Origin of the sequence: Flavobacterium circumlabens, from assembly GCF_004345565.1 — a bacterium.
GTDB lineage: Bacteria > Bacteroidota > Bacteroidia > Flavobacteriales > Flavobacteriaceae > Flavobacterium > Flavobacterium circumlabens.
In genome coordinates, this window is the sequence record NZ_SLWA01000002.1 from 115,343 (window position 1) to 173,013 (window position 57,671).

A 57,671-nucleotide genomic window follows, 5' to 3' on the forward strand; every position below is an offset into this window, starting at 1 on the left:
TTATCAGAATCGGTTGCGTCAAAAGGCAGCTTCGTTCAGGATCTTGCCGTTGATGAAGTTAATGGATGGGTTTATATGGCAGATATCATAAACCCTGCAATTATAGCCTTGAATATTAAAACTAAAGAGGCTAGAAGATTCGGAAATCATCCCTCATTACAAGCGGAAGACAAGGATATGATTATTGATGAAAAACTTATTAATTTTAATGGAGGCCCTGCACGAGTTGCCATAGACCCAATAACTATTTCAAATGATAAGCAAACGCTTTATTACGGGGCAATGAATGGTACAAGTTGGTATGAAATAAGTACAAAATTTTTTAGAAATAATGCTGATGACAAAACTATCGCTGACAATATTAAAACAGCGGGCAGAAAACCCATAAGTGATGGTGCACTAACCGATGATAAAGGAAATCACTATTTTACCAATACAACAGAGCATGCTGTTAGTAAATTAGACACAAACGGAAACTTATCAAATATTCTACAAGACAAGCGTTTACAATGGCCTGATAATTTAGCCATAAATAAAGAGTGGATGTACATTTGTACCAACCAACTCAATACAACACCTGCTTTCACGGGAGGAAAAGATGAAGGAAAAGCACCTTATTACATTTATAAGTTTAAATATAATAGTATCGAAAAAAGCGTTATTCAAGATAAATATACCTTAAATAGCCCAAGTCTTTATCCAGAAGGCATTGATTATGACTACAATAACAACCGATTTATTATAGGTTCATTATATAAGGGAGAAGTTTTTACACTATCCTTAGATGGAAAATTGTCTAGTTTGATAAGCCAAAGCAAAATAACTGCCATTGCTGGAGTTTTTACTGACGAAATTAGAAATCGTTTGATTGTTGTAGGTGGAGATATTGGAATTTCTAAAAAAAGTTTACCAAAAGGCGCAAGTGCTGGTAAAAATGCTTATGCGGAAATTTATGATTTAAGGACAGGTATTTTAATCCGTTGTGTAGATTTAAAATTTTTGACACCTAACGGAGGTGCCGTAGCCAATGATATTGCTGTAGATGAAAATGGAAATATTTACATAACTGATTCCTTTTCACCAGTGATTTATAAATTAGACAAGTATTATAAAGCAAGTATTTTTGCCGAAAATGAATTGTTTAGACCAGCTCCAGGTACTTTTGGATTAAACGGCATCTTGTTTCATCCGGACGGTTATCTGTTAGTGTGCAAGACCGATAGTGAAAAACTATTTAAAGTCAACATAGCAAACCCAACACAAATTAGTGAAGTTGTTGGCATTTCTTTTAAAGCACCTGATGGTTTAGAATTTACCAAAGACGGCAAACTTGTTCTAGTAGGAGATGCGGTAAAAGGCGACGGAAAAGCATACACTTTCACCAGTAATGATCATTGGAAAACTGCCAGCAAGGTTAACGAAATGTCAATTGGAAAAGATGAGTTTCCTACAACTGCTGCATTGTTGCCAAATGGTGAAGTATATGTTGTGTCCGCTAAATTAGGAAAATTATTAAGTGGGGATACTGACCAATCTGTTTTTGCAATTCAGAAATTGAAATAGTTTTATAATAGAATTAAAGGCATCAGTCAATATATTATTTTTGGCTGATGTTTTTTTATATGGTACATTTTTTTGATTAGTTTTTAATACCTGACAGTTTTCAATGTTTTAAGAATTGATGCATTGCAATATAAGATCATTTCTTTCTTTGGTGAGGCAGTCAGTACATTTTGATTACCTCATTCCATGGGGTTACTACTATTTTTATTGTTGCAAAATGGTAACAAGTTATATTTTGAGATTAATATTTCTTCCTGATATTCTTGTTTCCTTAATATATTTCTAAATTTTCAATAAGATTATTGCCTGTTTCCCTTGCAGTCTAACAAAAGTTATTATGTTAATCCTACATACCTTAGTGGTTCTTTAAAGGTTGGCAAGCTATTACATAACTGTTCATGAAAACGTTTATCATCGGTTCATAAATACCCTTATATCAGGAATTGTACAGTAATTAATAAGCAAACGGTCAATACTCAATCCAAATGCCCAGTAAGTTTCTTGTAATCTTACAGTTTTTCAGTATAGCTGGACCTACCGTGGCACCTAATACTTCTATCCAGTCATCGTTTTGTTTTATCTCTGCCTGTATGGATGGCTGCGGAAAGTAATCGTCAATAGAGCGATCTTCCGTGTCAAGAAACAGATATAACATAAGGATCTCAAGCGTTTTTTGCAAATCTGCGAGCGCATCTGCGCCCTCAGGCAGGAGTTTTACCCCTGCCATCTGTTGAAAAATAGGATAATGGGGTACGTCTATGGTGTCTTTGCGATAAACATTGCCGGTTACTAAAAACTTAGTATGATCCTGTTTCATCAAGTTATTTTGATGTCCGGAGGTATGGGTGTGTAATAAATGTCCCTTTATCCACATAATAAGTATTATTAACTTAAGTTTGCGGGATGATCTGCAGGAATAATAAGTTCTCCAAAATTATTAAATATGGTTAACACTTCGCTCAAAGAGTCAAACAACTCAAAGCCTTTAAAGTACAGTTGAATTACTTTTTTTAAGAGACATATAGGATGTCCCTCTGAGTTGTAGAGTTTAAGCGTTCGTTTTTGGTTTATCGATGGGGTTATATTATTCATAATTTACCTTTTATATTAAAATTATTTGCATACATTGTGTATCCTGAATTGATGATACAATTAGTACGGGGTGATATATATGGGAAAGTTTGGCTCCTCGAGATCCAAAAGAAAAAAGAAAAAAAGAAAAAGTTGAAATAATTTTCATATTTACAAAAGTATTGTTTGAATATGCAAATTTTTTGATGGTAATCATAATACTACGATGTTGCCTTTGTTTTTTTGGGACATAATATTCAATGTAAAACAACATTCATTATTTATATAGAACAATCAGTTTTACTTTTGCCGTACTTAAGATAAAAATAAATATTTTTACAACGTACAATTCGAAAAATTTCCATGCCAAATAAAAATCAATCAAACACTTGCGACGAAATAATTTTCTCGTCTTTTTTTAAAAGTCATGTAAAAGCGCTTCGGAATTTTCTTTTTTACAAATTTGGCAATATGGGTCAGGCTGAAGATTTAGCACAAGAAGCATTTCTGAAACTTTGGCAAAATTGTTCTTCTGTATCCATAGAAAAAGCAAAATCATATATTTATACTATCGCCAATAATAGTTGTCTCAACGAAATCGCACATCAGAAAGTCGTTTTGAGATACGAAAAAAACTTCACATGGCTACATAAAACAAATGAAAATCCGGAATATATTTTGGAGGAAAAACAATTTCAGTTCAAACTTTTGAAAGCTATCGAAAACTTAAACGAAAAACAGCGTATTGCCTTTTTGATGCATCGTATTGACGCAAAAAAATACAGTGAGATTGCTTTAGAATTAGATATTAGTGTAAAAGCAGTAGAAAAGCGAATTCACTTAGCTTTAGTAAGCTTACGTAAAGAAATTGATCTATAAAAGTAGGGGAAAAGTAGTTCCAATTGTTTTAATGATATAATCCAGCATTATGAAAAAAGATCGTTTATTAGCAAAATGGCTCAACAATGATTTGTCTGAGGATGAATTGGTTGAATTTAAAGCAACTCCCGATTTCGAAAAATACCAGAAAATAAAAAATTATACAGACCATTTAGCAGTAGAAGCTTTTGATGAAAATACTATGTTATCAAACATTCTTAAGCAGAAAAAAGAGGTTCCAAAAGTGATTCCTTTATACAAAAACTGGATGTTTAGAGCCGCCGCTGTCTTTGTTTTAACGCTTGGAATTACCTTTGCATCGAAAAAATTTGTACAGCAGACACAAACGGCAGATTTTGGAGAAAAAACAACTTTTGCTTTACCTGATAATTCTGAAGTAATGCTGAATTCCGGTTCTGAAATAAAGTATAAAAAATGGAACTGGGAAAATAACAGGCGTCTTGAACTAAAAGGAGAAGCTTATTTCAGGGTAGCCAAAGGAAAACGTTTTGAAGTGCAGACCAGTCTTGGAAAAGTATCGGTTTTGGGAACTCAGTTCAATGTTAAAGCCAGAAAAAACAGGTTTGATGTTGTTTGTTATAAAGGACGCGTAAAGGTAAATTATTCAAACAGTCAAATTTTGTTAACGCACGGACAAGGCGTTAGTTTTGAAAACGGAAAACAGGTTAAAATCATAATAAAGTCATCAAAACCAGAATGGATAGATGGTCAAATATGTTTTAATCAGGAAAATATCAGAACTTTATTAGATGAAGTTGAAAGACAATATAATATTAAGATCGAATTAAAAGCGAATGACACAACCTCTTTGTTTACCGGAAAATTGCCTGCTAAAGACCTGGATGTAGCTTTACAAATTATTAGTACAACTTATAATTTAGAAGCAAAAAAAGTTTCAAAGAACAAAATAATTTTTGACGAAAAATAAATGTTATTCCGCAAACGATTTTATTTTTCATTTTTTTTATTTTTTCATGTGCTGAGCTTTTTTGCTCAGGACAACGGGAAAGTTGTGCCTTTAAAAAAAATCATAAACAATATTGAACATCAGCACAATGTTAGTTTTAATTACACCGAGAATATTATTTTTGCAGTGCAGTTAAATCCGCCAAAAAAAGCACTTTCGTTAGATCAAAAGTTGCAATATCTAGCCAGAAAAACCAATTTGTCTTTTGAAAATATTGGAAATAAATTCATTAATATCTATAAAAAAGATAATCCGTCCAAGATGATATGTGGATATGTTTTTTCTGCTACGGATAAGCAAACTATTGAAAACGCAAATATTACTTTCCTTAATAAAACCCAGATTCAAACAGATTCACACGGGTATTTTAAATTCGAAAAAGAAGATGCGGCTATCTTTTTAATCAGTCACATCGGATTTATTTCCAAAAGAATTGTAGCCGATAATTATAATTCTAAAAATTGTCTCGAAATAACCTTAGAACCTGAAATTACGGAACTTGAAGAAATTAAAGCCAATGCTATTCTGGCGTCGGGAATTGCCAAAAATAAAGATGGATCATTTGAAATTAAGCCCAAGAAATTTGGTATCCTGCCTGGACTTATAGAACCTGATGCTTTACAAGCAATGCAGCAAATACCAGGTGTAAACAGTCTTGATGAAAGTGTAGCAAGCATTAATGTACGCGGTGGTACACACGACCAAAATTTGTTTTTGTGGAATGGAATACGAATGTTTCAGACTGGGCATTTTTTCGGTTTAATATCGGTCTTTAATCCTAATTTGGCCCATACTATTTCTATTTATAAAAACGGGAGTTCTGCCTTTTTTGGAGAAAGTGTATCGAGTGTAGTAGCTATTTCGTCTACCGCTGATACAACGGAGAAAAATTCTTTTAGCGCCGGAATCAATATGATTAATGCTGATGTATACGCACAATATAATATTTCGAAAAAGGGTTCTATCGAAATTTCGGCACGTAAATCCATTACTGATTTTGTCGAAACTCCAACATATAAACAATACTTTAACAAAGTGTTTCAAAATACTACCATTACCGATTTTTCATTTAACCATAATGTTAATTATCAAAGTGATAAAAAATTTGGTTTCCACGATGCTACTCTTAAATATATTCAAAAAATAGGACGTAAAGACCAACTGGTATTAGACTTAATAACGATAAAGGATAATCTGGAAGTTTTTCAAAGCGCTACTGTATACAATATAAACAAAACGGCAAACAATGTTTTACACCAACAAAACTATGGTGGAAATTTGTTGTGGAAAAGAAATTGGAATAGCTTGAATACCACTAAAATTAACATATATAATTCTTCTTATGCACTTTTAGCTAACCAACAAATTACCATGGGAAATCAAATTGTCCTTCAGGAAAACAAAGTTCACAATAACGGAATTAATTTAGAGAATTCTCATATCATCAATTCTAAATCGAGTTTTAATGAGGGATATCAATTCAATGAAATAAGTATTGCTAATTTGGAACAAATAAGTAATCCTGATTTCTACGTTAAAGATCGCGAGGTGCTGAGAACGCATGCCTTAATTTTGGAGGGGAAATATAACGATACACTTTCCAGAATATATTTTAAAGCAGGAACCCGAATTAATTACATTGAAAAGTTTAAGAAGTATATTGTTGAACCTCGTATACAATTTCTCTACGGCATTAGCAAAAGTTTAAATTTAGAAATGTTGGGAGAGCTAAAAAGTCAAAATACCCAACAAATCATTGATTTGCAAAAAGACTATTTCGGCATCGAAAAAAGACGGTGGATTATATCCAATAACACTACAATCCCTATTCAGAGAAGTAAACAACTATCCTTGAATTTATTCTATACAAAGAATGACTGGCTGGTGGATATTGAAAACTTTTATAAAAAAGTAACAGGAATTACCACCTCAAGTCAGGGTTTTCAAAACCAGTTGGAATTTGTTCGAACAACTGGCGATTATGAAGTTTTAGGAACGGAGATTTTAGTTCAGAAAAAAATAAATCATTTCCTGACCTGGCTAAGTTATACGTATAATAAGAATAATTACCATTTTTCGAATTATTCGTACCCAAGTTTTCCGAACAACTATGAGTTAACACATACAATATCTTGGGCAGGGATTTATGAAAAAAACAATTTTAAAATCGCTTTAGGGGTAAAATGGTCTTCTGGCAGACCAAAAACGTCTCTTGATGACTCGCTGATTGATCCTTCAAATCCTGTGCTCATTTACAAAAAACCCAACGAAACTAACCTAAAAGTTTTTTCTCAGATTAACCTTTCCTCTACTTACAAGTGGGAAACTACAAATGGAGTTCAATTTAAAGTAGGAATCTCGATCTTAAATATTCTAAATAGAAAAAATGCAATCAGCGAATCTTACAGAATAAATTCTTTAACAAATTCTATAGAAAAAGTCGAAACATTCTCATTGCAAAGAACCCCCAATGTGAGTTTTAGAGTCTCATTATAACCTTGTTTAGATAACGTTTACACAAAGATCATTTCTCTTTTCATTTTTTAACAAAAAAAATCAATTCTTTGGTAGGGTAATCTGCTTCAAGACTGTTTTACTATTGAACCTTACCAAAAGAATAAAAAATGACTTTAATAAAATACTTTATCGCCTATATGGCTATTTTTTATGACAGTTCGTAACAATAATAATTAAAAAATATGGGACAAAATGCGTATTGCAAATGCGCAAAAATTCCTGATATATAATGTTATTACAACGAAACACTTTACTAAATCGGTAAAACTTATTTCCCATTTCGATATAAATTAAATTAAAGAATCATGAAATTAAAACAAATTAAATTTACTTTGATCACTCTTGCGGCAACAACATTTTTCGTAAGCTGTAGTAATGATAAAGACAATGACAATAACAATGTTACTCCTGTTCAAGTAAAACCAGAAATTGCACTTTCTACAAGTGCAACATTAGGTTCTTATCTTTCTGATAAAAATGGAAGATCTTTATATTTTTTCGCAACTGATGCAAACGGACAGGCGTCCTGCACAGGAGGATGTGAAGCCTTATGGCCGGCTTTTACTGTGGATAATTTAACCGCTGATAAATTAGGCACAGGATTAACATTATCAGATTTTGCAACTATAACCACTGCATCGGGTAAAAAACAAATAACGTATAAAGGCTGGCCGCTGTATTACTATGCACCGGTTTCTCAAGGCGATGCATATGGTAACGGTGGCACCAATACACCGGAAGCTGCAGGTAAAACAACCGGAGACGGAGTTGGCGGTGTTTGGTTTATAGCAAAACCGGATTATTCTGTTATGCTTGTAAAAAGTCAGCTTTTAGGCCATGACGGAAAAAACTACAAGTCAGATTATACTGTTGGTGATGGTTTGACTACTTACTTTACGGATGCTAAAGGAGTAACGCTGTATGCTTTCAAGAATGACAATTTCAAAAAGAACAATTTCACAAAAGCAGATTTTTCAAACAATGCTGTTTGGCCAATATATGAAACCGATAAAATTGTTGTTCCCTCTATTCTTGATAAATCTAAATTTTCTGTTATTACTGTATTTGGCAAATCACAACTGGTTTACAACGGCTGGCCATTGTACTATTTTGGACAGGATGCAGGCGTAAGAGGCGCTAATAAAGGAATTAGTTTCCCTAGCCCCGGTGTATGGCCTGTACCGGTAAAAGATATAGCTGCTGCAATATAAAATCAAATCCATTTATTGGATTCGTTTTATAATCTAAAAGTATTTCAGGTTAGTTTAAATACACTATTGAACTAACATGAAATAATACAAGGAAGTTGCAACGTTTTTTTCGCTGCAAACAACTCCAAATGTGAGTCTTAGGATTTCTTAACAATGCTCTTTGTGCAAGTTTTGCAAAAAAATCCTTGTCTCCCCTTTTATTTTTTTTATAAAATAACAATTCTTTGGTAGGGTAATCTGCACCAAAGCTGTTTTAGTATTGAAACCCATCAAAAAATAAAATATGAAAAGAAAAAGAATAGCATTTATAATTGTAGCCTTGCTGTTAGTGACTTCTGCCGGCATTTATTTTTATTACGGTTTTCTTTTTAAGGAAGCACGCAATATAGAATCAGAAGTGCCGGATTTTAATGTAGCAGCGACAAAACTACTTAAGGATTATGAATCCGATCCAAAAATAGCAGATTCATTATACCTCAATAAAACTATTGAAATAACGGGAAAAGTAACCAAAGAAACCGATTCTGTAGTTGTCCTTGAAAACAGTGTTTTCTGCCTGTTTACTCAAAAAATAAAACAGAAACTTATCGGTAATAAAGTAACTGTAAAAGGGAAATGTATTGGTTATGACGAACTCTTTCAGGAGGTTAAATTTGACCAGTGCTCTATTAATAAACAAAACAATTAATTAATTTATGAAGAAATTTTTAGTCCCAATCTGCCTTTTTCTGGCTACGATGGCATATTCGCAAGACGACTTACTGAACAGTCTTGATTCTACTCAGGTAGAGGAAAGCTATTCTACAGCAACTTTTAAAGCTTTACAGCTGGTCACCTTACAAACCACAAAAATGCCTGCAAAAAAGGAATTCTATTTTGTGGTCTCGCACCGCTTTGGAACTGTAAAAGATGGTTTTGACAGCTTTTTTGGTCTTGATAACGCTACTACAAAACTGGGCGGTATTTACGGCGTTACGGACTGGTTATCTGTCAGCCTTTCCCGACATACCTTAAACAAAATGTATGAGACCGGAGTGAAATACCGACTGATGAGACAAGACAATAATTTTCCGCTGGACATTGTCGGCTATAGTGTAGCCGATATTAATACCTTTTTGGAAAAAGACCAATATCCGGGTTTAGAATTTAAGCACCGTGTCGCATACGTACAACAGTTGTTACTGTCCAGAAAAGTCAGTGAAAAACTATCGTTGGAATTAGTACCGTCATTTATTCACAAAAATCTTTACAATCCTGATATAGAAAGAGATAATCAGTTTTCTTTTGGAGGAGGAGGTCGTTATAAAATCACGAAAAGATTATCTGTCAATTTAGAGTATGCACACAATTTTGACAAACCAACTTTTTATAACAACCCATTATCAGTAGGTCTTGACGTAGAAACCGGAGGACATGTATTCCAGTTAATATTTACGAATTCGCAATCTATGAGTGAAAGCGGCTACCTCACAAATGCAGCAGGAGACTGGGGCAAAGGAGATTTCTTTTTCGGATTTAACTTATACAGAGTATTTTAAAAACCATAAACAACAAATTATGAAAAAAGCAATAGCATTTACAATTTTACTGGCTGCCCTTACGAGCTGCAGCGATTCTGACACTGTTCAGGATATCCAAACGCCACCAGAAACCGGAACGCCAGGTACAGATCCTACGGTAACCACAATCAGTTATACTAAAAACGTAAAATCAATTATTGATGCCAATTGTATCTCCTGTCACCAATCCGGAAGATCTGCAGCTTTCAGGCCTCTGACTACTTATGCTGAGGTAAAAACAGCTGTTGAAAATGCGAATCTGTTAAACAGGATTCAGCTGCAAAATGGACAGCAGGGACTTATGCCACAAGGTGGAAGAATGTCACAGACCAATATTGACCTGATTGTAAAATGGAATACAGACGGACTAAAAGAAAATTAATTATTATGAAAAAACCGCTTATTAATTTCTTTGTATTACTGCTGATTATTGTTGCAAATACAGATGCGTTTGCACAAAAATTAATCACAAAAACAGGCAGTATAAGATTTCAGGCCTCTATGCCTTCTTATGAAGAAGTTGCGGCCGAAAATAAAAGTGTATCTGCCGTTTTAGAACAATCCACGGGAGATTTCGCTGCTTTGGTCCTTATTGAAGGGTTTCGCTTTAAGGTTGCTCTGATGGAGGAACATTTCAATGAAAACTACATGGAATCTGAAAAATTTTCAAAAGCAACTTTAAAAGGCAAGATAGCCGATTTTGATAGTTCTAAAATTACAAATACAGCCAAAAATTTTACTTTAAAAGGAGATCTTACCATACACGGAAAAACAAAACCTGTAACAGTTACCATAAAAATTTCAAAAGCTGCCAACGGCGTTATTGCTCTGGGTTCATTTGAAGTAAAACCCGAAGATTTCGATATAGAAATCCCAGGTGTAGTAAGGCAAAAAGTGGCAGATAAAATAAAAGTCAGCTACAATTTCTTATTAGTTAAATAGTCCTTTGACTTAAATATTTAGAAAATAAAGAGTACCCATTAAATTGGCTAAATAGATCTCTTTTTGATTTGGAAGATCATTAAACATGGCTAATGTTATGAGGTCAGTTTCATCATAAACTGGCCTCTTTTTTTTAAACAATCCTAACTAAATTTAAAATGACCTGCAAAAATTATATTGTTACCGGCGAGGATGTAAATGACGCTATGGTAATGGAAAGTACGGCGTACATTTCATACACACTTCGATTACTGTATCATTTTTTGTTTGCTAACGGATATTCAAAAGAGAGGCTTAATGCTTTGCATCTGGGCTTAAGGGAAGGAAATCAGGAGTTAGTCATTCATAAGAACTTAATGTTTACCGAACCTTTTTTTGTTGAGATGAAACATTGTTATATAGAGGATAAAATCAATATTAAAAGTTGCTTTTTCAACTCCATAAACGAATGCTGCGCAGAAGTTACTAAAGAAGTAGAATGGTTTGACCCTATCCGTAAACAAGTTATTGTGGCACCGAAACAAATTCTGCAGCATTTTAATTCAAATTTTAAACTTTCCATGAAACCTTAAAGAGCCCATTTTTGTGCCATGGTAAACATTGTACAAAGTGATAAGTTCACCCATAGAAGTGGTGTTGATAATAATTCCACCTTTTTTAGCTCTAAAATAGGGTAAAATAGCTCTGGTTACATTCATCACTCCAAAAACATTAGTATCAAATTGTTTTTTAAATTTGTTCATTTGTCATTGCCTCAAATGCACCTACTAAAGCATAACCTGCATTATTAAACAAAAACATCAATGTCGCCAAATGCTTCAATATTTTCGTCAATTGCTTTTTTGATACTTGTTTCATCCATTACATCTAATGCAAATATTTTTTAGATTAGGATGGTTTAATAAATCCTGACCTTTTTCAACGTTTCGCATTGTGGCAGAAACATTCCATCTTTTTCGCATGAAATAAGGGGCTGTTAGCTTACCAATTCCTGTTGAAGCTCCAGTTATTAAAATTGTTTTTTTTATTTTTATTGCTCTGATAATTGATTTAAGCAAAAGTAATTATTAAATTTGCAACCGTAAAGTATGAAGTATAGTTTATAGTTATTGAATTAATAAAAAACTAACGAGCATTAAATTAATTGGTCAACTTTCCAAGGAAATAGGAATTCCAATAGCGACGATACGTTTTTATGGAAAATCGGCTTTAATTGCTTGCAAGAAAAAAAGTAATGTGAAAAGTAATAACTATGGTTATTATGATGAAGAAGTAATCACTAAATTAAAATTAATAAAAGACCCAAAATCTGTAGGTTTTACTTTATCCGAAATAAAGGAACTTATTGATGCATGGTACAGCAACCACATAACAAAAGCAAAAAAAAATTGAAAATTTTGGATACTAAATTAGCTCAAATAGAAGAAAAAATAAAGAAATTAAAAGGAGTGAAAAAGCAAATTGCCTACCTTAAAAATGAAGTTGAAAAAGAGGATTGTTGAATTGTTGTTTTTGACTTGCACCGTTTTTGGGATAGTGCCTTTTTCGACAATATTTTTAGAAATTTAGAGCTTTGAATTTAATTATAGCTGAGTTCATTCATAAAAATACCCTCAAAGAGATCTAACTCTTGAGGGTAGTTTTCAATATTGTTTTTATTTTTTTAAAGTTTGATTATCAAATTTTTACCTGATGAAGTCAATTATTTGACTATCAGCTTCTGAGTTTTGCTCATAGTTGCGCCTTGAATTTTAATTATATAAATGCCTGATTTGAGTAAATTTGAGGTATTAATGTTTAAATTATTTAAACCTGTCGAAGTTTTTCGATACAATTCTTTCCCCTGTAAATCCATAATGCTTATTTCTACCTTGTCCTGACTATTATCTAAATTAATATTAACCGAACCATTAGTTACGGGATTTGGGTAAACAAGTAATTTCGTCTCATCAGCTACTTCTTTATTTTCAATTTTGGTATTAGCTAGCTTTTTTGCTAGTGAAGTTGTTGTTGCTATAATTTCAACATCGTCAATATAAACAGCTGAAGTATTATTGCCTAACAAAAATCTAAACTCATTGGTTACATCGGTTGTTGTACAGTTAAATGTATATGGACCAAATATTTGTGGCGTTGTGGTCAAGTTGATTCCATATTGCGATTTCCAAACATTTTTTGGTAACACGCCTTGTTGAAACATTAAATCTATTGTACGTGCTGCGTCAGCGCTTGCCTTAAATTTTACAGTATAAGTTGTACCAGCTACAAGAGGTATTGTTTGTTTCAATTGTATGTTCCAGCTGGCATTTCCCATATTAGTAATTGTAGTTTTACTTGCTTTATCTGTATAGCCAGTTCTGGTAACCGAGGCAATACCGGCCGATGCAGGAGAGGTCAGATGGGTATTCCATCCAGTGGTATTTAAGTTAAAACATGGATTTGTAACTAAATTAGGCAGTACCGTAACGTTATCCTGTACCCAGCGGGCTTTCTGTACATTGCTAAGGTTTCGAAAAGAAGCATTCCAATGCAAACCAGTATCAACAGCTACATCGGTCAGCGTTATGGGTATGGTTAGCGTACCGTTTCCAGCATTTACAGATACTTCATTACTTGAGTAATAATTTGCCCAATTAGGACTAAAAAGACCGATCCAAATTTTACCATTTTCCGCAGTGACATAATTAACCGTTATATTATAAGTATCGCTTTGATATACTTGTGCAGGTGCTGCGGTTATTGTAACAGTATTTGTTACAGATGATTCATATGCACCCATATCAATAACTCCTCCTTTTACTCTTGTATCTCCGGCCAGATCAAGTGAAGAAACTCCATAAGATGAAGTCCCTGCATTAGCTGCTGGGCTACTGTTTTGCAACTTAAAGTTAGTTGTTGGGCTGATGAATAAAGGATTTACGCCTAAGATGTTGGGTGCATCAATGCTGGTTGTAGTGGTTTTGTTAATTCTTACAGATGATTGACCCGCAGTGCCATTGAACGAGAGATTGTTCTTCCAGGTGATGTTTGCATTATTTCCCCATGCACCGTCATCAACTATTGCATAGACAGACCCGTAGGAAGGATTTGCCCAACCGATGTTGTTCACCCAAGTTACATTTTTACTATCGTAGCAAACCAATTCACCAGCACCAGTACCTTTGGCTTTTTCGGTAGAATTCCAATAGGATGTATTATTTCGAAAAAGAGCGTTTTCGGAACTCATAATGTAAACGCCATTTCCACCGTTAGAATAGCTTAAGTTGTTTTCAACTAGAAAACTGCCTTTATAGGGAGCACCATTAATTTGTGTATTCATATTATCGTCTATAATAATTCCATTTCCATCAGAATATTTTTTTACATCAATCCACTTTACTAGAGTTTTATTGTTATAAACAATATTGTTGCGGACAATCATTGAAAAATCAGAATATGAATCGACACTGTTTGAGCTGTGAAATATACTAATGCCACTAGTTCCATACATTGCATACCATGAAGTATTGTAAACTTTATTGTTTTCAAGGGTTATAAAATCAGTTTTTATTGCAGATATACCACCACCTGCAAAATCATGTACTTTACAATTTCTGACTTCAATATGGTGAGGCACTATATTACTATTGCCAATTGATATACCATTTGTATTTGTTCTGCCATATTTTGCCGAATCGGTTCCTCCTGCAACGGCTTCATTGTAGTTAGACTCCCCTTGGGCAAGCGTAATGTTGGCATTATTGCCTATTAACTCAAGCCCTTCAATTTTAATATAATTGGCTTGAACATTTATGGCATTCCATAATTCACAAGGATTCTGACATTGTAAAACAGGCAAAGCACCTGGTGCAGCTGAATAAGTAATGTAAGCCGAAGGTGTTCCTGATCTATTGATTGTCAGCCCGGTAAAATTGTAAGTTCCAGTAAGGAAGTACACAATATCACCAGCGTTTGTTTTATTGGCAGCTTGCTGAATAGTCAAGGGGCTATCTTGGGTTACTTTGTTGGTACTGAGGCCATTGGGTGAAACATAATAGGTTGCCGCATTTACAAAGTGGATGCCCACAAGAGCAAACATAAAAAATGTAATTTTTATTTTTTTCATTTGTTTGATTTAGTTATAATGGGTATTTAATTATAAGTAAAATTTAAAGAGAACTCATTGTTGGTTTTGCAAGCCTAACTAAGCCATAGTCCTTAGTGGCAGTATTTGTCTGTCACTAAGGTCATATTTTATGTCTTTCGTACTTGTCAATATCTTTCCCAATGTGTCCCTATTTTTTTTAAATCTAATAAGACTGTTCTTTAATTGATTTTATTATTGAAGATTTAACTTCGCCAGTATGTTTGGTTGTTTTAGTTTCTATCAACATAATGGAACATACTTCAACCGATGAGACCTTATGATTTATTCCTTTTGGAACTACAAACATATCTCCGGAATTCATAATTTTAGGGATTCCATTTTCAATCTCCATCAAAAGTTCGCCTTCTATTATATAAAATAGCTCATCCTCATTTTCGTGATTATGCCAAGGAACTTCCTGACCTTTAATTTTTGCGACTTTTACATATTGGTCATTAACCTCCGTAACGATTTTTGGAGAAAAATAGTCTTTAACGTCTTTCAACTGTTCTTTTAAATTCATTTATCTTGTATAATTAATTATTTTAGAATTTGCTTCACGGGTGTCAAAAAACTTAACTTAGGAATTCATTGAATAATTATTCAATGAATATTTTCTTAATTTTAACTTTATTAGCGCTTGTTAATCTTAAAAAATACAGGCCTTTATTTAAATTTGGCACTTTTAATAGGGCAGAATTATTACTGTTCAACTCTGAATAAACTACCTTACCATTTAAATCAATAATTGAAACGTCAAATATCTCTTTATCATTTGATTGTATGTTTAGCGTTCCGCCTGATTTTACAGGATTTGGGTAAATTGCAAATCTCTCTGCGGATGGGTTATTCTCTAATAGATCTTTAGGATTTAAGTCTGAAATATTTGAGGAAGTTTTTGAGCTTAGAGTATTGTTTGCAGAAGAAGCTGATGTTAAATAAAATTCGACATCATCGTAATCGAGAAATTTATTTGCACCTCCTGAAAATTGATAAAAGCCAAGTTCGCAACTATTATTAGTAACTATAATATTATTTATTTGTACTTCTGTCCAGTTAGCACTGCTTGTATTTAAAGAGGATTCTATTGGGCTTCCCCCATAATTTTTTGCATACATAACCGCAGCACTTTGCCCACCCGAACTTCGAACCCATGCTTTCATGGTATAATTTCCGTTTACAATTCCTGAAAGGGATTGAAAAACTGAAACTTCAAATGCTGTAATTCCCCATTGCATACCTTTGTAATTTGGAGAATGTGGTGTAGCTGCGGAAGTTAGCGCATTTGCAATGCCAGGCCCATATTCGGTCCATCCGGTTGGGGTTTGCGTTTCGGTTGTATTGGTATCAAAGTTTCCGTTTACTAGTTTATTTACTCCTACGAGATTCTGTACTGATACCGAACAACTTGCAATTTTACCATCTGATGCCGTACCGGTAATAGTTACTGAACCCGAACTTATTGCAGTTACTATGCCTAAATTATTGACTGTTGCTACAGCTATATTACTGGAAGACCAGGATACGTTTGATTGCTTGCATTATTAGGGGTGAAAATAGTATTTATTACCCTGCTGCTTCCAATAGGTATTGTCATAGTGTTCTGTGAAAATGTAAAAGCTGTTATGGAAACAGGTGAAAGATAAAATTCGACATCATCGTAATCTATAAAATTATTGGCTAATCCTGATTGATAGAAACCAACTTCACAGGTATTAGTGGTAACTTTAATATTATTGATTTGTACCTGAGTCCAATTTGGAATACTGGAAGCTATGGAGTAATTTATGTCGCTTCCTCCATATCCTTTAGCGTACATTGTTGCCCAGGTTTGCCCGCCGGAACTACGAACCCATGCTTTCATTGTGTAATTTCCATTTGCTAATCCTGTTAGGGTTTGCGAAACGGCAACTTCAAAGGGAGCTGTTCCAGATTGTGTTCCTTTATAGTTTGGAGAATGAGGTGAAGCTGTTGAATTTTGTGCAGTTGCTACGCTGCCCCACTCATTCCAACCAGTTGGTGTTTGTGTTACGGCTGTATTGGCTTCAAAATTTCCATTCACCAATTTATTGATGTTAGCTAAATTTTGAACAGTTACACTACAAGTGGAGGTTCTTCCGTCAGATGTTTTTCCGGTTATTGTCGCTGTTCCAATACTAACTCCGGTTATCATTCCCCAATTATTTACTTTAGCTACTGCAGCATTGCTGGAAGTCCAATTTACAATTTGATTTGTTGCGTCAGACGGTGTAAATGTGGTATTAATAACTTGTTTGCTTCCTAGATTTAAATTTAAGGAAGAAGGTGAAGTAGAAAAACCTGTAATTGTAATTGGAGTAGTGTTTGTATTTTTATAAACCCTTATATAGTCGCAATACATAGTCGCAGGTAATACGGTTGTAGCATCCGGAGAACCAGGCCAATCGCCTCCAATAGGAAGGTTGATTAAAATATAGTGCGGTAGATGATATTCAGCAGTATAATTATATCCATCTGTAATTCTGAACTGTTTGTATAGGATATCATCTACGTACCATTTGATATAGTTGGAATCCCACGTTACGGAATAAACATGCCATTGTGTAACATCCACATTATAAGTAGTTCCATCCTGAACATGCACTTCATTAGCACCGGCCCAGTGTGGCGTTCCATGGACTAATGTTTCACTGTTCAGATGTTCAAAAATATCAATTTCACCGCATTTTGGCCATCCTACCTGCGAAAAATTAGATCCCAATGTCCAAACAAGCCCATAATCCTTTTCCCATCGGCATTTTAAAACGGCCTTCAATTTTGCCATAGGTCCAAGATGCCTTATTCAAGCTAATTACACTTCCTGATGTATAATTCTTACCGCCTACATTTTCTTTTAAAACTGTAATTTCTAAATTTCCATTGTTCTGTTTTACATTATTTGTGCTATTAGTATAATATTGAAGTTCATTGTTTCTGGTGTTTCCACCTAATTCGTAGCCCCATTTATTAGGTTCCGGTAATCCCGTTCCGTTAAATTCGTCTGACCATACCTGTTGGTAGGTTTGTGCTCCCATATTGTTATTGATTAATAAAAGCAATAAGGAGGTGTAAAAAAGTGTTTTGGTACTCATAGATTTGAGGTTTTAATGATTAATTGAATGTTTAGTTTATGGAATAAAAAGTTGATTAATATTATGTGGAATAAATGAATTTTTTAAACTTGAATTAAAAGTAAATTTGTATTATCATCATCAGAATTTCTGGTTGACGCCATTAATAGCACACCACTTAAAATAGCTATTGATATTTTTTTATAAAAAATATTTAATTTAAAAATTCTATAATTTGACAATCTGCTTCTATATGTATCAGATAATGTGGTTTTACCTTTTAGAACAATCAGTGAGGAATCAGCTTGCGTAATTTTTACATAATTTTGCAGACAGTTTGATAACGGTGCAGCTATTATTTTTTCTTCAGTTGTTCTTTATTTACAGTCATTATAACTGGCTGAATTGTGCCATCCGCATTATAATGAAGTTCATCAACACATACTGAACGCCTCCATTGAATAAAAGCATGATCTGGTGTTCCTGCCGGAAAACGGTAATTGCTTAAATCAGAAGTGTGATAGAAAAGATATGATTTGCCTTTAAAATCAACTATGCTATGATGATTTGTTCCACTGCTTACAGCGTCTAAAATAACTCCTTGATACTTGTATGGTCCTAATACCTTATCTGACATTGCATAAGCAATTTGTGGCCCTTGACCGTTTTTATGAGCAGTAGAATAAGAGAGGTAATATTTGCCCTTGCGTTTATGCACCCATATCGCTTCGAAAAAATCATCGACCCCTTCTATAATATGTACAGGATCTGAATAAGATACCATATCTTTATTTAGCTTAACGCAGTTCAATACTATCTGACCTACAAAAAGATATGCTTGTCCATTATCATCAATAAAAACACTTGGATCAATAAAATCACGGTTTGATATTATCCCAGGAGAATCCTCAGAAATAAGTGGTTTGCCAATTGCATCCTTAAATGGTCCTGTTGGGCTATTACTTACTGCCACACCAATATGCTTTTGGTCAGTAGGAAAGTAAAAATAATATTTACCATCACGCTGCACACAATCTGGTGCCCAGACAAACTTCTTTGCCCAGTTTGTTTCTGTTAATGGAGAAAATACTTTACCACAGTCCTTCCATTTTTTCATATCAGTGGTTGAGTACACATAATAATCCTCCATATCCCACCATTTTGCCTCATTTCTATCATGACTTGGATATAAGTATAAGGTGTTTCCAAAAACACGAGCTGTGGGATCTGCACTGTATCTTTTTGTTATTATTGGATTATTTTGCGCTAAAATAGCTTCAGTACCTAAAATGGTAAGTGCGATAAGTAGTGTTTTTTTCATTTCTTATTAATTGTTTATTTTAGTAACTGTTTAAGCTTATTAGAAATTAAAAAAATCTCTTCGACCTTTTTTTTACAATGAACGACAACATAAAAGGTAGAAGAGATTTTTGATAATTATCTCCAACGAATTATGGTACTTATTCTATAAGAATTTTTTGAATTCTTGTTTTTGTGGCACTTGTGGTTCTTAAAAAGTAAATTCCTTTATCCAGATTAGGTAGTTGTAAAGCGGTTAAATTGCTAGTATTATTTAACTGCGAGTATACTTTTCTACCATTAATATCAACAATAAAAATGTCAAAAAATAACCCATCATTTGCACTTATATTTAATATGTTTCCAGACTTCACAGGGTTTGGATAAGCAGTAAAATTTTGTATTCCAAAGTCTTGAGAAGGATTAGTTACACCAAGTGTGCCTGTTGCTGACAAATAAAATTCAATATCATCATATTCAAGCCAAGTACTTGCAGCTCCTGTTCCTGTCCATTGATAAAACCCAATTTCATAGCTATTGTTAGATACCAAAATGTTATTAAGTTGTATTTGGGTCCAGGTAGGTATGCTTATTGCCAAGTTGTAATTTATTTCGTCACTACCAAAGGTTTTCCCATAAAAGACTGATTTACTTTGCCCCCCAGAACTGCGAACCCAAGCTTTTGCTGTATATATACCATTTGCTAGATTTGTAAAAGTTTGATAAACGGCCACTTCATAATGTCCTGTTGCTGATTGTATACCATTATAATTTGCTGAATGAGGTGATGTATTGGAGTTTAATGCATTCGCGGTTCCACCAGCAATACCAGAATATTCCAGCCAGCCAGCTGGTTTCTGAACAATAGCAACATCAGAATCGAAATTTCCATTTACCAATTTATTAACTCCTACTAAATTTTGTACAGAAATGGTAGAAATGGATGTCTTATTTCCATCTTCAGTGGTTGCTGTAATAATTGCTGACCCTACTGATACACCAGTAACTACACCCAAATTGTCTACATTAGCTACAGCATTATTGTTTGATGTCCATGTTAGTTTCAAATTGGTCGCATTTGCAGGTACAAATGAAGTTTTAAGTGTTTGTGAACCATTCAGCGCCACATTGGCACTTGCAGGCGATATTGAAATACTTGAAACAGGAACCGGAGTAGTGTCTATATTTTTATATACTCGAATATAATCGCAGTACATTGTTGCTGGCAATACGGTTGTTGCGTCTGGAGAGCCCGGCCAGGAACCCCCTATTGGCAGGTTTATCAGAATGTATTGTGGCAAGTGAAATTCTTCTGTGTAATTTTGTCCGCCAGTAATCTGTAATTGATGAAATAAAACATCATCAACATACCATTTGATGTAATTTGCATCCCAAACAACAGAGTAAGTATGCCATTGAGTGACATCTACACTATAAGTATTGGCGTTTTGTACATGCACATCATTTAAGCCTCCATAATGTGCAGTACCGTGAATAATAGTTTCACTATTAATATGTTCCATAATATCTATTTCCCCAGATTTAGGCCATCCAGCTGAAGCGTAGTTGGTTCCTAATGTCCAAAATGCCGCCCACAATCCTTGCCCTTTTGGCATTTTTAAGCGGCCTTCAATTTTGCCATAAGTCCAAGAAGCTTTATTTAAAGTAGTTATACTGCCCGAAGTGTATTGTTTGCCACCTACGGCTTCTTTGATGACCGTAATTTCTAAGTTTCCTGCATTTTGTTTAATATTATTTGTGCTGTTAGTATAATACTGTAATTCACTATTGCGGAGATTACCGCCTAATTCGTAGCTCCATTTAGAATTGTCAGGAGCTCCTGTACCGTTAAACTCATCTGACCAGACTAATTGATAGTTTTGAGCTTTTGCACTAAGATTAAAAAGCAGCATACATGATAACGTGTAAAAGATAGCTTTTACACGATGAAAGGTTAGTATTTTTCTCATAATAAAGGGTTGGTTTAGTTAGTAATTTTAAAATAATCAATAAATAAAAAAGTTAAATCCTCTCTCTGAAAAAGATAATAAGTATTTATGAGACAGTGTTCTATAATTGATTATTTGACGCAAAATAGATAAAAGAATTATACATAACATGAAAATTTGCGAAAAAAAACAATATTTTTTTGCGCAAACGAAAGTAAAATTTGCGCAAATTATTATATTTGTATTTATGAAAAAGAAAATGATTACAATTAAGGATATTGCCGAAAAAACAGGATATTCTATTTCGACAATTTCCAGGTCGTTAAAAGATCATTCGGATATTACAGAGAAGACAAAACAGATTGTAAGAGACACAGCAAAAGATTTAGGGTATCAGCCTAATTTTTTTGCGCAAAATTTTAAAAGCAACAGGAGTAATATTTTAGGAGTGTTAGTTCCGGATATTGAACGAGGCTACTATTCGTCTATTATCAGCGGCATGCAGGAAAGAGCTATCGAACAGAAATTCTTTATTGTGGCCTGCCAGTCCAAAGATTCTTTTATAGATGAAATCAAAGCAGTACAAACACTTATCGGTCTAAATGTTGACGGAATTGCGATAGTCCATTCTAAAGAAACCAGCAATTTTACAGAACATAACAATATTATTAAAAACAACATTCCGCTTTTGGCAATTGACAGGGAATTATTTGGTCTACAGACTCACTTTGTTTCCAATGATCAGTTTGTAGCCGGATTTATGATTGGCGAACATCTGGCAAAAGAAGGTTATAAAAACATTGCCATTATTGGCGGACCTGAACAGCTTGTAATGAGCCGTCAGCGAATCAATGGCTGTATTGCGGGAGCAGCTGCTAATGGAGTAACCATAAAAAAAGAAAACATTGTGTATTGTAATCTGCAACGCGAACGCGAGATTTTTGCAGTTTCAGAATTATTAAATCAAAAAGAAGCTCCCGATGCAATTTTTTGTATTTACGATCGTGGAGCCATTGAAATTGTACATTATCTAAATCAGCAGCAAATCAGCATACCAAAAAAAGTCGCTGTTGCCGGCTGCGGAAACGATTCTTTTTCTCATTATTTAACACCATCATTAACAACAGTAGATTTAAATCCGCATAAACTTGGGGAACTTGCTGCGGAAATTTTAATTAATGATATTATAACAGGAAGTGTCGTTGAGAAAACAAGAAATTCTTTAAGACCAAAATTGATTGTAAGCGATTCTACAAAACGGTAAATGGGGACTTATTTAAAACAATTTATTTTTCTTTCTTTTTAATACTCGATTCTCTTACCAATAAATCGCCGTCAATAGTCTGGATCTGAATTTCAGAATCAGCTTCATTTTTATACTGTTGTAAAAACAACTGCATAGTGGTTTCTCCAATTACAGAAGTCTGTATATTATAAGTAGTGAGCGAAGGTTCAATTAATTCTCCCATTAAATCATTCCCAAAACCAACTACGGCAATTTCATTTGGCACTTTAATCTTTCGTTTTTTAAGATGTTTAATCACGTAAATTGCAGATCGGTCAGAAATACAAAAAATCGCGTCTGGTCTTTGATCCAGATTCAGCCAGTCATCGACAACGCTATTAATACTAACATTAGAATAATCTGTGTATGCAATTAATTCTTTATCGGGTTTGATTTTGTTCTTTTTTAAAATATTGAGATAACCCAGTAAACGCTCTTCGGTAATCGTTAACGATTTTGGTCCCAGGATAATTCCGATTCTTTTACATCCCTGTTCTAAAAGATGTTCTGTGACTTTTTCAGCTCCTTCTGTATTTTTTGCCAAAACTTTTGATGTTTTCGGCGAAGGACTTGTCCTGTAGAAATTAACAATTGAAATTCCTTTTTTGCTATAATTTTCAATATAATCAAATGCTGTAGTACTTGCAGAATGGCATACAAGAAGACCGTCTACACGACTATCCATTAATGCCTGTACATTTTCCAATTCAGTTTGGTAATCTTCATTAGAAAGGCAGATAATTACTTTAAACCCATTTTTAGAAGCAACTTTCTGAATTCCGCCAAGCATTGAAGAAAAAAAAGTAGACTGAAGATGCGGAATAATAACGCCAATAGTTTGAGTTTGCTTGCTGGCAAAATTCCTAGCCAATAGATTTGGCCTATATTCCATTTGTAAGGCCACTTGTTGTACTGCCAAAGTAGTTGCGGGACTAATATCGGGATGATTTCTTAAGGCACGGCTTACTGTTGTAGCAGAAATTCCCATGGCATTGCCAATATCAACAATTGTTGTCTGATAATTTTTTCGGGTCTTGTTTTTTGCTTTTCTGCTTTCATGGTTCAATGTAAAATTATAATTGCACTCTTTGCAATAATAACGCTGTTTTTGTCGGATAAATCCAGACTTTAAAATAGTTTCAACTTTGCTGCATTTTGGGCATTTAACTCTTGGCATGTCAGTTTTTGTTTATATTACCTGACAAAGGTAAAAAATTTCTATCTATCGAAAACGATAGTGCAAACGTTTGAGATAGAAAAAACGATTGAAATACCATTACACTTATTGTCTACTATATGCTTTAAAATTTATATTTGGCTTATAACTCTTAATATTCGCATCTCAAAAAAGCGATATTAAAATTTTACTAACCAATCTAAACCAAAGTTTATTATGTATGCATCATTTTTCAAACAACGTTGCCTTCTGATTATTACTGGGCTTCTGTTTTGCATAAGCAGTTATGCACAAGATTTAAGTATTAAGGGAATACTTAAAGATGAAACTGGAAAAGGTGTTCCAGGTGCCAATTTACAAATTAAAGGTACAAAAAATACTGTAGCAACTGATTTTGACGGTAGCTTTCAAATTAAAGCTTCTATAGGAAGTGAGCTTATTGTTTCTTTCATTGGTTTTGAAACTAGAACCATAAAAATAACGAGTCCGGGTACTCTGGATATCGTATTAAAGACGTCAAGCAAGGAATTACAGGAAATTGTCGTTGTTGGTTATGGTACAAGTAAAAAGAAGGATTTAACAGGTGCAATTACAACGGTCAAGTCCCAAGACATTACGGGACGAAGAACAGTTCAGGTTTCTGATGCGTTGCAGGGTGCAATGGCAGGAGTAACAGTTTCCAGAAATGGAGCAGCACCTGGTTCTCAATCCAAAATTCGCTTTCGTGGGGTTACTACCATTGGAGTTAGCGGCAATGACCCGCTAATTATTGTTGATGGCGTACCTACAGCCAATATAGATTACCTTAATCCTGATGATATAGAATCAATAACAGCTCTAAAAGATGCTGCATCAACTGCGATTTATGGATCAAGAGCAGCAGCCGGGGTTTTATTGGTAACTACCAGAAGAGCAAAAGCAGGGAAAACCAGTTTAGAGTATAGTTACGAATATGCACAAGCTGAACCTGTAAACCAGCCTGCTACAACTGGCGCAGTTAGATACATGCAGCTATATAATGAGTATCTGGCCAATGACGGAGCTGCTCCTTTATATTCTCAGGCTACCATTACAAATTATAATGCTAACCATGCGGCTAATCCTGATTTATATCCGGATACAGATTGGCAGAAGTCTATAATTAAAAATAACGCGCCAAGGATTATTCACAATTTAGCCTTTTCATCCGGTTCTGAAAATGTAAAATCCAGAGCTACTTTAGGATACTCATCAAGTGATGCATTATATGATAACCGTGGTTTTAAAAAATTAAATGCAGGAGTGTACAATGATTTTAAATTTAGCAATAAATTAACCGCGAGTTTTGACGTCAGTGCAGTAAGGACTGAAAACAAGGATGTAAATATTTTTAATAATAATGTTTTCTTGGATGCACGTGTTATGGCTCCAATTTATGATGATTACTATTCTGATGGAAGATATGCGCTGGGTAAAGATGGTCGAAATGCAGTAGCACAAATCGGTGCTGGTGGCTTTAAAAAATTTATTACCAATAATCTTTCAGGTAGAATTGCCGTTAATTTTAAGCCTTTTAAAGGATTGACTTTAACCGGGCAGGCGTCTCCGACAATTATTTTTGGACCTGTAGAAAGAGAAGAAAATGGACAAATTGTCCAGGATCCATCCAAGCAGTTTATTAAAGTAGTGGAATTTACAGATATGTTGGATCCATCGAAAAAAGTTGCGGTAGGACAGCAGCCTGCTTCTGCTTCATTAAATGAAAGCAAGTCCTATAATTACAGATTCAATGGACAATTTGTTGCCAATTATAACAATAGTTTTAGCGGTAAGCATAATTTAGATGCTACTTTTGGTTATGAAAATAATTACTCTTATGTAGAAACTATTAGGGCTTCTCGCGCAACATATACCTTGTCAAATTATCCGTATTTGGATAACGGGCTTCCAACATTTAGAGATAATGGAGGTTCAGCTTATGAAACGGCATTAAGCTCTTATTTTGGTAGAGTGTCCTACAATTTTAAAAACAGATATTATTTGCAGGCTGGTGGGCGCTATGATGGATCTTCAAGGTTTAATCAAGATCAAAGATGGGCATTCTTTCCATCATTGGGTGCTGGATGGGCTGTATCAGAAGAACCATTTTTCAAATCGGTTAAAGAATGGGGAGTTGATTTCCTGAAATTCAGAGCATCATGGGGACAGTCGGGTAATGAACGTATTGGGAATTATCCGTACCAAGCAAGTATCAGTTTATATAATTCCTTATTTTATCAAAACGGCGTTGTAGTTGCTCCAACTTCAGGATCGCAGGTTAATTACGCTGTTGATGATATAACATGGGAAACACAGGAAAGTACCAATATAGGTTTGGATGCAACATTTTTAAACAATAGGTTAACTCTAAGTGGAGATGTATTCTACAAACAAACTAAAGATATTTTGCTTAAGTTAAACGTTCCTCTTTATCTTGGATATGATGCACCTTTTCAAAATGCAGGAAAAGTAAGCTCAAAAGGTTTTGAAGCTACAGTGAGTTGGTCAGACAACATCGGAACAGACTGGAAATACAGTGTAGGGGCGAATATATCTGATGCTAAAACAAATGTTGATGATTTGAAAGGTACTTCTATTCTCGGCGATACATCAAATATTGAAGGGAATGAATTTGCTGCTTGGTACGGCTATAAATCAAGCGGAATATTTCAAACAGCCGCAGAAGTTGCTGCTTCTCCAAAAACAAGTGCCAGCACTAAACCTGGTGATATTAAATACGTTGATATTGACGGGGACGGTCAAATAACTCCTGATAAAGACAGGGTTATTTTGGGTGGATCATTGCCACGATATACATTCGGGCTCAATGGTAAATTGAGTTATAAAACCCTTGATTTTTCTTTTGTAGCGTATGGAGTAGGTAAACAACAGGTAAGGCTAAGCAATTATGCTGTACAGCCGTTTCAGGAAACATTTGGTAATGTGCCCACTCTGATTGATGGTAAATTCTGGAGTGCTACTAATACCGCAGAACAAAATGCAGCAGCAGAATATCCAAGATTATCTAACGCAAGCAGTGGAAATAACTACGCTATGTCTGATTTTTGGTTAGTTAACGGTAGTTATTTACGGATTAAAAATATCACATTGGGATATAATTTTAATAAAAAAATTACAGACCAGTTAGGAATACAAGGACTTCGATTGTATGTAGCAGGTAATGATTTATTTACTATCAGTCATTTTCCAAAGGGCTCAGATCCGGAAGTTGATGCTATCTCTTATCCAATTGTTAAAACCTTTATGACAGGTTTAAATGTTAAATTTTAAAAATTAATTATCATGAAAATTTCAATATATTTAACTGCATTATGTTTGCTGTTTCTTACAGGCTGTCAAGACTTAGATTACAACCCGTTATCAGACCCATCAAGTGGTAATTTCTACTCAAATGAAACTGAACTTACCATTGCGGTAAATGACTTGTATCGTTTTTCATTTATTCAGAATGATAAGGAAGAATACAGTGATAACTTTTTATACAGAGCCAATCCCAACGCTGTAATTAGCGGTACAATGAACAGCGGTGATCCGGATGTTCAAAGTTTATGGACTAGTGCCTATAAAATTATTACAAGAGCCAACACAATTCTTGCCAGCTTAAACAGAGCTGCTGGAAATACTTCGCCAGAGGCCTTAGCTTCGTTTGAAGCGCAGGCTAAATTAGCCCGTGCCTATCAGTATTCAAGGTTAATTACTCATTTTGGTGATGTTCCTTTGATAACAAAGCCAATTACATTAGCTGAATCGTATGCCTTTACGAGATCGGACAAAAATCTTGTACTGCAATTTATTTTTGAAGATTTGGATTTTGCCGCCGCAAACCTGCCTGCGTCTTACAATGCCAGTGCAATTCAACGTTTTACAAGTGGGACCGCATTAGCAATTAAAGCAAGAACAGCTTTGTATATGGGAAAATATGATATTGCCAAAGCAGCCGCTAAAGCAGTTATAGATTCAAATGCTTACACACTATATCCAAGTTATCGTGATTTATTTTTAAAGGTAGGAGAACAATGCAAAGAAAATATTTTAACCGTAGTAAGAGACCAGGCCAATGGAGTTGTTTCTGATGGATTTATTGCCCCGGATCATATCGCTAGAAACGCTGGTGGATTTGCTGCCAAGTTTCCAACATGGGAATTAGTGGATTCCTACGAATGTACAGATGGATTACCAGTGGATAAATCTCCTTTATATAATCCTCAAAAACCATTTGCAAACAGAGATCCGCGTTTATCTCAGACCATTGTTCCTTTTAGTTCAATATGGCTTGGTTACATTTATCAGCCACATCCGGATTCATTGACTGTAAGAAGAACCAGCGATAACGCTATGGTAAAAAATAATGATAATCGTGCAAATGCAATTAATGCCAGTTTTTCAGGCTTTTTATGGAAAAAAGGTATAGATCAATCCTGGGCTGATAGAAAATTAGAAGATAATGATTTAAAAATTATCCGCTATGCAGAAATGTTTTTGACTTACGCTGAAGCTGATATTGAAATGAATACAATCGATGCGAATACGTTGCTTTATCTAAATACTGTGAGAGCCAGAGCGTATGGAAAAACGGTAGGACAAACCACACTTTATCCTGCTGTTACTACAACAAATCAAGCACAATTACGAACTATTATCCGCCGTGAGCGCCGTGTTGAATTTGCATTTGAAGGATTGCGATATATGGATCTTATCCGATGGAAAATTGCAGAAAAAGCACTAAACAAGCCTGGAGTTGGTATACCTGATCCGGTTCCTGCAAATGCTATCCACAAAGCCAAATTCCCTTTTGCCGGTGCACCAGTAATTGATGCAGATGGAATACCAGATTACACGCCATATATTGCTACAGGAGCTGCTAAAAACTTTACAACCAGAAAATTTGATGCAACCAAACAATATTTATGGCCGATCCCTGCTATTGAAAGAACTGTTAATCCTAATTTAACACAAAATCCAAATTACTAAATTAGATTAAAATTATAACTTTCTTTAAATGGAATTAATAGATTATATTATACTTATTATTTACGCTGCCGGTATTTTACTTATCGGCGGCATCCTTTCAAAACGCAATAAAACCTCAGACGATATGTTTGCCGTTAGAAAACAATCGCCATGGTGGCTTTCGGGCTTATCTGCTTTTATGAGTGCATTTTCTGCCGGAACATTCGTAGTCTGGGGTGGCATTGCTTACAAACAGGGTTTGGTTGCAGTAAGTATATTAATGTGCTCAGGGATTGCTTCTTTTTTAGTAGGAAAGTTTTTTGCTAAAAAATGGGCTTCCTTAAATATCAGCACAGTAGGAGAGTATGTTTCAATTCGTTTTGGGCAAGGTGCTGTACAATTTTACACCTGGGTCGGCATGCTATTTAAAATCATTGCGATGGGTGTGGCTTTATATTCATTTGCCGTTGTAGTAGCTTCCCTTATACCACTATCTCCGGATAATTGGCTGGTTGATACTGATACACATAAATTATCGGTTTCATACACCATTATAATTTCAGGTCTGTTAATGCTTATGTATGCTGTCAGCGGTGGTTTATGGGCCGTTTTGATTATTGACGCGGTTCAGTTTGTGGTATTGACAATGACCGTTTTATTTGTTGTTCCGTTAAGCATTTACAAAGTTGGAGGTATGAGTAGTCTTATCGACCAATTACCTAAAGACTTTCTTTCGCCGGTTTCGGGCAATTTTACATGGTTATTCTTGTTAGGCTGGGTGATTGTGCATACTTTCAAATTAGGTGGAGAATGGGTTTTTGTGCAACGGTTTTTAGCCGTAAGCAGTCCTAAAAACGCCCGTAAATCATCAAATCTATTCGGATGGCTTTATATCATAAGTCCAATTATATGGATGCTTCCCCCAATCATTTATCGTGTTGCCCATCCTGGTGCAGCACCAGAACAGGCTTACATTATGGCCTGTGCCTGGGTACTGCCTCCGGGACTCATGGGATTATTAGTAGCCGCTATGTTTTCCTCAGCCGCCAGTTATATTGACGGGGAGATAAATGTTTACGCCGCGGCTATTACAAACAGCGTGTATAAAGATATAATTGCACCCGAAGCCAGCGAAAAACAAGTAGTATTTGTAGGCAGATTAAGTTCCCTCCTAATAGGACTTCTTATAATGGCAATTGCAGTCTGCATACCTTACTTTGGAGGTGCAGAACAGATTATCCTGACCATAACCGGTTTGCTTGTAGTAGCAATGGTGCTGCCAATGCTCTGGGGATTGTATTTTGGAAAAATAAAACAAAGCTCAATTTGGTGGTCAACCGGAATAACAGTACTGGTTTCGATTGCATTGAAAGGCGCGATTTTCATCGAATCGGATAATTTTATCATGAATCTGTATCATGCAAACAATCAGTTGTTTGAAGTTGCGGTTGGTATTTTCGTTCCGTTGACTGTTCTGGCAGTTATGGAATTAGGCTCAAAAACAGTTGATGGCGGCTTCGTACAAATCGAAGAAAAATTGGCAGAAAAACAGGAAGTCCCGGACTCACAAAGTGATTTTCAGCTTGCTGTTTTTCCAGCCCAGTTATTAGGATACAGTATTGGTGTTTTAGCGGTAATAATGTTTGGTTTGATGCTGTTTTCTACACACCATTCCCAAATGCTAATCGGAATATTTGCTGCAGTATTGCTCATTTTGAGTGCTATTATACTGTTGACCTTAAAATTTAAAAACAAAAAAAATCTACTTATAAAATCAATTTAAATGCAGACTTTAAAAGAAAACTATGAATTAGTGGTTATCGGCGGCGGACTTGCCGGTTTCTGTGCGGCTGTTGCGGCAGCGCGTTTAGGTACTAAAACCTGTATCGTACAAAACCGTCCCGTTTTTGGTGGTAATAGTTCATCAGAGATACGCGTAACCCCCCATGGAGCTTGTGCCTTTCACGCCTATGCAAGAGAGACTGGAATTATTTCAGAGTTATTAATAGCAGAGCGTGCAGTAAATCACGAAGAAATATTTGAAAATGGCTGGACAAACAGCATTTGGGATTTAACCTTATACAATCTGGCACAGTCTACGCCAAATCTTACCATCAAAGTTAATACAGATGTGTATGAAGTGGAAAAAGAAGGCCGCATAATTAAAGCCGTAAAAGGAAGAGTACAAAACACAGAAACAGATATTTTGTTTCTTGCTGATACCTTTATAGACGCGTCAGGAGATGGAATCGTTGCAGATTTAGCCGGATGCGAATACCGTATAGGAAGTGAATCTAAAAGCGAGTTTGACGAACCTCATGCGCCAGATGTTGCCAGTAATGATGTAATGGGAAGTTCCATTCATTTTAAAACAAAATATATAGGAAAAGAATGTAGTTATAAAGCACCAGACTGGGCAATGCACTACGAAGATGCCGGTTTCTTTTACAAACAGGGAAGGCCTCCAAAACAAAAAAAAGGAGGGTATTGGTGGATCGAAATTGGAGTTCCGTACAACACCATCACAGATAACGAAACCATTAGGCACGAACTTACACGTCATGCACTTGGAGTTTGGGATTGGATGAAAAATAAAGATCCTAAAATGAAGGAGCTCACTAAGGAATATGCCTTAGACTGGGTGGGACAGGTACCTGGAAAGAGAGAAAGCCGCCGTATTATGGGGCAATATCTTATGACGGAACACGATCCGCAGAACTGCACTGTTTTTAATGATGAAATCGCATTTGGAGGCTGGTTTATCGACCTTCATACTCCGGGAGGTTTATTGGCGGCAAACAGCGAGCCGGCAAGTAATGAGAACTATTCTACGTTTTCAGATTATGCCGTAAAGAGTTATGCAGGACCTTATGGTATTCCACTTAGGAGTTTGATTTCTAAAGACATAGACAATCTAATGATGGCTGGAAGAAATGTAAGTGTAACACATGCTGCTCTTGGAACAGTAAGGGTGATGAACACAACGGCTCTTATGGGACAGGCAGCAGGAACCGCGGCAGCTATTGCAAAACAAAAAAATATACCAGTTACAGAAGCTCCAGTTAAGATTATCGAAGAAATTCAACAGCAGTTGTTACGTGATGGATGTTTCCTTCCTAATTATGCCAATAAAGATCAAAAAGATATTGCGCTTATGGCGAAAATAACAGCTAGCAGCGAAGCTTTATTATTTGGTGCCGGCCCCGAAAGTAAAGGATCTCATGAAGGTTTAAAAATATGGGAAGACCAGCCTCAGTATGAAATTGAAAAATTGGAAAATAGAAAAGGCCAACTCATTGCTGTTGGTTCTGAAAAAATAAACAAAATTGAAGTTTGTCTTCGAAATAATTCAGATAAAGTACAGCAGTTTTTTGTTGAATTAAAAAAATCGGAACACATTTGGGATTACAGCGTTAATAAAGGTGGGATTTTAGCAAAAGCAGAATTAACAATTGATCCGGGTATCCATTGGGTAGAATGGCCAATTGGTTTACAAAATGCTCCGGTGGGTGAGTTTGTTCGTCTGGATTTGCTACCTAATCCGGAGTTGGAATGGTTGTGTGCAGGAAAAATAGAATCCGGACATATGGCAATGTATCAGATCAGTGACGACAAAATGAGAAGATTTGGCAACGGACAAACTTTAAGTTTTAAGGTTGATCCGCCTCAGGCTTGTTTTGGCCCGCAAAATGTGATCAGCGGGGTTACAAGACCTCATAGATTTACAAACTTATGGAAATCAGATCCGAATCTGCCTTTAGCGCAGTTTTTACAATTAAGTTGGGAAAACACAAAAAAGATCAAAGAAGTAGAACTTACTTTTCCGGGACATCTGTTGAGAGAATATCACGCCTACAGCCCATTTTATCAGGATCCACAGTGCCCAAAAGATTTTGAAATTCTAGCTTTTAAAAATAATAAATGGGAAACTGTTTTAACGGTAAAAGATAATTACCAAAGACAGGTGAAATACAGTTTTGAAAGTATTGAAACGACACAACTTAGAGTTCAGGTCACTGCGACAAACGGTGATCCTTCGGCTCAGATTTATGAAATAAGATGTTATGAATAAACGTACTGCCATACAAAAAACACTTTTGACTGTCCTTTTGGCTGCAGGTTCCCATTTATGGGCCCAGCAGCCAAATCAGGGTAAATACATTATTCGGTTAGATAAACCCGAGCAGACCATCTGGGGATTGGGAATTGAAATTCAAAATGATGCTATTGGTTCGGGAAATATCGGACTTCCTGACGAAGTAATTGCCATTCCGAATAATCTGGTAAAATCTGAAAGAAAAAGACTTTATAAAGATATGCTCAAAGGGTTTCGGTATTGCCGACTAGCTATGGGGCTTTATTTTAGAGGACTTGATAAAGAAGGAAAACGTTTTCAGGAAAGATACCCAAACCAACTTAATGATCTTAAAGAATTAATGAAAGGTTCGGGAATGGAAGGAATTTCTCTAGAATATTGGTCGCTTGCACCATATTGGAAATCAAATAATTCTTTTATTGGAGGAACATTAAAAAGTACCGAAAATGATTTTCTAAATGATCTTGGAAATGCCTTGGTAGACGATGCCAAATTTTTAGACCACAACGGATTAAAAGTTAAAATGTGGGGACTGCAGAATGAAGCCGGAATGCATGTTAAGCCTAAAGGATATGTTGCACCGCCTGCGAAACCAATTGATTCGAATGATAAAATGGCCAACCAGTCTTTTTCGACCACAGATTATTTTGATCCTGAAGTATATTATAAAGCTTTTAAAGCTGTTGCGCCTAAAATTAAAGAAGCTTTTCCGGAAGCCGTTATCATGACGGATTCCTGGGACGGACAATTGGGACTTATCGCGCAGGAAATCAAAAAAGATCCGGAAACTTTAAAATATGTAGATGCCTGGGTCTTACATCGCATTGGAAATAATTCTAATATTCTGATTGATGAAACAGCAAAATACAATGGAAATACAGACGGCAAATATGTTTTTACCAATGAATTTGAATATTTTAATTATACCAAAAATGATGGAGTCAGTGACGGAAATTTTGTCAATACCGCCCAGACGATCATGAACTGGATGACTTTTGCGAATTCCCCGACCTGGTTTTGGCTGCATGCACTAAAACCAACTACAAACGAAGAAGCAGAGAGTTTTGCTTTAGGAGTCTGGAGACCGGAGAATGATAATAATTTAAATCATTTTGCAAACGTCCAAAAAGGACATTGGGATTATTTTCAAAAGAATTTTAATGCCATTGCGGGTTTTCTTAAATACATGCCCTGGGATTCCAAAAGATTTGCTGTTGATGAAAGTACAATACTCAAAGACAACCGTATTATGGCCTATAAAACGCCAAAAGGAAAGCAGGTTATTGTACTTACAAATCGTTCCGGAAAGCCTTTTCAGTTTAACATTGAAACCAAATCGAATAAAAAATTTAAAGGATTCCGTTATACGCCATACCAGAGAGATTTAGCTGTTGGGACATTATCAACTAAAACTTTTAACCCTGTTGTACCAGACCTTTCCGTTGAATTTTGGGTCGAGCAATAACCAGGTTAACAGTATTTTAATTTTCAATTCATAATTCAAAAAGAAAATCACCCTGATGTTTTTTTGAATTACTAATTTCAAAAATTATGTTTTCAATTCATAAAAGGATAACATTAATCATCGTATTAATGTTATCCACAACTTCTATTGCCTTAGCGCAAAATAAAAAAACAGTATATCTCGATAAAAATGCTCCAATAGAAGAGCGTGTAAAAGATCTATTGAGCCGAATGACTTTAGAAGAAAAAGCCGGCCAGCTCAACCAGTTAAATTACGGAATGTTTACAGGCCCTGATAATAAAGTGGATGGAGAGCAGGAAAAACTCGATCAGGTCAAACAGGGTAAAGTGGGATCATTTCTGAATACGCTTGGTGTTTCTAAAATTAAAAAAGTACAACAGATTGCAGTCGAACAAAGCCGTTTAAAAATTCCACTATTATTTGGCTTTGATGTCATTCATGGTTACAAAACCCTGTTTCCCATTCCGCTTGCAGAGGCCTGCAGCTGGGATATGGATCAGGTTTTTCTGAATTCGAGAATAGCAGCAAAAGAATCTGCAGCCTCGGGATTAAACTGGGCTTTTGCGCCCATGTGTGATATTTCAAACGATCCCAGATGGGGACGTGTGATGGAGGGTGCTGGAGAAGATCCGTATTACGGTTCTGTTATTGCCGCTGCCAGAGTAAAAGGTTTTCAGGGAAATTTGGAAAGTGTTTTTGATATTCTGGCCTGTGTTAAGCATTTTGCCGTGTATGGTGCTGTAGAAGCGGGAAGGGAATATAATAATGTAGATGTTTCCAGAGTGGCTTTTTACAATAAATATTTACCTCCTTATGAAGCAGCTGTAAAAGCTGGCGCAGCAACTGTAATGACTTCTTTTAATGTCTTTGATGGTGTACCTGCCAGTGGCAATAGTTTTTTACTGACCGATATTTTACAAAAAAAATTAGGTTTTAAAGGATTTGTAGTAAGCGATTGGAATGCTTTCGCAGAAATGATTGCCCACGGTTATGCCGAAGACAAAAAGGATGCGGTTTACAAAGCCTTAAAGGCCGGAAGTATGATGGATATGGAAAGCAGAACGGCCATTAAATTTTTACCGGAACTGGTAAAAGAGGGAAAACTAACCGAAGAAGAAGTAGATAAAGCAGTTGGTTCTATTCTCTATTATAAATTCAAGCTGGGACTGTTTGAAAATCCATATAAGTTTTTGGACGAGAAGCGCGAGAAAGAAAATGTATTTAACGCAGAGAACAGAAAGATGGCCAAAGAAGCTGCCGAGAAAAGCATACTGCTACTTAAAAACAATAATGAAATTTTACCACTTAAAAATCCAAATCAAAAAATTGCTTTGATTGGTTTTTATGCCAACAGCAAAACCGATATGGTCGATATGTGGAAAGCAAGTGCAGATGCACAGGATTGCGTTACTATTTATGAAGGTCTGAAAAAGCAGTTTTCAAATTTGACTTTTACAGAAGGTTACAAACAAGATAATTCGACTTCTCAGGAACTACTAAATCAGGCGGTAAAAAATGCTGAAAACGCAGAAGTAGTAATTGTAAATATCGGAATAACAAGTAATTTATCTGGTGAAGATAAATCACTGGCAGACATTAATATTCCTGAAGGTCAGTTAAAACTTTTAAAAGCATTAAAAGAGACAGGAAAACCAATTGTTATTCTGGTTTCTTCAGGAAGACCGATGATTTTGAATGAAGTGCAAAATCTTAGTGATGCTTTGGTGCAGTGCTGGATTTTAGGAACAGAATCAGGAAATGCCATTGCGGAGGTTTTATCAGGAAAATACAATCCATCGGCAAAGACTGTAATGAGTTTTCCGTATGCTTTGGGTCAGATTCCGGTTTATTACAATCATTTTAATACCGGACGACCTGCTCCAGATCCAAATGCGAAAGAGAAACCTGCAGATTTTTATTCCAGATTTCATGACATACCGAATGAACCATTGTACCCATTTGGTTATGGCTTGAGTTACACGACTTTTAAATACAGCAATTTTAAATTGTCAGCTCCGGTTATGAATGAAGATGGTTTTTTATCGGTCACGGCAGATCTGCAAAATACTGGGAAATATGATGGGGAAGAGGTCGTGCAGCTTTATATTCAGGATGTGACAGCCTCCATAGTTCGACCGGTAAAAGAACTTAAAGGTTTTAAAAAGGTTCTGGTAAAAGCAGGAGAAAAAACAACGATAGAATTTAAAATTAAACCCGAGGACCTTTCCTTTTTTGATCAAAACGGAAAATCAATTCTGGAGAAAGGAAAATTCAATGTTTACATGGGCGGTAATTCTCGTGATGTTTTAGCAGCTTCATTTGAACTCAGGTAACATCTTAGCTTTTATAATAAATAGAATAGTTCATCATTTTAAAAAGTAATACTATGAAACTCATTATAACCTTCGTTTTTTCTGTGTTAAGTTTAACAGGTTTTGCACAGCAGAATTCATCTTTAAATTATCGTGAAAAACTTTCTTTAGATAAAGGATGGAGATTTCATTTAGGAGACATTCCATTTCCGGAAGTAAAAGGGCATTTGGAAAGTTATTTTAATGCGAAAGCAGGAAAAGCAGGCGGAGCCGCGGCAACAGATTACGACGATACCAACTGGAGGATTCTCAATCTGCCGCATGACTGGGCAATTGAAGGAAGAATCGATTCTACAGCTAACCTTGCGCAGGGCTATCGCAAACGAGGAATTGGCTGGTACAGACGCAGTTTTAAAATAGATCCTAAAGACAGAGGAAAAAATCTGGAACTTCAGTTTGATGGTATTGCAACGCATTGTACTGTTTGGTTAAATGGTAATGTGGTACATAGAAACTGGTCCGGATATACCTCCTTTTATATTGATATGACCGATATGGCTAAATATGGCGATGAACTTAATGTTATCTCAATACGCGTAGATGCTGTAGATCAGGAAGGCTGGTGGTACGAAGGTGCAGGGATTTACCGCCATAGCTGGCTGGTAAAACGTTCGCCGTTGCATATTATTACAGATGGAGTATTTGCAAATCCCGTAAAAAAGAATGCTTCGGAATGGGAAATTCCTGTAGAGATTACGCTTCAAAATAGTAGGGATTTTAGTAGTGATGCTGTAATTTATGCAGCTCTTCTGGATGCAAAAGGAAATAAAATCGCTGATTCTGAAACATCAATCAAAGCAGCTGCAATGGACAAAACAATTGCAAATTTATCTGTAAAAGTAAATAATCCGCAATTATGGTCTGTTGACCAGCCAACTTTATATAAAGTGCAAACGGTTCTAAAAGAAAAGGGACAGGTAATAGATACTTTAACGACAACCTGCGGATTCAGAACAATCCGTTTTACTGCTGACTCAGGGTTTTATTTAAATGACAAGCCTATGAAATTACAAGGAGTCTGCAATCATCAGGATCATGCCGGTGTTGGAGTTGCAGTTCCTAATTCCCTATGGGATTTTCGTCTGAAAAAATTGAAAGAAATGGGGGCTAATGCGTACCGCTGCGCTCACAACCCGCCATCTGCAGAATTTTTAAATGCCTGTGACCGATTGGGTATTCTGGTTATGGATGAAAACCGAAACTTCAATTCCTCACCCGAATATATAAGCCAGCTTACCTGGATGGTTCGCAGAGACAGAAATCATCCCAGTATTATTCTATGGTCAGTTTTTAATGAAGAACCCATGCAGGGAACCGAAATAGGTTATAGAATGGTCAAACGCATGAGTGCTGAAGTAAAAAAACTGGACACCACAAGACCCGTGACGGCAGCCGCAAACGGCGGTTTGTTTGAACCTGTTAATGTATCTCAGGCAGTTGATGTGGTTGGTTTTAATTATCAAATGAATAATTACGACCGATTTCATCAAGAACATCCCAATATGATATTGACCAGTTCAGAAGATGCTTCTGCCTATATGATCCGTGGAAATTATACCACAGATTTAGCAAAACATACTCTGGATGCTTACGATACTCAGAAAGCAAGCTGGGGCGCTACGCATCGTGAAACATGGAAAACCATCGCAGAACGGCCTTATTTGTTAGGATGTTTTATCTGGACAGGGTTTGACTATCACGGAGAACCTTCGCCCTTTGACTGGCCTACAGCCGGATCGAATTTTGGAACCCTGGATTTATGCGGATTTCCGAAAACTGCTTTTTACATTCATCAGGCACAGTGGATTAAAGACAAACCAATTTTACAGGTGGTGCCGCACTGGAATTGGGAACATGCTGAAGGAACTCCAATAAAAGTAATGGCAATGAGCAATGCCGAAAAGGTAAAATTAGTTTTGAACGGAAAAGTGGTAGGCGAACAAAAAGTGGACAAGTATGAAATGAATACTTGGGAAGTTCCTTACAGAGCAGGAAAATTAGAAGCAGTTGGTTATACCAATGGAAAAGAAGTTTCGCATTTTACAATAGAAACAACCGGAAAACCAACACAAATAAGATTGACACCAGACCGCAATAGAATAAATGGTGATGGCTGGGATGCTGTTCCCGTAACTGTTGAAGTTCTGGATAGTAAAGGAAGACCAGTTCAAACTGCAAACCTGCCAATTGAATTTGAACTTGAAGGACCAGCTGATATTATCGGGCTTGGGAACGGTGACCCCAATTCGCATGAAATGGAAAAAGGAAATAAACGAAGTCTGTTTAATGGTTTAGCACAGGTTATTTTGCAAAGTAAAGAAGGCGGCAATGGAAAATTAAATTTAAAAGCAAGTTCTCCAGGTTTAAAATCGGCAATGCTTTCAATAGAAATTCAGCCAACGGAAGATATTCCGTCAGTAGAAGTCATAAAACCTTATTTACTTTTGGATAAATGGTTACTGTCTCCAATTTCTAAAGTAAAACCAGATCCGAACAAAGAAATTGAAGGGAACGATATGAACAGCTGGCAGCCTGTTCCAGCAGGTCAATCCAGAACTTTTTCTGATGGCAGCTTTGCAGTTTTCCGCAGCAGTTTTACACCCTATTTAGCGCAGCAGGAAAGTGGCGGAAAAATTATGTTTAAGAACCTGAAAGGAAAAGCTGAAATCTGGCTGGATAAAAAACTATTGGCCGTAAAAAAGGAAGAAGCTCAAAATGATTTTAGTGTGCAAATTCCTGCTGGTAAAGGTAAAAGGGAGTTGAGCGTGCTTATTGAAACAATTCCGGGAAATACTGCTGGTCTGGGTGGTTTGGTAATTATAGAATAGTTTAAAAACATAAGACAGGGAGTATTCTTTATTTAAAAACAGATAAAGGGTAGTGTAAACCTTATATTTTTCTCGATTTAAAAGTCGTCTGAAAAAAATAAAAATTTCACTGGCTGGGCTTTGTGTACCATTTTAGTACTTAATTAGTATGGTAAATCACAACCAATTTTAAATACCTGACAATCAAAAAACACAGAATTTGAGATGAACAACCTACATGCTTCAAAGTCGATATCAGTTGACTGTGTGATCTTTGGTTTTAATCAGGGAGGTTTAGAAGTGCTTCTCATAAGAGATACAGAAAACGAAAATAAATGGCGTCTTCCAAATGACTGGCTGATTAAAAACGAGAGTTTAGATGCTGTTGCCAAAAGAGTAATGAACAAGCTCATAGGGAACAGTTCAAACTATGTAAGTCAGGTTAAAGTTTTTGAAAATCTTGACAAGACCAATTTAAATCAAACGATTATCGTTGGATATTTTGCTTTAATAAATAGAGGAGAGTATTACATGACAGCAGAGGGAAGAAAAACAGATGCAAGCTGGTTTAAAATGAAAGACACTTTGGAATTAATTTGTGATCATCATGCAATTATTGATTTCAGTTTAAATATCATTAAAGAAAAAACGCTTTATTCTTCGATAATTTTTAATCTATTACCCGAAAAATTTACATTGCCGGAACTGATACGAGTCTATGAAGCGGTTTTGAATCGTAAACTAGAAAAAGCAAATTTCAGAAAGAAGATTTTACATATGAATGTAATTTCTGCAATTAATCAAAAACAATATGGAACATCTCAAAGAGCAGCTTCTTTATATCGTTTCAATTTTGAAAATAGTACTGAATTTAAATTAAATAAAGAGATTTTAAATTTTAATTATCAAGATTAAACTTTTGAATAAATAAAGTATTGGAGAAGCTTTTAGGGTTTGAATTAAGTTTATTTTAATAATAGATTCACTGTAAAATAATTAAAAATTAAAAATGAAAAATTAATAGTATTTATCTTGTCTCTTAGTATAAACGTTGAGGCTCAGTCGGTTGATTTGTCAAAGTTACAGTGGCAGTTTCGCAAATCTACAGATTCTCTTTGGCTTCCGGCAACGGTTCCCGGAACAGTGCATACTGATTTATTAGCTAATAAAAAAATTGCAGAGCCATTTTACCGGGATAATGAAACACAATTGCAATGGATCGAAAAAGAAGACTGGGAATACAAAACCGAAATTTTAGTAACTGAAAAAATACTTCAAAACGATGCCGTGGAATTGGTTTTTGAAGGATTGGATACGTATGCTGATATTTATCTCAACAACAAGAAAATTCTATCTGCGGATAATATGTTTCGCAGCTGGAAGACAGATGTAAAGTCAGGTTTGAAACTTGGCAGTAATGAATTACGGGTTTATTTCCATTCTCCCGTTAATTTTGTAATGCCTTTATACAGCGCATTAGGTTATATCCTGTTCCTGTCAGCAGTAATGATATGACTAACGATGCCAAAGTGAGTATGTATTCACGCAAGGCTGGCTATCATTTTGGCTGGGACTGGGGACCTCGTTTTGTAACCTCCGGCATATGGCGCCCCGTTAGTATTAGTACATGGAATACAATAGTTATTGATGATTTATTTATTAAACAATTATCTATAGTGGCAAACGACGCAAAGATCCAGGCACAATTGAGCATACGAAGTAAAGTGGAGGGTGTAAAAACCTTGAAGATTTTTATTGACGGCAGTAGCATACCCTTAGTTTCTAAGGAAGTATTAGTCCAAAAAGGAAACAATCACATCCAGGTAACTTTTGATATGAAAAACATCGAACTCTGGTGGCCCAACGGTATGGGAAATCATAAGATGTACAAGTTTAAAACTGTTTTGTCTGATAAGGGTTCAGAATTGGCAGTAAGAGAAGCGCAGCGTGGGATCCGAACGATTGAAGTAGTACAGGAATCCGGTCAAAAAGGGCAGTCATTTGCCTTTAAAGTAAACGGTAAAATGGTCTTTATGAAGGGGGCTAACTACATTCCTCAGGATAATTTTATACCAAGGATAAAAAGGACACAATATGAACATGTTATCCAAACGGCAGTAGAAAGCAATATGAATATGCTGCGTGTTTGGGGAGGAGGTTTTTATGAAAATGATCTATTTTATGATTTATGCGATGAAAACGGAATATTAATATGGCACGATTTTATGTTTGCCTTTTCGCTGTATCCGCCAACAGAAAAATTTAAACAAAGTATTTATCAGGAAGCAAAGGAAAATATCATAAGGCTTCGCAATCATCCCTCCATAGCTATGTGGTGTGGTAATAATGAAATTACCCAGTTTATGAATCAGGACTATTGGGGATTCAAATCAAAATGGAGGACACCGGAAGATTCTTTAGAAACAGTTGCAACCTATGATCACATATTCCACGAAATATTACCCGCAGCAATGAAAGCTTATGACGACGAAAAATTCTATTGGTCTTCAAGTCCCAATACCACTAATTATTCACATGATTTCCCTACGCAGCATTTGGCTGGTGATTTACATTTTTGGGGAGTGTGTGGCATGGTAAGGAGCAGTTCGAGAGTTTTAATGATAATATAGCACCTTTTATGAGCGAATATGGATTTCAGTCATTTCCGGAATTGGAAACACTCAAGACGTTCGCAATTCCTGAGGATTATAATATTAATTCGCAAGTAATGAAAAGTCATCAGAAATCTGGTATTGGAAATCAGACAATAGAATATTACATGAAAAATATGTTTAATGTTCCTAAAAAATTTGAAGATTTTCTCTATGTTGGACAAATTTTGCAATCCGAAGGAATCCGAACAGCTATTGAGGCTCACCGCAGAGCAAACCATTTTGCATGGGAACACTGTACTGGCAGATAAATGATTGCTGTCCTGGAGCTAGCTGGAGCAGTATGGACAGTTACGGGCGTTGGAAAGCGCTTCAATATAATGTAAAGAAAGCCTATAAGGATGTCATTATTTCCTCCCATAGGGATAAAGGTAATATTGAGATCTATGCCGTTTCTGATAAATATGAAAATATTCCTGTAAAAGCCCGTTTCAGATTAATGAATTTTAATGGAAGGGTAATCAGAAGCGAAGAAAAAAAACTCACATTGCCTGCAAATACAAGCACTTCTATACACAAAATTATTGAAAATGAATGGTTACGTCCAAAAGATACAGTTTCAACCTTTTTGCACATTAGTCTGTTTGAAGATGATAAAGAGTTGTGTCAGAACACTATATTTTTTGCTAAACCTAAAAATGTAGTCTTACCCAAGGCCGAAATTCTCATAAAGAAGATTGATCGGAATCATGTTTCGGTTTACTCAGATAAGTTAGCTAGATTCGTTTGGCTATACCTTCCGGAATCAATTAATGCTTTCAGCGATAATTATTTTGATTTATTACCAGGAGAAATAAAGATTCTGAAAGTGAATGAACATTTTTCATTGAAGGATATACAAGTGAAAAGTCTGGCTGATATGAAATAAAACCGATCAAATTTAAAGTTAAATGCAGAGAGAGTAGTAAAAAGAGATTTATTAGATGGGCGTGAGTTAACACTAAATTTAAGTGTGGAAATTTTAAATACAAGAAATTTGGATGCTCGTTCTACTTATATACTTTAACCATTAGACAATTAAAAATCATAGCTTAGTATAATTGATTTAAAATTAATTAAGAATTAAGAGGCAGTTTTCGTTTGCTGTAAAGCAGCATATAATTTTAATCTTATACTGAATAAATTTGGTTTTGTCCATCTAAAATATAACTTTTTATCTTTGGATTAATAAAACTTTTAAATGAATACCAAAGTTCATTGTTATCCCAAAGCTATCATTCTTCAGGCCGTCTATTTCAAATTGAGATTTACAATGAGTTATAGTGATCTTGAGGAAATAATCAAAATGCGTGGTATACAAGTGGATCATTCGACAATTCAGCGCTGGGTATTTAAATTTACTCCCATGATTGAGTCTCAGATCAAAAAGAAAGAAAATAGAGTAGGAGTTAAGCTGGCGGATGGACGAAACCTATATAAAAATTAAAGGTATCTGGTGTTATTATATAGAGCTGTTGATAAATTAGGTAACACAGTAGATTTTATTCTGACCGTAAAGGATGTAAGATAAGTCTATGGCGGCATATTCAGATCAAGGAAAAAGTAATGAAAGAGCTCAACCGAGTGAAAGACAGATTAAAAGAATATGAATTTTTAAACAATTGATTATTAAGGCTTCGGCTTTTGTGTTTTGTTTTACAAGTGATATATGTTTACTTAATTTCTATTCTATTTTGCAATTTGTCTACACTTTATCTATTGCTTTTAAATTGATTCAAAGTTAATACAACATAGTTTTGCCCTGAAAATAAAAAAATCTTTTTTTAATAAAACAGCTTTCAACATGAATAACAAAAGTAAATTACTCAGACGGATTGATTACAGGAGCAAAATTGGTACTATTTTTTTTCTGTTCATCATGCCATTTATTTCATTTCAAATACAGGCGCAAGATCTTATCGTGCCTCCCAATCCAGGAAGTTTATCTTCTGTAGAAGGTTTGAGCCAGTCCGGCGATTATAAAGTGGAGGTAAAAAAAGCTGGCGATGCAAACTATACTGAATGTTTTGTTTATAAAACAATAAATTCCTGGACGTATTCAAGTGTTTTTGCTGCAAAGTCACAAAAATCAGCATCGTTTACTAACATATCTTTCAGCAACACTGCAATAGATGTTAGAATTACTACTAATTTTACAGCAAATAATGTTACCATAAGACCTTTAAACTTTGGAATTAATGGTATTCGTAATGGCAATGTCATTACTTTTAGATTAACAAAACCAACGAAAATTTCTATTGAAGTTAATAATCGTCTCAATCCTTTATTCCTATTTGCAGACACTCCTGATGTTGTGCCACTTGCAAGCGAAACTACTTATTTTTACGGCCCTGGAATACATAAAATTGGTTTAGCAAAGCAGCTTAAAACAAACGATAAAGTTTATATAGCTGCAGGGGCAGTGGTAGAAGGTTCCTTTTTGATCCCTTGGAACAGTAAAAATGTAAGTGTTAAAGGGCGAGGTATTCTAACTATGGGAAAATGGAAACATACCACAACAGATCTTAGCGTCTTAGGTCAATATTGTGCCGTAAAAGCAAATGGGGTAAGCAATCTGCAAATGGAAGGTATAATCATAGCCAATAGTGCGGCATGGACTTTAAGCATTTACAATAGTGATAATCTGACACATGATAATCAGTACAGAAATTTAAAAATGGTAAACTGGAACGGAAATACTGATGGGATTTGGATAAATGGCGATAATAACATTGTTGATGATTGTTTTATCTTTAATAATGATGATGCAATTATGTCTCATGGATCTACAAATTCTAAGATTTCCAATCTTGTAGTTTGGGGAGGCCCCTGGGGAAGATTACTGTGGTTACCTTCTTTTGTTGCTACATCTGGTTTTACTATGGAGAACATCAATGTAATTGGTAAAGATGGCGGTGAACCTTTAATATTAATAGAGAGGGAAAAAGACATTAGTGGGGTGAATTTGAAAAATATTCGTGTAGAACAAAGAAATAATAATGAATTTTTAGAGGTTAAAAACACTAAAAATGGAAAGGTGAAAAATTGGAAATTTACAGATGTGACCCTTGATGATCAGAAAAACATCGAAGGCTCTATTTTAGGAAATGCAACAGGTGGTACAGTGGATGATATCACTTTCAGCAATTTAAAAATGGGAGGAAATTTTATCACTACCCTTATTGAGTCAAAAATGACAAAAAACGATTATGCGACAAATATTAAATTTGATAACGGAACAATTGCAGCACCTTCTGAATTAACACCTTCTGGTGTTCAGGCAACAAAAGTGACTTTAAACTGGGCCGATAATTCAAGTAATGAAACTTCCTTTATTCTGGAAAGAAGAAATGCAACTGCGGGAGAAGATTATACGCTTGTTGCAAACCTTACTGCAAATGAAGTAACTTTTACAGATACTAATTTGTTACCCGGGACTCTTTATAATTACAGATTGTCTGCGAAAAATGCAACCACGCAATCTTCCTTTGCCTATTTAAGTACTTCTCTTACGACACTTCCCGCCCCTGTTTTGACTCCTTCAGGGATCAATGTAGCTCAGATTCAGTCTAATCAGGCAACTATTAATTGGACAGATAATTCAAATAATGAAACTGAATTTATTATTGACAGAAGATCTGTGACCGATGGTGGAGATTATGCTTTTTTACAAAGTATTGCCGCAAATAACACCTCTTTTATAGATAAAACACTTTCTCCGAACAAAGAATACTTGTACAGACTTTCTTGCAAAAATGGAAGTTCAGTTTCACACTTTGCCTATTCTGCTATTTTTAAAACAACAGAAACAGCTGGTACTGGACTTCAGGCCACATATTACAATAATATAGATTTTACAGGAGCTTCTGCTTTTAGGATTGATCCGAGTATTAACTTTAACTGGGGAAATGGGTCGCCTTTAGCAGCAATCGAAGCTGATACGTTTTCAGTGCGCTGGACAGGGCAGATCAGGCCTTCTTACAGTGAAACTTATACTTTTTATACTACGACTGATGATGGTGTACGTTTGTGGGTAAATGATGTACAGTTAATCAATAAATGGAATATTCAGGGAAGCACCGAGCATACAGCAACAATAACGCTAAATGCAGGACAGAAGTACAATATAAAAGTAGAATATTTTGATAATGCCGGAGGTGCGACTTCTAAATTAAGCTGGTCAAGTAAAAGCTTAGGAAAAGAAATTATTCCACAATCGGCTCTTTATCAGTCTTCAGCAATTACTGCGAAAAACACAAATGATATTAAAACCACAGCATCCGAAATTTTAGATAATAGTGTCACAACGTATCCTAATCCTGCTAAAAGCGTAATATATATTAAGGTAGATGCTTTAGATGAAAAGGCTATAACTGTTGAATTAGTTTCATCAGTATCAAAAACAGTTAAGAAAGAAACCTTTACTACTGCCAAGGGTAGCAACGTATTTACTCTTAATATTAATGGATTGGAAGCAGGGCTGTATTTTTTAAAATTGTACGACGGACCGCAGATAATTGTAAAGAAAGTTATTGTCGGACAATAAAATTTAATTTTCAAAATAATGCCTACTGGTACTTGTGAGATCGTTAGCAATCTATTGGTTATTATAGTAATGATTCCATTCATTGAGATTGTAATAATGTATTTCATTTCTCATTACTTTTTCTTTATTTCTAAAATAAAATAATAAGTAATTACAATTGATAAGCCAAATTATTGCTCATTCACTTATACCTTACTCAGAAGATGAAGTATTTAAAGTAATTTATAAATAAAATAAAATGAAGAAATATAAAATCAAATATGCAAGGCTGGCTTTTGTTTTAGGACTTATTTTTGTGAGTTTAACCTCTTGTGAAAATGAGGTTGGACCTACTTTAGCTGCGCAGCCGGTACAATCAAAGCAGCAAACATCAAATGCTGATTTACTGCATGCTAAAATGATTGAAGAAGCTGTAAAAGGTGGTTTGGAATCAGTAAATAACAGTATTACAGTAAATCCAAAAACGGCAAGACCTGTAGCTACTAATTTTTTAAATACCAGAGTGCTAATTAATGGTTCTATTGTAGGATATGGAGTAACAGGCTATCAGCAATCCTACATATCACCAGGTGGAAACTTCATGACACCGGTAGCTGAATTATTAAGAAGATTTGAATATACCGTTTCTTTTAGTAATAATATTCTAACGGCTATTCGCAAGGCGGATAATACTTTTGGTGCGCAAAGAATTGATCTTACTGTTGGCAGTACAAACGTATCTTATATAACTTCATCCGGTCAGGGAGCGAATTTACTTTTACCAGAAACAGCTATCAATTCTGATGGTGCAGTGTTTGCACCTGCAAGACTTATAGCGCTTTTGGCAGGTGCCGCTACTGCTGAGTTTGATGCTGATACTACGACATTGCAGACTTACTACTATGAAGTGAATGATTTTGGTATTTATTTTTACGGTATACAGCAGAACTCTTCTAATGACGCAGTTGGCTGTCAGAAATATATTCCCGGAGAACCCAACCCGTTTTTTGTAGCGACCAGAAAAACATTAATTTATGCCCATGGATATCAACCGGGATCTATTAGTGGTTTTAAAAGAGAAGGATTTTTGTTTAATCAGGCTGAAAGCGGTAATCAGAATGTTCAGAATTACTGGAAACTCAATTCTGAAAGCGAAAATTGGAACGTGGGAATATTTCATTGGATACAACTCGCTGATGATAATGGGCTTCCTCCTTTAACCGAGGAAAAGAAAATCTATGATGCCAATTCCAGTGGCATTGGTATGAGATGGAGAAAATCAAATAATACTTTCAGTACGAGAGGTAATTCCTCTTTAAGCGTTTTACAACTTTACCGTCAGGAGTATCAAAAGATAACTGCCGTAGTATCTAATGCCACTGAATTACGACTAATAGGAAATTCATTAGGAGGTAACCTTACCATGGCTATGTTACGTGAGGTAGCAATTAATGGGGCAAGATTGCCTAACAGGGTAACGTTGATGGATCCCTATTGGAATCCTGGTTTAGTAAAATCAGGATCCTTTAATTTACCTACTAATTTTGTGACCCCAAACTCTAGTCCAGATACTAGATATGTAGGCAAAGATGCGGCAGTGAGACTAAATAACGCGGGTATTGCAATTGAGTATTTTGTTTCCAGTGCAGCAGGTCAGGATGGTTATAATCGTGGGGTAGCTTTCATTGCACAATATACGAATCTTCTACCTTTTTACACTAATGATATTGCGGCAAAGCATACACAGCCTACACGCGTATATATGTGGTCCAAAGGACTAGGATTTCCTGCTGTTGGTCCACATCCGAATAAAGATAATTTATCTGTAAGGCAAAATATGAATACAGATAATTATTTTTCTCAGAATTCACAGTCCAGCGCATTTACTGCTGGACCTGGTGATGATACCTATACTCTTGCATTTGGCAAGCCATAAAATTGTTTACAGCAGAAAAGTTGGGAGCAATTTACAGATAGTTCCACAGCTCAAGTAAGGTGTAAATAAATTAAGAGGAAACTTGAATTAATAAATTTATAAGAGGGTTGATTTATCAACTCTCTTTTGATGGACTACTTGTGAATTATTTCGTTAGTAATTCTGATATATTTCATCTATATTTTTTTTTTAACCTATTCAGCGTTCATTCAGAAAATTAAAGAATGCTCTTTAGAATATTTTGTTCTTGATTTTTCAACTAAAATAATTTATGAATCGAAAATTTTAAAAAAAATGCTTGCTGAATGAATATAAGTCAATTACATTTTTCAACTTCATTTTTGAGGAAAGCAATTTGTATTTTAACTTCTTTCAGCTCTTTTATCTTGGTTTCTATTTGCACTAATTTTCGGCTTAAAATTTCTAATTTTTCTGGCTTACTGATTTGTTTACCATACCAGGCGTCAATAATTTCTTTTATTTCAGATAATGTAAAGCCAGCAGATTTCGCATCTCTTATCAAACTTAATTTTTTAATTACTTCTTCATCATAATAGGTATAATTATTACTTTTTACATCTTCTTTTTTCTTTCCTGTAAACAGTCCGGATTTTTCATAAAATCGTATTGTTGGTATAGGAATTCCTGTTTCTTTGGAAAGTTGATTTATTAATTTCATACTTGTTAATTTTATGTTAATTTAAATAGTATAGACTATGCTTCATACTTTATAGTTGCAAAAATAATATTTACTTTCGCATTTCAAATAATAAATGAATAATAAATGAGTAAAACGATATTAATCACGGGAGCTTCAACAGGCATAGGTAAACTTACTGCTATATATTTTTCTCAAAAGGGATGGAATGTTTCTGCAACGATGAGGACAATAGAGAAAGGGCAAGATTTATTAAAGTATCCTAATTTAAAAATATTTAGATTAGATGTAACGGACGATAATAGTATAAGACAAGCCATAGACAGCACTATTTTGGCATTTGGTCAGATTGATGTGTTATTTAATAACGCAGGATACGCCTTAGTTGGAGCGTTTGAAGCTATGGGTCAGGAACAAATTAAAAAGCAGTTTGACACCAATGTTTTTGGAGTAATGAATGTAACAAAGGCTATTTTACCTCATTTTAGAGGTAATAAAAAAGGAACAATCATCAATACAACTTCTATGGGCGGTTTGATTACTTTTCCACTATACAGTGTTTATCATAGTACAAAATGGGCTTTAGAAGGTTTTACGGAAAGTTTACAATTTGAATTAAAGCCATTCAATATCAGAATGAAAAATATTGAGCCAGGTGCTATTAGAACCGAATTTGAAAATGCAATTGATTATTTTTCAACAAGTGAATATGACAATTATACAAGTCGCGCACACCAGAATATGCTTGATAATTACAAAACTGCTCCAACTGCGGAGATAGTTGCTAAAAAAGTATGGCATGCTGCAAACGATACTTCTTACCGTTTGCGTTATGCAGTTGGTGGACAGGGACCTCTTTTATTATTTATGCGCTGGCTACTCCCGCTTTCTTGGTTTACAAAAATAGTAACTAGTGCGGTTGAAAAAGGTATAAAACAGTAAAACCTAAGCCAGACAGCTGAGTACTTGTGGAAATGAGTGACAAAGACCTCTCATTCCTTTTGGTCTGAAATAGTAGTATAAATTTTTAGTTTTTATTTTGTTTAGTTTTTTTGAGGGTAAGCTCATTTTTTTGCCAAAAAAAATGAGTGAACCCTTTTTTAGGTGCTTTACGAGTTATTCTTTGTTTTTAAAACTGCTAAAGGTTTTAGACAATGTTTAATGGGAACCTATTACTTATTTAACAATTAATAAAAAAGTCATGAAACAATATCATACCTGTATAATTATTCAAGCACCAGTTGATAATGTTTGGAAGTCGTTAATAAATTTTAAATCATATCCTGAGTGGAATCCAATTGTTGGTAAATTAGAAGGAGATATGATAGAAGGTAATAAAATAACAACTTTTATTATTCCATTAAAAAAAACATTCCATCCGATTTTGATTTCTTATAAAATTAATAAGGAAATTGTGTGGCAAGGAGTGCAAGGAGCAAAAAAAATATTGGCTGGAAAACATTATTACAAATTAGTAAAATTGAACGAAAGAGAAACAAAATTATATCACGGCGAATTTTTTACGGGTTTATTTTCTTATTTCATTTCAAAGAAAATGATTAAAAAAATGGAAGATGCCTTTGTTAGTCATAATAAAATTTTAAAAAAAAAGAATAGAAAATGAAAGATAAAATATTAATATATGGAGCTGCTGGATATATGGGAAGGCTATTTACTCAACATACTGTTCTGCACAAATTACCTATTATACTAGGTGGGAGATCTACATTTAAAACAGATATGGAATACCGGATTTTTTCTTTGGATCATCCAGTAAATGTTTGTGATAATTTGCATGATATTTTAGTTGTAGTGAATTTAGCAGGTCCTTTTGCTAATACTAATAAGACTTTGGTAGAAGCTTGTATCTCTACTAAAACCCATTATATTGATATTTCCGGAGAGGTTACTGAAATGAAAGCTGTTTTTGAATTTCATGAAAGGGCAGTAAAAGCAGGAATTATGTTAATGCCAGGGGCCGGCTTTGGTGTAGTGCCTACAGATATCGTGGCTAATCTTGCCAAAAATAAAATGCCCACTGCCAACCAATTAAAGATAGCTTACAGTACTGAGGGAAGTGTGTCAAGAGGTACGCTAAAAACTGTTTTGAAAGATATCAATAAAGAAGGAGTAGTTCTAAAAGATGGAAAATTTGCAAAAAAAATGCCAGCTGCAACTGTTTTTTCTTTTAAAGTTTTAGGGAAAAACAAAGTAGTCGTCTACAACCCATGGAGAGCGGATTTGTTTACTGCTCAACTTTCAACCGGCATTCAAAACATTGAAACGTACTCCAATTTTCCGGGTATTATCGTTAAAATGATGCAGGGAAAGATGCTCTGGATTCGTGATTTTATATTAAAAAGACTAATAAAGGCTTTACCAGATGGCCCTTCAATGAAACAATTACAGAAAGGCAAAACTTTTTGCTTTGCTGAGATCAAAAATGAAAACGGTGAAAAAACCTCCGTGACATTAATTGGGCCTGAAGCTTATTTATTTACAGCCTTGACACTTATTGAAATCAGTAAAAGGATACTTCAGAATGATTTAAAGATTGGTTTTCAAACTCCAAATATTTATGGATTTGACCTTATTAAGAATATAGAGAACGTAAAATTATTATAATTAATTTTTTATAGGAAGCGACGAACTACTAATGGAAATTAAATAAGAGTCATTTTATGTGTAAAGATCTAAATCTTAAGATGATTTAAGTTAAAGAGTTGCAAGTGTTGAAGAATGTTAAATAAGGTGTGGTTTAGCTCCAAGTATTTTTTTTTAAGGACAATTTACCTGTAGAAAACTATAGTGCTAACGTTTGAGATATGAAAAGCACGCAATCAACTTTTTTTGATAGTGTTTGAATGTGTCAGAAATCCTACATTTATAGCATCGTTTTAAAAGTAAAGGTTAAAAAAAACTAATATTCAGATTTTAGCACATATAGAAATAGAATTTACAAATTCTTTAAACCCTATGAAAATCAAGATGGTATAATGTTGAGCGATAAAACTTAAAAAGAGGGGTCATTTGATCTCTCTTTTTTTGTATAAGACACCAGAAGTGTTTAAAGGACTGTTAGGATACAATATTATTTGACCGGATAAATAGAGCAAAATATTGATTGTCGAAATTTTATAAAAAAAAAACAATATTAAAAGTACTCTGTTATTAATATTCGGTTGTATACTATAGAAGTAGAAAACATGAGAAAATTCGAGTAATCTGATTTCTTTATTTTACACTAACTTAATATTTCTATTATCTCTAATTTATCACAAACACAACTTGAAGACTTTGATCGCGACACTTAATAAATACAATCAGGTTTGGGGAGCCGAAAATGTTTTTGTAACAGATGGGACTTGTATGACCTCGGATTCCTGCCAAACTCCCTCACTGACTTATATGGCACTAATAGCCAGAGCAGCATATTATGCTGCAGAAGAACTCAAAAAAAATGACTTATAATAATATGAAGGGATTAATTAGATTGCAATTCTCAATGATGATGTTCCTTGAATTTTTTATTTGGGGTATGTGGTATGTTACTATGGGTACCTATCTTTCAACAATATTAAAAGCTACTGGTTTACAAATAGGAGCAGCTTATGGTATGATGGCTATTGCGACCATTATTTCACCATTACTGATAGGGATTGTAGCTGATAAATTCATTTCCCCAAAAAAAATGTTCATTTTGCTTCATTTATTTGGAAGTGGTGTTTTGTTAATTATTTCGAAGGTAACAGATAGTAGTATCTTTAATTGGGTGTTATTATTGTATGCCTTATTGTACGCTCCAACCTTAGCTTTATCAAGTAGTTTAACTTTTGCCCAATTAGACGGAAATGAGGAATTATTTCCGGGTTTGCGTGTTTTTGGAACATTAGGCTGGATAATTGCAGGTATCAGTATCGATCAATTTTTTGGAAATCAAATTTCTTTATCTTCGACTTTTGCTGTTGCTGGTATTGCTTCTATTGTTTTAGCGGTTTGGACTATATTTTTACCAGAAGTGAGACAGGAAATAGTTGAAAATAAAACTTCAACTTTGTCACTGTATAATTCAGGTGCTTTTAGCTTATTTAAAAACAGATCTTTCTCTGTTTTTTTTATTGCTTCGGCTCTGATCGCAATTCCCTTATCTTTTTATTATAGTCTTACCAATCAATTTTTAAATGAAATTGGAGTTGTTGACGCGGCGAGCAAAATGACAGGAGGACAATTTTCGGAAGCATTTTTTATACTTGCAATTCCGTTCTTTTTGAAAAAATGGGGAATAAAATGGATGATTGTGGCAGGTATGATTGCTTGGATTATTCGTTTTGCATTTTTTTATTTTGGAGACGCAAGTACAAACAGCTGGATGCTAATTGTTTCAATTTTACTGCATGGTTTGTGCTATGATTTCTTTTTTGTGGCAGGGCAGATGTACACAGATTCTATGGCCAAACCTGAAAATAGAAATGCTGCACAAGCTATGATTACAATGTCAACTTACGGTGTTGGCATGTGGATAGGTAGTATTTTATCAGGATTGGTTGCCAATCAAAATACAATTAATACAACAGAGCATCTATGGAACAGAATTTGGATTGTTCCAGCAATGATTACAATTGTAGTTTTATTTTTATTTATAACTTTTTTTAAAGCAGATAAGAAAACAAAACCTAAAGAGATTGACATATGAAAAGAAGAGAAGCAATAAAAAATCTGATGCTTTTTACAGGAGGGACTATTTTATTTTCCGCTGGTTTATTGGCAGGATGTAATTCACCAGCAGGAAGAACCTTTATCTCAAAACAAGACATTTACTTTTTGGATGAAATTGGTGAAACTATTATCCCTACTACAGCTAGATGTGGAGGAGCAAAAGCTGCTAAAATTGGTTTGTATATGAAAATGATGGTAAACAAATGTATTACTAATGAGGAAAGACTGATTTTTTTAGAAGGATTAAAAAAAATTGAAGATGCTGCTATTGAAAAGTATAGAGTTGAATTTTTATCTATGAATTCTGACCAGAAGAAAGAGCTTTTTTTAAATATTCAGTTGGAAGCTGAAAAATATAAAAAAGATAATAAGAGTAAGCCCTCAGCACCTGTCCATTATTTTCAATTGTTGAAAGATTTAATAGTAAAAGGTTATTTCACTTCCGAAATAGGAGCTACTGAGGCACGTCGTTATGAAGCCATACCAACGAGATATATTGGATGTATAAATTATAAAAAAGGGGATAGGGTGTGGGCTACAAGTTAATGTTTTGCTTTCATAATAAATATTGAGTACTATATTTTGAAACTATTTTTTCAAATATTCTTCACTTGATCAGGATAGTAAAGAGATAAAAAAAATAGGCCAATAATTAAATTTAAAATACAATTTTATGCAAATTAAATTTTTTTGTCCACGCTGGGGTTCGGAGTCACTTTCATGGGTTGATTTCTGTTCAAAAGTAAAAAAGGCTGGATATGATGGTGTGGAATCTCCTGTTTCTTTGGATGAGCAGGAAAAAAAGGAAATGAAAACTGCCTTGGATAAATATGAGCTGTTGTTTATAGGACAATATTATCAGTCTTTTAACAGCGATTTAGAGATTCATAAAACTGAATTCAAGAAACATCTATACAATATATTAGAATTAGATCCTTTGCTGATAGATTCTCAAACGGGTAAAGATTATTTTACTGCAGAACAGAATAGAGAGCTTTTTGAATTAGCTTCATTTATATCTAAAGAGTCCGATGTAATTATAGCTCATGAAACACATAGAAATAAAGCTCTTTTTGCAGCTCATATAGCTATGGAATTATTAAATCAAAATCCTGATGTGCTTATTACTGCTGATTTTTCTCATTGGTGTAATGTTTCTGAAAGTTTATTGGAGCAGCAAGAAACTGCTTTGAAAACTGCCATCGAAAGAACTGTGCATATTCATTCAAGAGTAGGGCATTCCCAAGCAGCACAAGTCTCTGACCCAAGAGCGAAAGCATGGACAAATGAACTGGAAACGCACTTAAATTGGTGGGATCAAATTATTGTAAAAAGAGCCGCTTCAAAAGCTAATTTATTAACCATTACCCCCGAATTTGGGCCTTATCCTTATATGCCGGCTCTTCCATTTACTGATATGCCAATTGCCAATCAATGGGATATTAATCTTTACATGATGAATTTATTAAAAGACAGATACAAGAAATATATATTATAGCCAATTAAAATTTTTAAAGTACTCCAGCTAATAATTTAACCAAATTAGATAAACGATACACAGTTGTATTATGAAAATTAAACAGCAATTTACTTATAACTTTAAAATACTGACAACACAATCTTAAATAATTACACCCAATGGGTATTAAATAAATAGAAAAATGAAAAAAATATTATTCTTATCTGCCGTTTTAGCTTTAATTTCATGTAAAAATAAGTCAACTGAAAACTCCATTCAAAAACCAACAGAGATTTACAATGAAGGCGAATCAGCAAAAACTATAACTACTGATGAAGCTTTAGGTAAAGAAATTTTTGAGGGAAAAGGAAATTGTACCACTTGTCATAAGGTTAATCAAAAACTCGTAGGACCTAGTATTGAAGAAATTGCAAAAATTTATAAAAATAAAAATGGAGATATTGTAACTTTCTTAAAAGGAAATGCTGATGCAATCGTTGATCCGAGTCAGTTTGCGGTGATGAAAACTAATTTTCCTGTTACACAGGCGATGACAAATGAAGAATTGAAAGCTTTAGAAAACTACATTTATAGTAATTTGTAGTTCAGGTAGTCATAAATAAAAATATTAACAAGATATTAATGGAGTGAAATACCTATAAGGGCTTAATTTAAAGCTAAAATTTAGATTTTTTTCGATTCTAGAGGCTAAAACTAATCCCTTAAAAGGTAGCTCCCCATAATTAGGAGAGATCAAACTTATCTAATTGTGCAGCCTGGTGAGAGACATTTTTTTGTTTTTTCATCCAGCTTAATTAATAAATTCATTGGGAGAATTTTTTTGCGGAAATTGAGTTTTTCCAATTCTACGCATAATATTCTTCATAATAATGGATCAACTGTAAAGAGTGAATTTTTTGGCAGAGGTTAATTGCTATTGGTGTTTGTCTAACACGGTTTTGTAATTGTACCAAGCTAAGACTGGCTTACTATATGCAGGCACTGTCTTTATATGTCTTCGGAATTTTGGTTTAGATGTACTGTTGTGGATTGATGGAAAATTATAAAAACTAGATTGGTTAACGGCACTGAAATAATTTTTCAGAGAAAAAGATAAAACTTGAAATTTTTCAATATTTAGATTTGGTACAAAAAAGAACACATTGGATTTTGAACTACAAAACCATTTAATCGTACTATCTAAGAATATTACGATATAGTTGATAAAAAGTTAACAGGATTAATATTGTTTATTTTTAAAACGTTGACTTAGTATAGATTAAAAAGATCTTTTTAGATAAGAATGAGAATAATTTATGCAGCGCATTTCAATCTGATTTCGAATTGACTGGAATCAATTACAATTATTTTTTTGTAGGATTATTTCTGTTTTTGATGCGGGTGTTCAATTTGTTTTGTAATAACAGCCTCTTAGGAGCCCTTGACGCTTTCCTGTAAAAACTTAACATTGAAATACATATAATACTATTTAGATTTGCGCTCGACTATAAAAAAAACAATCTAAACAATAAACCAAAACAATGGAAATCTTAAGTTTTTTAAAACCAAAAAAGAGCAAACGACAAATTTCTGAAAATGATTTTACAGCCAATCAGGGTAAACATTTAAGACTTGCAACAGAATCACTTGTAAGGCTTCGGGATGCTGGAGTGGAAGAGGAGCATGAATTAAAAATTGATTATTTCTATTATTCAGACTCTCTGGAAAAAGTTCGAAAATTGGAAAAGGAAATCCAAAATATGGATTATATGGTAAATTATAAACCTGCATCACACGATAAAAATCTTTTTGTTATTTACGGAAGAACTCCAGAGATTAAAATGATGCACGAATCCTTAAGTAAATGGGTTGCCGAAATGTGTGAATTGGGATATAAGCATGATTGCAATTTCGACAATTGGAAAATTGTTTCTTAGAAAATTATTTTTTTGTAACAAATAGTTAAATTGTCTACTATTATAATGTATTATGAATCCAATTCTGGAAGCGCTTATCAGCGGACCAAGTTTTTTCCTCGCATTTCTTATTTATGTAAATTTAAATAAGGTAAATATTAAAGCCAATCGCTGGCTCGGCACCTTTATTCTTTGTATTTTTTTAATTCAGATCGATACGCTTTTTCAAAAATCAAATTATTTTGCAGAAGGTTCGTTTGCATTAGAAATTCTAAGTTTAGCCAGTCTTATTATTGCCCCTGTTTTTTATTTTAGTGTTGTTTATTATGCAGAGTCCAATAGAAAATGGAAAGCAGTAGATAATCTGCATTTTTTATTTGCAATTCTAATGCTGGTTTTAATCAT

Annotated in this window: 50 protein-coding genes (2 of these 50 running past the window's edge); 37 read left to right on the forward strand and 13 right to left on the reverse strand. The window is 34.7% G+C overall.

The window, feature by feature from the left end:
• Positions 1-1,563 carry the 3' portion of an L-dopachrome tautomerase-related protein gene (locus EV142_RS05155; RefSeq protein WP_127340789.1) on the forward strand. 402 nt of this gene lie to the left of the window's left edge, so only the last 1,563 of its 1,965 coding nucleotides appear in the window; the start codon falls outside the window, past its left edge; its stop codon occupies positions 1,561-1,563.
• Positions 1,564-2,032: 469 nt separating this feature from the next.
• Here EV142_RS05155 and EV142_RS05160 read toward each other — a convergent pair whose 3' ends face one another.
• Entirely contained in the window at positions 2,033-2,437 is a 405-nt protein-coding gene (locus EV142_RS05160) for a tRNA ligase subunit PheS family protein (RefSeq protein WP_127340788.1), read from the reverse strand.
• A 560-nt stretch (positions 2,438-2,997) separates the two neighbouring features.
• On the opposite strand from EV142_RS05160, the gene EV142_RS05165 reads away from it, so the two are divergent.
• The 9 genes from EV142_RS05165 to EV142_RS05205 all read left to right on the forward strand — a co-directional run bounded on the left by EV142_RS05165 (position 2,998) and on the right by EV142_RS05205 (position 11,302).
• On the forward strand, positions 2,998-3,513 hold the full coding sequence (locus EV142_RS05165; RefSeq protein ID WP_127340787.1) for an RNA polymerase sigma factor: 516 nt from the start codon (positions 2,998-3,000) through the stop codon (positions 3,511-3,513).
• 49 nt (positions 3,514-3,562) lie between these two features.
• Positions 3,563-4,462, forward strand: a complete 900-nt coding sequence (locus tag EV142_RS05170) for a FecR family protein (protein WP_127340786.1) — start codon at positions 3,563-3,565, stop codon at positions 4,460-4,462.
• 84 nt (positions 4,463-4,546) lie between these two features.
• The gene (locus tag EV142_RS05175; RefSeq protein ID WP_238160936.1) at positions 4,547-6,997 is read left to right on the forward strand and encodes a TonB-dependent receptor; all 2,451 of its coding nucleotides are present in this window, start codon (positions 4,547-4,549) and stop codon (positions 6,995-6,997) included.
• Positions 6,998-7,323: 326 nt separating this feature from the next.
• Positions 7,324-8,229, forward strand: coding sequence for a COG4315 family predicted lipoprotein (locus EV142_RS05180; RefSeq protein WP_127340784.1), 906 nt, complete (start codon positions 7,324-7,326; stop codon positions 8,227-8,229).
• A 283-nt stretch (positions 8,230-8,512) separates the two neighbouring features.
• Positions 8,513-8,917 carry an OB-fold protein gene (locus EV142_RS05185; protein WP_127340783.1) on the forward strand — a complete coding sequence of 135 codons (405 nt, stop codon included), beginning with the start codon at positions 8,513-8,515 and terminating at the stop codon, positions 8,915-8,917.
• 7 nt (positions 8,918-8,924) lie between these two features.
• Positions 8,925-9,767: a DUF5777 family beta-barrel protein gene (locus EV142_RS05190; protein ID WP_127340782.1), complete on the forward strand. Its 843-nt coding sequence runs from the start codon at positions 8,925-8,927 to the stop codon at positions 9,765-9,767.
• A 19-nt stretch (positions 9,768-9,786) separates the two neighbouring features.
• A complete protein-coding gene (locus tag EV142_RS05195) occupies positions 9,787-10,170 on the forward strand; it encodes a c-type cytochrome (protein ID WP_127340781.1) in 384 nt (127 codons plus the stop codon).
• Between the two features lie 5 nt (positions 10,171-10,175).
• Positions 10,176-10,730 carry a YceI family protein gene (locus EV142_RS05200; protein ID WP_238160935.1) on the forward strand — a complete coding sequence of 185 codons (555 nt, stop codon included), beginning with the start codon at positions 10,176-10,178 and terminating at the stop codon, positions 10,728-10,730.
• 158 nt (positions 10,731-10,888) lie between these two features.
• A complete protein-coding gene (locus tag EV142_RS05205) occupies positions 10,889-11,302 on the forward strand; it encodes a hypothetical protein (RefSeq protein ID WP_127340779.1) in 414 nt (137 codons plus the stop codon).
• Here the strand turns inward: EV142_RS05205 and EV142_RS24640 are convergent.
• Entirely contained in the window at positions 11,273-11,473 is a 201-nt protein-coding gene (locus tag EV142_RS24640) for an SDR family NAD(P)-dependent oxidoreductase (protein WP_202866506.1), read from the reverse strand. The two genes, EV142_RS05205 and EV142_RS24640, sit on opposite strands and share 30 nt — an antisense overlap.
• A 111-nt stretch (positions 11,474-11,584) precedes the next feature.
• On the reverse strand, positions 11,585-11,692 hold the full coding sequence (locus EV142_RS24645) for a hypothetical protein (RefSeq protein WP_238160940.1): 108 nt from the start codon (positions 11,690-11,692) through the stop codon (positions 11,585-11,587).
• 223 nt (positions 11,693-11,915) lie between these two features.
• Here EV142_RS24645 and EV142_RS24320 point away from each other — a divergent pair, with 223 nt between their 5' ends.
• Positions 11,916-12,122, forward strand: a complete 207-nt coding sequence (locus EV142_RS24320; protein ID WP_238160939.1) for a MerR family transcriptional regulator — start codon at positions 11,916-11,918, stop codon at positions 12,120-12,122.
• 310 nt (positions 12,123-12,432) lie between these two features.
• Here the strand turns inward: EV142_RS24320 and EV142_RS05220 are convergent, their stop codons facing one another.
• From EV142_RS05220 to EV142_RS05255, 7 genes are all read right to left on the reverse strand, one after another.
• Positions 12,433-14,796 carry a T9SS type A sorting domain-containing protein gene (locus EV142_RS05220; protein WP_158286293.1) on the reverse strand — a complete coding sequence of 788 codons (2,364 nt, stop codon included), beginning with the start codon at positions 14,794-14,796 and terminating at the stop codon, positions 12,433-12,435.
• A 223-nt stretch (positions 14,797-15,019) separates the two neighbouring features.
• The gene (locus EV142_RS05225) at positions 15,020-15,379 is read right to left on the reverse strand and encodes a cupin domain-containing protein (protein ID WP_127340777.1); all 360 of its coding nucleotides are present in this window, start codon (positions 15,377-15,379) and stop codon (positions 15,020-15,022) included.
• A gap of 76 nt (positions 15,380-15,455) precedes the next feature.
• Positions 15,456-16,094, reverse strand: coding sequence for a T9SS type A sorting domain-containing protein (locus tag EV142_RS05230; RefSeq protein ID WP_132033354.1), 639 nt, complete (start codon positions 16,092-16,094; stop codon positions 15,456-15,458).
• A gap of 263 nt (positions 16,095-16,357) precedes the next feature.
• Entirely contained in the window at positions 16,358-17,659 is a 1,302-nt protein-coding gene (locus EV142_RS05240; protein WP_132033356.1) for a family 16 glycosylhydrolase, read from the reverse strand.
• Entirely contained in the window at positions 17,586-17,966 is a 381-nt protein-coding gene (locus tag EV142_RS05245; RefSeq protein WP_132033358.1) for a glycoside hydrolase family 16 protein, read from the reverse strand. Before EV142_RS05245 ends, EV142_RS05240 begins: the two co-directional genes overlap by 74 nt.
• Before the next feature lie 334 nt (positions 17,967-18,300).
• Entirely contained in the window at positions 18,301-19,266 is a 966-nt protein-coding gene (locus tag EV142_RS05250) for a family 43 glycosylhydrolase (protein WP_132033360.1), read from the reverse strand.
• A gap of 139 nt (positions 19,267-19,405) precedes the next feature.
• A complete protein-coding gene (locus EV142_RS05255; protein WP_132033362.1) occupies positions 19,406-21,214 on the reverse strand; it encodes a family 16 glycosylhydrolase in 1,809 nt (602 codons plus the stop codon).
• Positions 21,215-21,440: 226 nt separating this feature from the next.
• On the opposite strand from EV142_RS05255, the gene EV142_RS05260 reads away from it, so the two are divergent.
• Entirely contained in the window at positions 21,441-22,457 is a 1,017-nt protein-coding gene (locus tag EV142_RS05260) for a LacI family DNA-binding transcriptional regulator (protein ID WP_158286294.1), read from the forward strand.
• 22 nt (positions 22,458-22,479) lie between these two features.
• Here EV142_RS05260 and EV142_RS05265 read toward each other — a convergent pair whose 3' ends face one another.
• Positions 22,480-23,655, reverse strand: coding sequence for a LacI family DNA-binding transcriptional regulator (locus EV142_RS05265; protein ID WP_132033366.1), 1,176 nt, complete (start codon positions 23,653-23,655; stop codon positions 22,480-22,482).
• A gap of 216 nt (positions 23,656-23,871) precedes the next feature.
• Between EV142_RS05265 and EV142_RS05270 the strand changes: the two genes are divergently transcribed.
• The 15 genes from EV142_RS05270 to EV142_RS05345 all read left to right on the forward strand — a co-directional run bounded on the left by EV142_RS05270 (position 23,872) and on the right by EV142_RS05345 (position 48,517).
• Complete coding sequence (locus EV142_RS05270; RefSeq protein ID WP_132033368.1) at positions 23,872-26,964, forward strand: SusC/RagA family TonB-linked outer membrane protein; 3,093 nt, start codon at positions 23,872-23,874, stop codon at positions 26,962-26,964.
• 12 nt (positions 26,965-26,976) lie between these two features.
• Positions 26,977-28,665 carry a RagB/SusD family nutrient uptake outer membrane protein gene (locus EV142_RS05275; protein WP_132033370.1) on the forward strand — a complete coding sequence of 563 codons (1,689 nt, stop codon included), beginning with the start codon at positions 26,977-26,979 and terminating at the stop codon, positions 28,663-28,665.
• 28 nt (positions 28,666-28,693) lie between these two features.
• Positions 28,694-30,427 carry a sodium:solute symporter family transporter gene (locus tag EV142_RS05280; RefSeq protein ID WP_132033372.1) on the forward strand — a complete coding sequence of 578 codons (1,734 nt, stop codon included), beginning with the start codon at positions 28,694-28,696 and terminating at the stop codon, positions 30,425-30,427.
• Positions 30,428-32,716: an FAD-dependent oxidoreductase gene (locus tag EV142_RS05285; RefSeq protein WP_132033374.1), complete on the forward strand. Its 2,289-nt coding sequence runs from the start codon at positions 30,428-30,430 to the stop codon at positions 32,714-32,716.
• On the forward strand, positions 32,709-34,205 hold the full coding sequence (locus tag EV142_RS05290) for a glycoside hydrolase family 30 beta sandwich domain-containing protein (protein ID WP_132033376.1): 1,497 nt from the start codon (positions 32,709-32,711) through the stop codon (positions 34,203-34,205). The genes EV142_RS05285 and EV142_RS05290 overlap by 8 nt, the downstream gene beginning before the upstream one ends.
• An 86-nt stretch (positions 34,206-34,291) precedes the next feature.
• A complete protein-coding gene (bglX, locus tag EV142_RS05295; RefSeq protein ID WP_132033378.1) occupies positions 34,292-36,559 on the forward strand; it encodes a beta-glucosidase BglX in 2,268 nt (755 codons plus the stop codon).
• Positions 36,560-36,612: 53 nt separating this feature from the next.
• Positions 36,613-39,426 carry a beta-galactosidase GalA gene (gene galA, locus EV142_RS05300; protein WP_132033380.1) on the forward strand — a complete coding sequence of 938 codons (2,814 nt, stop codon included), beginning with the start codon at positions 36,613-36,615 and terminating at the stop codon, positions 39,424-39,426.
• A 204-nt stretch (positions 39,427-39,630) separates the two neighbouring features.
• Positions 39,631-40,320 carry an NUDIX hydrolase gene (locus EV142_RS05305; RefSeq protein ID WP_132033382.1) on the forward strand — a complete coding sequence of 230 codons (690 nt, stop codon included), beginning with the start codon at positions 39,631-39,633 and terminating at the stop codon, positions 40,318-40,320.
• 117 nt (positions 40,321-40,437) lie between these two features.
• Complete coding sequence (locus EV142_RS05310; protein WP_132033384.1) at positions 40,438-40,920, forward strand: glycosyl hydrolase 2 galactose-binding domain-containing protein; 483 nt, start codon at positions 40,438-40,440, stop codon at positions 40,918-40,920.
• Entirely contained in the window at positions 40,917-42,035 is a 1,119-nt protein-coding gene (locus tag EV142_RS05315) for a glycoside hydrolase family 2 protein (protein WP_132033386.1), read from the forward strand. The genes EV142_RS05310 and EV142_RS05315 overlap by 4 nt, the downstream gene beginning before the upstream one ends.
• Positions 42,036-42,043: 8 nt before the next feature.
• Positions 42,044-42,328: a hypothetical protein gene (locus EV142_RS05320; RefSeq protein ID WP_132033388.1), complete on the forward strand. Its 285-nt coding sequence runs from the start codon at positions 42,044-42,046 to the stop codon at positions 42,326-42,328.
• Positions 42,304-42,945: a glycoside hydrolase family 2 protein gene (locus EV142_RS05325; RefSeq protein ID WP_132033390.1), complete on the forward strand. Its 642-nt coding sequence runs from the start codon at positions 42,304-42,306 to the stop codon at positions 42,943-42,945. Before EV142_RS05320 ends, EV142_RS05325 begins: the two co-directional genes overlap by 25 nt.
• Before the next feature lie 312 nt (positions 42,946-43,257).
• Positions 43,258-43,503, forward strand: coding sequence for an IS6 family transposase (locus EV142_RS05330; protein WP_132033392.1), 246 nt, complete (start codon positions 43,258-43,260; stop codon positions 43,501-43,503).
• 357 nt (positions 43,504-43,860) lie between these two features.
• Positions 43,861-46,602, forward strand: a complete 2,742-nt coding sequence (locus tag EV142_RS05340; RefSeq protein WP_132033394.1) for a PA14 domain-containing protein — start codon at positions 43,861-43,863, stop codon at positions 46,600-46,602.
• 238 nt (positions 46,603-46,840) lie between these two features.
• Positions 46,841-48,517, forward strand: a complete 1,677-nt coding sequence (locus EV142_RS05345; RefSeq protein ID WP_132033396.1) for a hypothetical protein — start codon at positions 46,841-46,843, stop codon at positions 48,515-48,517.
• Between the two features lie 316 nt (positions 48,518-48,833).
• On the opposite strand, the gene EV142_RS05350 is transcribed toward EV142_RS05345, so the two are convergent.
• Positions 48,834-49,196 carry a MerR family transcriptional regulator gene (locus tag EV142_RS05350; protein WP_132033398.1) on the reverse strand — a complete coding sequence of 121 codons (363 nt, stop codon included), beginning with the start codon at positions 49,194-49,196 and terminating at the stop codon, positions 48,834-48,836.
• 105 nt (positions 49,197-49,301) lie between these two features.
• Here EV142_RS05350 and EV142_RS05355 point away from each other — a divergent pair, with 105 nt between their 5' ends.
• The 8 genes from EV142_RS05355 (at position 49,302) to EV142_RS05385 (ending at position 55,954) form a co-directional block, all read left to right on the forward strand.
• Positions 49,302-50,117, forward strand: a complete 816-nt coding sequence (locus tag EV142_RS05355; RefSeq protein ID WP_132033400.1) for an SDR family oxidoreductase — start codon at positions 49,302-49,304, stop codon at positions 50,115-50,117.
• A 259-nt stretch (positions 50,118-50,376) separates the two neighbouring features.
• Positions 50,377-50,799 carry an SRPBCC domain-containing protein gene (locus tag EV142_RS05360; protein ID WP_132033402.1) on the forward strand — a complete coding sequence of 141 codons (423 nt, stop codon included), beginning with the start codon at positions 50,377-50,379 and terminating at the stop codon, positions 50,797-50,799.
• Positions 50,796-51,800 (forward strand): saccharopine dehydrogenase family protein, encoded by a 1,005-nt coding sequence (locus EV142_RS05365; RefSeq protein WP_132033404.1) that lies wholly within the window; start codon positions 50,796-50,798, stop codon positions 51,798-51,800. The genes EV142_RS05360 and EV142_RS05365 overlap by 4 nt, the downstream gene beginning before the upstream one ends.
• Before the next feature lie 672 nt (positions 51,801-52,472).
• On the forward strand, positions 52,473-52,646 hold the full coding sequence (locus EV142_RS23990; RefSeq protein WP_158286295.1) for a GMC family oxidoreductase: 174 nt from the start codon (positions 52,473-52,475) through the stop codon (positions 52,644-52,646).
• Positions 52,636-53,868, forward strand: a complete 1,233-nt coding sequence (locus tag EV142_RS05370; RefSeq protein WP_158286296.1) for an MFS transporter — start codon at positions 52,636-52,638, stop codon at positions 53,866-53,868. Before EV142_RS23990 ends, EV142_RS05370 begins: the two co-directional genes overlap by 11 nt.
• Positions 53,865-54,437, forward strand: coding sequence for a gluconate 2-dehydrogenase subunit 3 family protein (locus tag EV142_RS05375; RefSeq protein WP_132033408.1), 573 nt, complete (start codon positions 53,865-53,867; stop codon positions 54,435-54,437). Before EV142_RS05370 ends, EV142_RS05375 begins: the two co-directional genes overlap by 4 nt.
• 127 nt (positions 54,438-54,564) lie before the next feature.
• Positions 54,565-55,389 carry a sugar phosphate isomerase/epimerase family protein gene (locus tag EV142_RS05380; protein WP_132033410.1) on the forward strand — a complete coding sequence of 275 codons (825 nt, stop codon included), beginning with the start codon at positions 54,565-54,567 and terminating at the stop codon, positions 55,387-55,389.
• 163 nt (positions 55,390-55,552) lie between these two features.
• A complete protein-coding gene (locus tag EV142_RS05385) occupies positions 55,553-55,954 on the forward strand; it encodes a c-type cytochrome (RefSeq protein ID WP_132033412.1) in 402 nt (133 codons plus the stop codon).
• 155 nt (positions 55,955-56,109) lie between these two features.
• Here the strand turns inward: EV142_RS05385 and EV142_RS24650 are convergent, their stop codons facing one another.
• The gene (locus EV142_RS24650; protein WP_371311635.1) at positions 56,110-56,229 is read right to left on the reverse strand and encodes an NrtR DNA-binding winged helix domain-containing protein; all 120 of its coding nucleotides are present in this window, start codon (positions 56,227-56,229) and stop codon (positions 56,110-56,112) included.
• A 662-nt stretch (positions 56,230-56,891) separates the two neighbouring features.
• Between EV142_RS24650 and EV142_RS05390 the strand changes: the two genes are divergently transcribed.
• Both EV142_RS05390 and EV142_RS05395 read left to right on the forward strand, forming a co-directional pair.
• Entirely contained in the window at positions 56,892-57,287 is a 396-nt protein-coding gene (locus EV142_RS05390) for a ribonuclease E inhibitor RraB (RefSeq protein WP_132033414.1), read from the forward strand.
• 52 nt (positions 57,288-57,339) lie between these two features.
• A protein-coding gene (locus tag EV142_RS05395) for a helix-turn-helix domain-containing protein (RefSeq protein ID WP_132033416.1) crosses the window boundary here: on the forward strand, positions 57,340-57,671 show its start. 808 nt of this gene lie beyond the right edge of the window; the window shows 332 of its 1,140 coding nt (coding positions 1-332); the start codon lies at positions 57,340-57,342; its stop codon lies off the right edge, out of view.

Bases quoted from the DNA above. Each gene is read 5' to 3' on its own strand.
- EV142_RS05360 (WP_132033402.1), top strand. From the start codon at position 50,377: ATGAAACAATATCATACCTGTATAATTATTCAAGCACCAGTTGATAAT.
- EV142_RS05240 (WP_132033356.1), bottom strand. From the start codon at position 17,659: ATGGCAAAATTGAAGGCCGTTTTAAAATGCCGATGGGAAAAGGATTAT.
- EV142_RS05340 (WP_132033394.1), top strand. From the start codon at position 43,861: ATGAATAACAAAAGTAAATTACTCAGACGGATTGATTACAGGAGCAAA.
- EV142_RS05180 (WP_127340784.1), top strand. From the start codon at position 7,324: ATGAAATTAAAACAAATTAAATTTACTTTGATCACTCTTGCGGCAACA.
- EV142_RS05350 (WP_132033398.1), bottom strand. From the start codon at position 49,196: ATGAAATTAATAAATCAACTTTCCAAAGAAACAGGAATTCCTATACCA.
- EV142_RS05205 (WP_127340779.1), top strand. From the start codon at position 10,889: ATGACCTGCAAAAATTATATTGTTACCGGCGAGGATGTAAATGACGCT.
- EV142_RS05305 (WP_132033382.1), top strand. From the start codon at position 39,631: ATGAACAACCTACATGCTTCAAAGTCGATATCAGTTGACTGTGTGATC.
- EV142_RS05165 (WP_127340787.1), top strand. From the start codon at position 2,998: ATGCCAAATAAAAATCAATCAAACACTTGCGACGAAATAATTTTCTCG.
- EV142_RS05245 (WP_132033358.1), bottom strand. From the start codon at position 17,966: ATGAGTACCAAAACACTTTTTTACACCTCCTTATTGCTTTTATTAATC.
- EV142_RS05315 (WP_132033386.1), top strand. From the start codon at position 40,917: ATGACTAACGATGCCAAAGTGAGTATGTATTCACGCAAGGCTGGCTAT.
- EV142_RS05330 (WP_132033392.1), top strand. From the start codon at position 43,258: ATGAATACCAAAGTTCATTGTTATCCCAAAGCTATCATTCTTCAGGCC.
- bglX (WP_132033378.1), top strand. From the start codon at position 34,292: ATGTTTTCAATTCATAAAAGGATAACATTAATCATCGTATTAATGTTA.
- EV142_RS05280 (WP_132033372.1), top strand. From the start codon at position 28,694: ATGGAATTAATAGATTATATTATACTTATTATTTACGCTGCCGGTATT.
- EV142_RS05230 (WP_132033354.1), bottom strand. From the start codon at position 16,094: ATGCAATGGGGAATTACAGCATTTGAAGTTTCAGTTTTTCAATCCCTT.
- EV142_RS05270 (WP_132033368.1), top strand. From the start codon at position 23,872: ATGTATGCATCATTTTTCAAACAACGTTGCCTTCTGATTATTACTGGG.
- EV142_RS05200 (WP_238160935.1), top strand. From the start codon at position 10,176: ATGAAAAAACCGCTTATTAATTTCTTTGTATTACTGCTGATTATTGTT.
- EV142_RS05250 (WP_132033360.1), bottom strand. From the start codon at position 19,266: ATGAAAAAAACACTACTTATCGCACTTACCATTTTAGGTACTGAAGCT.
- EV142_RS05265 (WP_132033366.1), bottom strand. From the start codon at position 23,655: ATGCCAAGAGTTAAATGCCCAAAATGCAGCAAAGTTGAAACTATTTTA.
- EV142_RS05290 (WP_132033376.1), top strand. From the start codon at position 32,709: ATGAATAAACGTACTGCCATACAAAAAACACTTTTGACTGTCCTTTTG.
- EV142_RS05190 (WP_127340782.1), top strand. From the start codon at position 8,925: ATGAAGAAATTTTTAGTCCCAATCTGCCTTTTTCTGGCTACGATGGCA.
- EV142_RS05185 (WP_127340783.1), top strand. From the start codon at position 8,513: ATGAAAAGAAAAAGAATAGCATTTATAATTGTAGCCTTGCTGTTAGTG.
- EV142_RS05380 (WP_132033410.1), top strand. From the start codon at position 54,565: ATGCAAATTAAATTTTTTTGTCCACGCTGGGGTTCGGAGTCACTTTCA.
- EV142_RS05160 (WP_127340788.1), bottom strand. From the start codon at position 2,437: ATGTGGATAAAGGGACATTTATTACACACCCATACCTCCGGACATCAA.
- EV142_RS24640 (WP_202866506.1), bottom strand. From the start codon at position 11,473: ATGAACAAATTTAAAAAACAATTTGATACTAATGTTTTTGGAGTGATG.
- EV142_RS05275 (WP_132033370.1), top strand. From the start codon at position 26,977: ATGAAAATTTCAATATATTTAACTGCATTATGTTTGCTGTTTCTTACA.
- EV142_RS05365 (WP_132033404.1), top strand. From the start codon at position 50,796: ATGAAAGATAAAATATTAATATATGGAGCTGCTGGATATATGGGAAGG.
- EV142_RS05355 (WP_132033400.1), top strand. From the start codon at position 49,302: ATGAGTAAAACGATATTAATCACGGGAGCTTCAACAGGCATAGGTAAA.
- EV142_RS05260 (WP_158286294.1), top strand. From the start codon at position 21,441: ATGAAAAAGAAAATGATTACAATTAAGGATATTGCCGAAAAAACAGGA.
- EV142_RS05345 (WP_132033396.1), top strand. From the start codon at position 46,841: ATGAAGAAATATAAAATCAAATATGCAAGGCTGGCTTTTGTTTTAGGA.
- EV142_RS05385 (WP_132033412.1), top strand. From the start codon at position 55,553: ATGAAAAAAATATTATTCTTATCTGCCGTTTTAGCTTTAATTTCATGT.
- EV142_RS05255 (WP_132033362.1), bottom strand. From the start codon at position 21,214: ATGAGAAAAATACTAACCTTTCATCGTGTAAAAGCTATCTTTTACACG.
- EV142_RS05225 (WP_127340777.1), bottom strand. From the start codon at position 15,379: ATGAATTTAAAAGAACAGTTGAAAGACGTTAAAGACTATTTTTCTCCA.
- EV142_RS05320 (WP_132033388.1), top strand. From the start codon at position 42,044: ATGAGCGAATATGGATTTCAGTCATTTCCGGAATTGGAAACACTCAAG.
- EV142_RS05370 (WP_158286296.1), top strand. From the start codon at position 52,636: ATGACTTATAATAATATGAAGGGATTAATTAGATTGCAATTCTCAATG.
- galA (WP_132033380.1), top strand. From the start codon at position 36,613: ATGAAACTCATTATAACCTTCGTTTTTTCTGTGTTAAGTTTAACAGGT.
- EV142_RS05325 (WP_132033390.1), top strand. From the start codon at position 42,304: ATGGGAACACTGTACTGGCAGATAAATGATTGCTGTCCTGGAGCTAGC.
- EV142_RS05285 (WP_132033374.1), top strand. From the start codon at position 30,428: ATGCAGACTTTAAAAGAAAACTATGAATTAGTGGTTATCGGCGGCGGA.
- EV142_RS05375 (WP_132033408.1), top strand. From the start codon at position 53,865: ATGAAAAGAAGAGAAGCAATAAAAAATCTGATGCTTTTTACAGGAGGG.
- EV142_RS24645 (WP_238160940.1), bottom strand. From the start codon at position 11,692: ATGCGAAAAAGATGGAATGTTTCTGCCACAATGCGAAACGTTGAAAAA.
- EV142_RS05170 (WP_127340786.1), top strand. From the start codon at position 3,563: ATGAAAAAAGATCGTTTATTAGCAAAATGGCTCAACAATGATTTGTCT.
- EV142_RS05195 (WP_127340781.1), top strand. From the start codon at position 9,787: ATGAAAAAAGCAATAGCATTTACAATTTTACTGGCTGCCCTTACGAGC.
- EV142_RS05390 (WP_132033414.1), top strand. From the start codon at position 56,892: ATGGAAATCTTAAGTTTTTTAAAACCAAAAAAGAGCAAACGACAAATT.